This window comes from Pseudoalteromonas sp. S16_S37 (assembly GCF_014694405.1).
Taxonomy (GTDB): Bacteria; Pseudomonadota; Gammaproteobacteria; order Enterobacterales; family Alteromonadaceae; genus Pseudoalteromonas.
On the sequence record NZ_JAAUWV010000023.1, the window covers coordinates 1 to 57671 of the forward strand.

The following is a 57671-nucleotide window of genomic DNA, read 5'->3' on the forward strand; positions in this document are numbered from 1 at the left end:
ATGGACAATGCCCATTCAAAACTGGCGTCAGGCGATGAGTCGATTTATTATCGAATTCGAGGAACGCCTCGAAAGACATATCAACTAAATGGCAGTTACACAGAATCTGTTACAGGGTCGAAATTTTAGTTTTTTATTTAATATCAACAGGTTATTTTTTTGCTGTAGCTCTAGAGTTGCAGATCCCATACTGTTGAACAACTTGCTTTATCCGCCAGCGATCTTCACTTTGAATTTCAGAGCTTCCAAAATTTGCTTTAACTTATCTCTATCGTCACCTTGAATTTCAATTATTCCATCCTTTATAGCACCACCTTGACCCATCTTGCTTTTTAACGTTTTAGCAAGTTTCTTTAAGTCGTGCTGTTTTGCATCTATACCGACAACTAGCATCACACCTTTGCCCTTTCGACCCTTTGTTTGACGCTCAATTCTAATATAGCCATCTTTAAAGGTTTTTGACGCGACTTCAGGTTTTGGTTCCTTTGTATCAATTCTTCCAACTTCAGTTGAATACACCAAACGATTATCAGACATGTTTCTCACCATCATGTATGTTTAATATGAGGATCATAACACTTTTGCGATTAGTTCTTGTAGTTCTTATATAAAATGTGAAGTGCGCATTTGAAATAAAATATTTGCCGTATTGTTCGGCTAATTTCTGGCTAAACTTAACAAAGCGGTTATATTTAAAGCAGTATGTTGATAACAAATTCAAACCATATTAGGAGCTTAACATGAGTTTGAGCAAGAATGCTTCTGCTGACGGGAAAACGCTAACGATTCAGATTAGAGGGAAGTTTGATTTTAATCTTGTACAATCATTTCGGCAGGCTTATGCGGATATAGACCCGAAAACAAAAAAAGTGGTGGTTGATTTAAGAGAAACAGATTATATGGATAGTTCGGCGTTAGGTATGTTACTCAATATGAAGAAAACACTTGCTGAGAGCATAGATACAATTCAGATCGCTAATTGCCGCCCTCAATTGAAAAAGATACTACAAATATCTCGATTCGATAAAAAGTTTGATATTGACTAATGTAGTCGACACTCTGGGGTATTAACTTTGCGCGTATTAGTTGTTGATGATCAGCCTCTTAACTGTATTTTGCTTAAAACAATGTTGGAACAGCAGCAGTATGAGGTTGCTATTGCGAACAACGGGGCACAAGCATTAGATGTACTGCGTCAGGAAAACATAGATATTGTGTTGCTGGATGTGATAATGCCAGTCATGGATGGTTTTGAAGCAGCACCAAAAATCAAAGAGCTAGCGGGTGATGTGTATCTACCCGTAATATTTATTACCACCCTTGAAGATCACAACAGCTTTGAAAAGTGTTTGGCTGTTGGTGGTGATGATTTTATTCATAAGCCTTTTGATAAAGTTATTCTATCTGCCAAGATTAGAGCGCACGCTCGTACACGAAGGCTAAGTCAAGAAGCCAATCAGCAAAAGAAACAGTTAGAGTATCATTACAACCAAATTGAACGAGAGCACGAAATTGTTGAACATATATTCAGCAATGCCTTAGATCAATCATCTCAGTACCAACAGTATTGTGATTATCATTTGTCACCCGCCTCGATGTTTAATGGTGATATGTTTTTGATGGCCAAAAGCCCCATGGGGGGGTTTTATTGCTTGCTTGGAGACTTTACAGGACATGGGCTTGCGGCTGCTGTGGGGGCATTGCCTGCGTCTCGTATTTTTTATGCAATGGTAAGCAAAGGCATGGCTGTTAATGATATTGCATATGAGCTTAATCAAGTGCTCAGCTCTTTGTTACCCGGTAATATGTTTTGTGCCGCGGCGATAGTCGAACTCAGTGAGTCAGGTAAAAGTCTCTCAGTATGGCTTGGTGGGCTACCTGATCTGTATTTAATCGATGAAAACGGCAATGTAATTAAAACCCTAGAATCACAGCATATGGCGCTGGGAATTTTAGACAGTGATGAGTTTGAGCGTAACACTATCCATTTAGAAGTAGATACAGGTAAAAGACTTGTGATGGCTACTGATGGCATCATTGAAACTGAAAACAGCCAAGGAGAAATGCTCGGGGAAGAGCGGCTGAAGCAAGTGTTAAAAAGCACAACACACATTTCTACAGAGCAAATAGTCAGTTATACGCAAAGATTTTCAGAACATAGCGCTCAACAAGATGATTTAAGTATTGCAATTATTAACTGCTTGCCAAGTAAAGTAATTAGTAAAGCGCCAATTGAATACTCTAGTTTACCCTTCGAACTCAAAGTTAATATTGAGCAAACTAATATTATCAGTGCAGATCCGGTGCTTGAGCTGGTTGATGTGTTGAGTAAAATTAAAGGAATAAGTGAGCATAGGTCAAACATATTCTTGCTGCTATCTGAAGCCTATAATAACGCAGTAGATCATGGTGTATTAGGCTTAGACTCAAGCATCAAAAATAAAGAAGATGGATTTTTGGAGTTTTATCAACTTCGGGCCAAAGCGCTCGCAAATCTCCAGCAAGCTTTAATTGTAATACATGTACAATATGTTCCTGCTGAGCATACATTGAGTTTTTCGGTTCGTGATTCAGGTAAAGGCTTTCGACCAAAGATAAAACGCGATAGTGACTTAAAACAGGAGCATGGGCGAGGGCTTAGTTTGTTAAATGAAATCGCTCAGCAGATCCGATTTAACAATGAAGGTAATGAAGTCACAATCGTCTATTCATTGTTATAAATTATATTTCCAAAGACTGATTCACGTGCTAATCTATCTCAATATTTAGATGTTTGGATGGCTAGATGGTTTCTTTGTACCTTTCTCGCGCTGGATTGACTGTTGATCCACAAAAAATAGAACTTGCTCTTGTTAAGTTAGAAGAGTTTTTAGATGATGAGCATAACTCTGCAGAAGCTGTATGGTCATACCTTATCCCTGAGCTTGGCGAAGGCGGGGCATGTAGTTTGTTTGGTCACCTTCAAGATGAGCCTTTTGAGTTAAGCAATTTTCTTAAAGTAAATGAGGCATCTCGTATCACTTTGAGCCGATTACAATCAATAGTTGATTTTGTAAAACGTGTTATCCATGTCGACTGGTTTGGTATTTATCAAACGAGACAAACGCCCGAAGGTAAACAATTGCTAAAACTTGCATATTGCGGGGCGCCGAGCCGGCCATTATTCCCAATCAATGAACAATTCGCAGCAACAAGTAACAATGTGCAAGTAGTAATGAGTGGTGAAGCTCGAGTTATTAATGATGTACAAGAGTATGTTGCATGTGGTGGCGAATACTACACCTGCGATCCGAAAGTTCAGTCAGAAAGTTGTTTACCACTGTTTGATAGTGCCAGCAACTGTATCGGTATCATTGATGCTGAAGCGTTTAGCAAAGATTTTTTTACACCCAGCGTATTAGCTTTACTAATTGCTGTGTGTATTAAAATCCCTCAATATCTACCTGAGTGATTAAGCTCGTTTTGGCAAATATTTATGTTAATATGAGCCGAGTTTAAACCCAATAATTCGACAATTTATAGTGCATATTTAGCGTTGTAGTTGTTGATATAACATAAAATAAGAGACGACCCATGTTCAGTGAACTAAAACCACTACCTACAGATCCTATCCTTGGCTTAATGGCAGCTTTTAAGCAAGATACCAACCCAAATAAAATTGATTTAGGTGTTGGTGTTTATAAAGACGAGCAGGGGGACACACCTGTATTGCGTGCGGTAAAGCTAGCTGAGGCATTTCGTTTAGAGAATGAAAAAACTAAGTCTTATATTGGTCTAGCTGGCAATTTGGATTTTTGTCAGAAAATGGAATCATTACTGCTGGGTGAGCACAGTGCTTTACTTGCAAATCGAGTTCGTACAGCTCAAACACCAGGCGGTACAGGTTCTTTACGTGTCGCAGCTGAATTCATTAAGCGTTGTAATGCCAATGCTACTGTATGGGTAACTACGCCTACATGGGCGAACCACATTAGCTTGTTTGAAGCGGCAGGTCTAAAAGTTAAAGAATACCCTTATTATGATTATGAAAATAAGGGATTACTGTTTGACGAAATGATCAATACTTTAAAACAAGTACCCAAAGGTGACGTAGTATTACTGCACGCATGCTGTCATAACCCAAGTGGTATGGATTTAAATGAGCAGCAGTGGAAAGTTGTTGCTGAGCTTGCCAAAGAAGTTGGCTTTACACCGTTAATTGATATTGCATACCAAGGCTTTGGCAGCAGCTTAGATGAAGATGCAAAAGGTCTTCGTATGCTTGCCGACAGTGTTGAAGAAATGATTATTTGTTCGTCATGTTCTAAGAACTTTGGTCTATATCGTGAGCGTGTAGGTGCCTGTTCACTTATTGCAAAAGATGCAGCAGTTGCTGATGTTTCTAACTCTGTATTATTAAGTGTTGTGCGTAGCATCTACTCTATGCCACCTGCACATGGTGCGGATATTGTGAGCACTATCTTAAGTAGTGACGAGCTGACGCAAATGTGGCATGAAGAGCTTGACGAAATGCGCAGCCGTATTAACGGTTTGCGTACGTTGATCAAAGACAGCTTGGCAGCTAAAGGCGTAGCACAAGACTTTTCTTTCATCGATCGTCAAAATGGCATGTTCTCGTTCTTAGGTATCAACAAAGAGCAAATCGAACGTTTACAAAAAGAATATGCGATTTATATCGTGGGTTCATCTCGTGTGAATGTCGCAGGTATTAGCCAAGCAAATATAGGCTATTTTGCTGATGCAGTTGCTACAGTGTTGAAGTAAGCACACACCATATAAAAAAAGCCGCACGATGCGGCTTTTTTTATAGCTACTTAGAGCATTATGCTTCTTTTAACTTAGCCACGTTTTCTTGAGTGGCTGGTTTTTCCTTTTTTGAGCCAGTTTGGTTCGTTGGCGGTTTTGCACCTTTTAAAACTGCCAAAAAGTCATCTTTTTGTTTTGCAATCTCTAACGCTAATGATTCAACTTGCTGTTCACTTAGTGGCACATCCACTTTAGTGAGCATTTGTTCGAGAGACTCTGCCATATCTAACATTTTGTCGTATGCATCAGCCTCTTTTTTACTGGTAAAGGTCATGCGCTCGACTCCATTTCTTTCAACCACATACTTAACAATAACAGCCATGATCACTCCTGCTAAACACTGTTTTTTTATACAGTAAATGTTTGCGTTACATTATGCAAGATATTATTAATTACAAACATATGAATTTAGATAATTAGCACAGGTTTATGACGCAAAAATAACAATGCATTTTCCTAGCCTTTTAGCTTGACAAACCTTGGATGCTTTTCTTTATTTAAAGTCCAATGTTATTAACAGCATTGGTAAATTAAGGACAAAACTAGTTAAGGAACTACTATGATGCAAACAATTTCACTTGTTGTAACCCTCATTATTGGTCTAGGCATTAATGCTAACGTACTCGCAAAAGAAGTTAAAAAAAGCGAACCGCTAGTAGCCGTAGTACAAGACGTTCAAACAATAGATATTAACTCTGCGAGCCTTGAGCAGCTGATCACGTTACCTGGTGTTGGTGAAAAAAAGGCTCAAGCGATTATCGACTATCGTCAAACACATGGCAGATTTGACAATATGGATGCATTGCAACAAGTTAAGGGAATAGGCACGCACATTGCTGCCAAACTAGAAGGGAAAATACGTTTTTAAAATAAGGGGCCAATGGCCCCTTTAAGTTTGTTCGGATTTGAATTGCTCTATGGCTTGAGAAAATTTTTGTTTAGCAAATAAAATTTCTATCGGTGTGGTGAGCAACGGATAGCTAAGCCCAGCGGCTAGTAAAATTGGCAGTAAGGCCCAACCTTCAAAGTAAGCTAAGGCAATAAAAAATGGAGTTAAAACTGCCAGTTTGGCAACACGTAACATCACCTTTTTAGAAGCCGATAGTGCGTCTAAAGCGAGAGTCAGTATTTGCTGTCTATCTCGCAGTTTGTATCCATCTAGCTCTTTTATAGTGCTTAAACGCAAATTCATTTTTGTTTAACCAATAGTGTAGATGCTAAAACCATAACGAAGCTTAGGCTGTAAAACCCAAATATAACTTCCATCCAACCAGGCATACTTAGCCCCATGAATGACCAATCGATATTGCCGCAATCACCTGTTGCTGCAAAAAAAGCAGGAAACCACTCGTGTAATGGCATAAATGATGGAAAATTGGGAACAATATCGCATGTAAAAGCGAAAGGATCTGTGGTGGTCTGCATATTAATGTGCTCACGGGCTATCAAGTACCCCCATATGCTGCTAATTCCCCAAACAGTAAAGCCTACACCTTTATATAACCAATTAGATGGTGCCAAAAATCCGATGATACCCCCGGCCAGTAATCCAAGCATAGCTGTGCGTTGATATATACACATGATGCATGGCTCTAAACCCATTGCGTATTGAAAATATAGTGCTGTTATTTCAAACAGTGCAGCGCTTAAAGCGAGTAAAGCCCATGCCTTTTTTGATGATGACAGGGCGCTTAGCCAATTCATATCGCCTCCTAAGTATTATTTTGTAGCTATTATGAGCCATAAATTCTTTTAACTGCAACTAATCTCGCCGTAGATCACGGATTAGCCTTATCGTCTTCTTTGCTTGTTAGTTGAAAATCATCTGGTACAATCAGTGAATTGCAGAGAATGCGTTCACATATTTTAACAAAGTGGTGCTAAATGAGAATTTTCAAAGCCAAAAGCCCAGCGGGATTTGCTGAGGAGTATATTGTTGAATCTATATGGAATGGAGAATTTCCACCAGGTTCTATTTTACCCGCAGAGCGCGAACTATCTGAGCTAATTGGCGTAACAAGAACTACTTTGCGTGAAGTGCTACAGCGCTTGGCTCGTGATGGCTGGTTGACGATTCAACATGGTAAGCCAACCCGAGTCAACAACTTCTGGGAAACATCAGGGTTGAATATTCTAGAGACGCTGGCACGTTTAGACGAAGACAAGATGCCTGAATTGACAGATCAGCTATTGTCAGCTCGAACTAATATCAGTGCAATCTATACGCGTGCAGCGATTAAATTCAATCCAGATTCAGTTATTGAAATTCTATCAAAAAGTGACGAGTTAGAAGATACCGCAGAAGCTTTTGCTGAATATGACTACAGAGTACATCATCAACTCGCTATTGCAGGTAACAACCGCATCTATGTTTTAGTGCTGAATGGCTTTAAAGGTTTGTACTCTAAAATAGGCGGCCACTACTTTTCAGATCTTCGCACAAGAGAACTCGCTCGACAGTTTTATAAAGACTTAACCGCGTTAGCACAAGAAAACAACCATGATGGTGCTATTTCATTACTACGTAAATATGGTCATAAAACAGGTGAGATTTGGCAGCAGTTGCGAGGCCAAATGCCCGATAATATTATGGACTAATAAATATCTTCACTGCGCCTCGTTCAAACGAGGCGTTTTTATTTGTGCGCCATTCAAGCATCATCAAAAAAATAGATTGTAGTTATCGCTTTATTCGATTGTTAATTTTGATTAGGGCATCATAAACTGATGCCACATTTTTTGAGGTTGTTTTTTTGTAATTAGCCTCAATATACACAACATCGTTTTAGTGCATGGATATGTGCTAAAAAATTTGGACAAAAAACCTAACTATTTGGAGAAAACAATGGGTGTATTAGTTGGCCGTCAGGCACCAGACTTTACAGCAGCAGCAGTACTAGGTAATGGCGAAATCGTAGATAGCTACAATCTACATGAAAACATCAAAGGTAAAAAAGCGGTTATCTTCTTTTACCCATTAGACTTCACGTTTGTTTGTCCTTCAGAGTTGATCGCTTTCGACAAGCGTTTTGAAGAGTTCCAAAAGCGTGGTGTTGAAGTAATTGGTGTTTCTATCGACTCACAATTTTCACACAATGCATGGCGTAACACACCAGTAAACGAAGGCGGTATCGGCCCAGTTAAATACGCGTTAGTTGCTGACGTTAAACATGAAATCTGTAAAGCGTATGACGTTGAGCATCCAGAAGCTGGCGTTGCATTCCGTGGTTCTTTCTTAATTGATGAAGAAGGCAATGTACGTCACCAAGTAGTTAACGATCTTCCTTTAGGTCGTAACATCGACGAAATGTTACGTATGGTAGATGCATTAGCATTTCACACTGAGCACGGTGAAGTTTGTCCTGCTGGTTGGACTGAAGGTAAAGCTGGTATGGACGCAAGCCCTGAAGGTGTTGCTAAGTTCCTATCTGAAAACGAAGGTGCGTTGTAATTCGCATTGAGTTTTTAAAAACCCGCCGCTAGGCGGGTTTCTATTTGCCTACGCACCTTAGTTAGTTTTTTAGCAACCATCAATTACCCCATACTCAACCGTTGTCCTAACACTCGTAGAATTTCAATGCTTGCATACGCAATAAATGTGCTGATCACTGGTAACGCAAGCAAGCTCACTAACATTAACTCATTCGCCATGGTTTGCTACCTCTTTTGGCGCCTGATCGTTGGTCGCAGTTGTGTGTGCGCCGATAGAGTCTGTAGAAATTGTCACCGAATCGAGCGTGGTTGATGTTAGCTCTGCGATACTGCTACTTATACTGTTAGCGATAGCGCTGCTAATAATACTAGATAGCTCGCTGGTAATATCAGAAGTTAATTCATTTGCTTGAGTAGAAACACTTGCGCCACATAGTAGTGCGATAGCTGTTAGTTTTGTGAAAGTTTTCATAATATTGCTCCTGTTTAATAAGTTAGTCGCAATAGGTATTACAAAGGTTGTGCCATATTATGAAAATTTTTTATATTATTGATATTATTTGTTTTTATTTTTTGTAAGGTGTGGTCAGAATGATTGTGTTGTTAAACTGACCACTTGATGTGGTTAAAAATGCGATAATTTGGTTAATCTTGTTCTAGCAGTTGATAAATGAGTTTTTTTACTGTCTCTGGTTCAAAAGGTTTATCGCACAAAGCATTAACCCCGGATTGCATGATGTTAGATAAATGCGTGTCATTGGCTTCTGAGGTGACCATCAGAATTGGGATATGGGCATGCTCATCACTGTTTCGTATGGTTTCTGTGAGCTCTTGGCCGTTAACTTGTGGCATGTTGTAATCAGTCACAATCAAATCAAACATCTCATCTTGTAATATATCAATTGCTTGAGCACCATCTTCCGCTTCGGTGAATCGATGCGCACCTAGGTTACTCATAACTCTGCGAATATGATTACGTGCCAGTCGCGAATCATCAACAATAAGTACGCGTAAATCTTGAACATCATACAGGTCTAGCTCTAGCTCTTGAGGCGAGAGAATGTCTAACGTGGCGTTAATGGCTTTACCTAAATGCAGCTTGTTAAAAGGTTTGGGTAAAATCGCTATCACACCAGATTGTTTGAACACCTCTAATTGCTCTTTACGGGTTTCACTAGAAATGAGCATAAATGGAATTGAATATTCACTGAGTTCATGGTTAATGTAATGCTGCATATCAACAGCGCTGCCATCAGGTAGGTGCAAGCAAGAGATAATTAAATCGGGAATGTTATTGGCAAGTTGTTTTTTTGCATCCGCAATTGAATCAGCAAAATCAATATTGAGTATGCCTTCGTCTTGAAGCTCTTTGGTAATGATTTTTCTTTGAGTAGGAGATGGCTCAATAAGCATAATTGCTAAATCTGCACTCAGTAATTCGTTCATATGGCCCTGTATAATCTGTCAATGTTTATTATATTCAGGGCATATTAACGAAACAAAGTACGCTGAGCCAGCAAATTCATTGAAGCGGCTGGAGGCTAGCGCCTAAAATCATTTGCTTGTGGTAAATCAATCAGGATAAGTACTGCCCCTTTGCCACCATATTCGAGAGGTGCTTGGTGCATTGCGAGTATATCGGGGTGTTGCACTAAATACTGCGGTACTTTATGTTTTAGCACATGTTCTCCAATGCCATGTACAACACAAGCACAGTAATAATGTTGTTTTTTGCACGCATGGATCAAAGCCGCTAACTCTTCTTTGGCCATGTCTTTGTTAAGACCATGCAAGTCTAAGATCAGCTCAGGCGCAAAGTCACCTCTACGCAGCTGTTTTGCCAGATATCTATCGGCACCCGGCTTGACGTAATTAACGGTGCCATTGGTGTCGATATCGGGGATGTATTCATCAGAGAAATAAAATTCAGACTGGTGCTGTTTTTTTTGCGCCGCAAGCTCATTTAATTTAGGTTTACTTGGTGCTTTGTCAAAGCGTACAGTATCTTGTTTAATTTGCTTGGCACCAGCAATCGACTGACGAAATAAATTTAAATCAGCATCATCAATCATAGGCGAAGGAGGAGATTGTTTTTTCATTGCGACATTCTAATTAAAAAAAGCGTAAAAACCCAGCTTAAAAACCGCTACAATAGCCCAAGTAGCATAATATGACTGAGATAAAAATGAGCGAATTCCAAGTAACAGAAGCCCTAACAGAAGAAACAGTAAACGATTTACTAACAATAAGAGATTGGCTGCGTTGGACAACCAGCCAATTTGCAAGCGAAGGGTTGTTTTTTGGACATGGCACGGATAACGCGTGGGATGAAGCGGTAAGCTTAGTTTTACCGATCTTGAACTTGCCGTTAGACACCCCTACAGAGTTGATGAACTCACGCCTAACCCGTTCGGAAAAAATACGTCTGCTTAGCTATATCGAAACACGTATTGTAGAGCGCACCCCGGTCGCATATTTAACAAACCAAGCTTGGTTTGCTGGTATGCCATTTTATGTGGATGAGCGAGTACTGGTACCTCGTTCGCCATTTGCTGAACTTATCAATAAGAAGTTTGCACCTTGGGTTAGTAATGAGCAGTCTGTCAGCCGTATTTTAGATATGTGTACTGGTTCTGCATGTATCGCAATCGCTTTGGCGCAAGCTTTCCCTGAGTCTCAGGTAGATGCGGTTGATATTTCTTATGACGCCTTAGAAGTGGCGAATATAAATATTGACGATTACATGTTGCAAGATCAGGTATTTGCAATTCAATCTGACGTATTCAGTGGTATTGAAGGTCAAAAGTACGATTTAATCGTTGCCAACCCGCCTTATGTAGATGCTGAGGATATGGCGGATTTACCTCATGAGTTTCATCATGAGCCAGAGCTTGGCTTGGCCTCAGGTGAAGATGGCCTTGATGTAACAAGAAGAATTTTGCAACAAGCCGCAGAGCATCTAACTGACAATGGGGTGTTATTTGTCGAAGTTGGTAACTCTATGGTACATATGGAAGCATTGTATCCTGGTGCGCCATTTGAGTGGATTGAATTTGAGCACGGTGGCTTAGGTGTTTTCGCAATCTCAAAGCAGCAACTTGTAGATTATTTTAACGATTGAGCTTAGATAATTAGCAAAGCTCAGTAGTATTGGGTGTCATTTGGAATGAGGAAAGTTAATGGCAGGTAATAGTATAGGTCAGCTTTTTAAAGTGAGTACCTTTGGTGAGAGTCACGGCCCCGCGCTCGGTGGGGTGGTTGATGGTGTACCAGCGGGTCTTGAGCTTTGTGAAGCAGACTTACAAATTGATTTAGATAGAAGAAAACCGGGACAGAGCCGCTACACAACGCAGCGCAGAGAGGGTGATGAAATAAAAATTCTCTCAGGTGTATTCGAAGGTAAAACAACGGGTACTAGTATTGGCTTATTGATTGAAAACACCGATCAGCGTTCTAAAGATTATGGCAAGATTGCGGATGTGTTTCGCCCAGGCCACGGTGACTACACCTATTGGCATAAATACGGTCATCGCGATTATCGAGGTGGTGGCCGCTCATCTGCCCGTGAAACGGCCATTCGCGTTGCAGCCGGTGGTATCGCCAAAAAGTATTTGCGTCAAATTCATGGGATTGAAATCAACGCGTGTTTATCACAACTAGGTCCTATCAAGGCTGAACAATTTGATTGGTCAGCGGTTGAACAAAACCCCTTCTTTTTCCCTGACGAAAGCAAGCTAGATGCACTCGATGAATATATGCGAGATCTAAAAAAATCAGGGGACTCCATTGGCGCTAAAGTTATGGTGGTGGCAAAAAATGTCCCAGTAGGATTGGGAGAGCCGGTATTTGATCGCCTTGATGCAGAATTAGCTCACTCGCTAATGAGTATCAACGCTGTGAAAGGGGTTGAGATTGGCGATGGATTTGCAGTGGTTGAGCAAAGAGGCTCAGAGCACAGAGATGAGCTTACGCCAAATGGATTTACCAGCAATCATGCTGGTGGTGTTTTGGCGGGGATCTCGACAGGTCAAGATATCGTTGCTTCTATAGCATTAAAGCCAACTTCTAGCATTACCATTCCAGGGCAAAGTATAAACACATCAAATGAGCCAGTTGAGATGATCACTAAAGGCCGCCATGACCCTTGTGTAGGTATACGCGCTATTCCAATTGCAGAAGCAATGATGGCGATTACCTTGATGGATCATTTGTTGCGTCAAAGGGGGCAGAACCCTGATGTGAACTTACCGCATGGACCAATTAAAGGACAAGCGCGCTAAAATAAAAGTGTGCAGTTAAGAGCCTTTGAACCTAGCTGCACATACTACTTCCTAATAATATCAAACATTAATTATCCGTTTTCTTGTCACAACCGTACTCATTTCAAGCCGAAAAAAATTAACATGATTTTGTAGAGTTCAACTGAAAGCTTCAATTAAGCACGTCAGTTCATAAAACTTTTTATTGTCTAGAATACTTAAACACTGGGGTAGCTGTAAAAAGTGACAGTCATTTTGCATAGGATTGTGCATCACTAAGTGCTAGTCTGATCTGGCGTAAATTAGGTACGCTAATAAGAATATTTTAAGGAATGAAAATGAAAATACAGTTAAATAAAAAGCAGTTGAAAACTTTGAGTGCAAGCAAAGAAATTAATAACCTAGCAACCCAGAAAATTGCTGCAGGTCACGCTAATGTGAATCCAGCATCTTGGACGTCAGTAATGATTTTTTGCGATGCGCGAACAGGACTTTGCCCAGTAGACCCTAAATGATAAACGGGTGATCACAATAGGTTCACTTTCATCGTGGACCTATTATCGTAAAATTTGTTTTTAAAGTAACTGAATATAACCACCTTGATGTTTTCCAATATCTCCCTTCTTGCAATGCCAACTCACAAGGTGAAGCTAATAGCTAAGCCATGCTTCAAATGATTATTGACTAAACAAAGGTGTTTTTTAATCTAATAGCTGCTAAAGGCTGTAGTGGTAGAAAAAAATGGGGTTTAACAATGAAAAAAATAGCTATTTAGCGAGCATTGTTTTAGGTGCTTTCTTTCTATCGCATACCGCCTGGGCTGAAGTTAACTTTAAAATGCAGCAGCTATCAAATAACCTGCATGTGCTCTATGGGCAGGGTGGAAATATCGCAATTAGTACGGGTAAAGATGGCATATACCTTGTGGACGATCAATTTGCAAAACTCAGTGAAGAGATTAAAAAACAGATAAGTACCTTGCAACAAGGTGCGCCCGAATTTGTTATCAATACTCATCATCATGGCGACCACACCGGTGGTAACGAAAATTTTGCTCAAGCAGGGAGCCATGTCATTGCCCATCACAATGTGTATGAAAGATTAAAGGCCAAACACTCAGAGGGCTCGAAGTACTTACCCGTAGTCAGTTTTGGAAAAGACTTAGTTCTACACTTCAATGATGAACATGCTCATTTATGGCATTTTCCTCATGCTCACACCGATGGCGATGCTGTGGTTTTTTATAAAAACGCTAATGTCGTTCACATGGGAGATATTTTTTTCAACCTCAATAGCCTACCTTTTGTTGATGTGGATAGCGGCGGCTCATTAGATGGTGTTATTAGCGCGGTTCGAGATACGTTGGAACGTATCGGCGACGATACTAAAGTCAGCCCCGGTCATGGTTCTGTTACGGACAAACCAAGCTTAGCGCAATACCTTGTTTTGCTGCAAAAAGCGAAGCAGTTGATGCTAGTTGCTATAAAAGAGCATAACAACATTGAGGCAGTCGTAAATGCAAAACCATTAGCTACTTTAGAATTAAGTTATTCAGATTGGTTGCCACAAGAGCGAGTCACTAAGCTGTTTTATAGAAGTTTAACTGAGCAGACTGTGTTACAGGGTCGAGCAGACTGTGTTACAGGGTCTTAATCGCTCGTTCTCGTTTATTTACTCGGCGCAGCCCCTGACCATCGAAAATGCACAGGGGCGCACACTTAGTTTTATACTGGATCTGTAGCTGGCACTATACTTTCAATACACGCTTTTACTGCTTCTTTGGTAGCACGTTTGCGATCTCCGTGTTGAATAAACTCTTCTAGTGTTACATCACCGCTACTATTAGCATCCATTATTGAAAAAACATCCGTTTCATGTGCCGTTAAAGCCGCTGTAATTTCAGCTAGGCTAATACCACCACTGTTATCGGTATCAAGACTGGCAAACTTAGTCTCTGGCGCAGCAAATTTAGTTATATCAGGTACCATGATATTGCTATTACCCGTCGCGTCTTTGGTGTCTTGTACACACAGCACAATCTCAGAGGCAAACTCTGATAGGTCTAAGTGGTGACGCTTTTTGTTCAAATACTCATCCAGTTCTATCTCAGAGCTAGTATTAGTATCCGCACGTTGCAGTTTTTTTTGCGCTTTGGCATCGATATTCGCAAGCAATTCATTGATGGTAATTGTGTTACTTTGGTCAGCATCTATTTTTGCAAAAACAACTTCAGGTGCTTTATGGTGGCCTTTTCTAGCCTCAGCTTGTGCGCTGACTGTAAGGGTTGTTAGTGTTGCTGCGATGATTGCGATATTGATAATTGAACGTTTCATAACTTGTCTCTCTTATGTCATGGGTTAAGTTTGTTAACCGTGTTGACCATATAATGCACAGGTCGCTGCGGTGTTGATTTATAAGATGGGAGACAATTGTGCAAACAATGTGGCAATAAACTGCCTTTACATAAATTTACATACGGTGAGTGATATTGTTCTTGCTGTTGGGGCTTTACAGTCGGGCTTACACTTTTCGTTAACCACTATTGCTATAAAAAGCAAATGGCTTAGTTTTATATCCAATGAAATCAAATTCTTTTGGTACAAGTGTTCCAAGTCTACAAATTGGATTTTGCTGAGTGTTAGAATACGGTATTAAAAGGCATGCTAATTGCTATAAGGCTGACAACAGCTATTGATCAAGGAGATAAGCATGCTACTTTTTAACGGTATATATGAACCAGTAAAGAGAAATACCAATATAACCAAAAGCCCAGAGGGATCTCGCGTAGACACTGAACAGCAATTTGCAAAAGAAATGGCAAACGCGCAACTTTCCTCAGTGAGCAAACAGCTGCAAAATAAAGACGTTTCAACCTACACCCGTAATCAATCCTTTCTGGAAAAAGCGCAAGAGGCGGCACTTTTACAACGTATGGGTGTAAATAAAGAAAAGTTGGAAGAATTAAAAGAGCAACTAGAGATGCTAGAGAAACAATTTGCAGAGGGAAAAATCTCACAAAAAGACTATCAAGAACAAAGAGCAATGATAGAGGAAGAAATAGCCAAGGAATATGAGCAAGCGCAAAAAAGACGAGAAGAGCAAGAGAGGGCTCAAGGTAAAATGTAACTAATAAAAAGGGTTACATACGGGTTCCTTGCAATCACAGCGGTTAAACAATGTGGCAGATGTTTCGTCTCGACATATTTTTATTCATTGGTATGTGAAGGCTCGTATACTTTAAGTGAAGTAGATCGTGAGTACGTCTAGCGGCAACAATCGGGCAAAAAGATCGGTGTTTAGTTTTTACCAATAACCTTGTTTGGAAATCAGTCATGAAAGTATGTAATAGCGCGCAGGAACAATTTAATCGAGAAGGGGCTAACTCAGAGCTACTAGAGGTTATTTGGCAGCGTGCAAGAGATGCCATTATTGGTAATAAAGCGCAAAGCGGAGGTTTTATATCAGATGCGGATAAAGCCGTGTTTGACTTACTCGGACTAAATTGGCAGCAGGTAATTTTTGCCTTATTTCAGTATGTGCACTCATACGATGAATTTTTCAAACACATTCAGCCTTATTCAAATTTAAGCGACCTTGCGATAGCACGTGCAAAAGCGTACTTATCGGGGCATGCTCAGCCGCAGGAAGCCCAACATTTGTTTGAAGAAATTAAAAACATGGATAACGTATTGGATGACGCTCAGATAGAACAATGGCAAAAGGATGGCTACGTAATATTAGAACGAGCGCTAGATACACAACAATGCCAAGCTGTTATCGATGCCATTGCTGGTTTTTTGCAAATAGATATAACAGACCGCACGCAATGGTATAACTGCGCCAATCGAAAGGGCATCATGGTGGAGCTAACGAATCATGCTGCGTTGATAGCAGCAAGAAATAGCAAACGCATTCATAAAGCCTTTAGCCAGCTATGGGAAACTGATGATTTGATAGTATCTGCGGATAGATGTGGTTTTAATCCGCCCCATACAGAGCAATATCCTTTTTCTGGACCTGATTTGCATTGGGATGTTGATTTAACAAAACCACTCAACTTTGGTACTCAAGGAATTGTGTATTTAACAGATACCGAGGCGCAGCAGGGGGCTTTAACACTGGTTCCGGGGTTTCACCATCACTTAGAAAGCAGAGTTGATGAATTTAAACATCAACAACATGAGGTTGATTTACACAAATTAGGTTCAAAGCCAATACCTGCAAAAGCAGGGGATATGGTAATTTGGCATCAGTTTTTGCCCCACGGCAGTCGTGCTAACCTGACCGACAAGCCAAGGATTGTGCAATATATTAATATGTACCCTTTCCCAAAAGGTATTGGGCAATAAAAAAGGAGCTACATATGAGCTCCTTATACTCAAAACGTTTTTTTAGCTATGGTAGTTTTCACACGCTTCTAAGGTGTTTTCAATTAGACTTGCAACCGTCATAGGGCCAACGCCACCTGGAACAGGGGTAATGAAGCTGGCTTTTTGCTCAGCAACACTGTACTGCACATCACCAACCAATTTACCAGATTCTAAGCGGTTGATACCGACATCAATCACAATAGCGCCTTCTTTGATCCAATCACCTGGAATAAACTCGGGCTTGCCAACGGCAACAACCAACAAATCAGCGCGTCTTACATGAGCTTCTAAATCTTGGGTAAACTTATGGCATACGGTTGTGGTACACCCAGCAAGTAATAACTCCAAAGACATAGGACGACCAACAATATTTGATGCGCCTACTACCACCGCATGCATTCCTTTATATCGAACACCTGTTGAGTCGAGCAAAGTGATAATGCCTTTTGGCGTACAAGGTCTCAGTGCCGGCATTCTTTGCGCTAAACGGCCAATATTATATGGATGGAAGCCATCAACATCTTTATGAGGGTGAATGCGCTCAAGGATCTTTTCAGCGTCCAACCCTTGAGGTAAAGGTAACTGGACTAAAATGCCGTCGACTTCTGGATCAGTATTCAGTGAGTCAATAAGATCCAGCAGCTGTTTTTCACTGGTGTCACCTGGTAAATCAAATGATTTAGAAATAAAGCCGACCTCTTCACAAGCTTTGCGTTTAGAACCGACATAAACCTGACTAGCTGGGTCTTGTCCTACTAAAACTACTGCAAGTCCTGGAGTACGTAAGCCTTGTTCAACGCGTTCGGCAACACGTTTTGTTACTGTTGTGCGTACTTGTTTGGCGATTGCCTTACCATCAATGATGTTTGCCGTCATGGGTGACCTTTATTGGGATTAAAAACTTGAACGAACATGAGCGTATAGGGGTTATGCTCAAAATGCCACTACATAATCATAATAGAAGCGGTGCTATTTTCTCAGAAAACAGCGCATGCGCCAAGCTGATATCCACTTTTTACAGTATTGAAGTTTATAGAACACTGGATGGAGGCGATAAAATTGTATAAATTTCAGCTAAGTGATCTGCTTTTTATACATTTTGTGGCAAAAGTAGCCACTTGAAAGCTTTTTTTGAAAAAGTGTTTGACCTAGTTCGGTCAAATCACTATTATGCACCCCGTTGTCAACGAGCACTGCTCAAAACAACAAATAAGTATCGGCGATTAGCGCAGTTTGGTAGCGCACTTGGTTTGGGTCCAAGGGGTCGCAGGTTCAAATCCTGCATCGCCGACCACTTTTAAATAAGAATAGTAACATGAAGATGTTCGTATGCGCCCTTAGCTCAGCTGGATAGAGCAACGCCCTTCTAAGGCGTCGGTCGAAGGTTCGAATCCTTCAGGGTGCGCCATTCTTATTTAGTCCCTATGTAGTGGCGGCTGTAGCTCAGTTGGTAGAGCCCCGGATTGTGATTCCGGTTGTCGTGGGTTCAATCCCCATCAGTCGCCCCATCTACATACTCCGTCGGCGATTAGCGCAGTTTGGTAGCGCACTTGGTTTGGGTCCAAGGGGTCGCAGGTTCAAATCCTGCATCGCCGACCACTTCTCAAATACCGTATATAGTATCGGCGATTAGCGCAGTTTGGTAGCGCACTTGGTTTGGGTCCAAGGGGTCGCAGGTTCAAATCCTGCATCGCCGACCATCTTTCTATCTCATTATAAATTCTAGATTTAACCAACATTTAACCATTCAGCCCTTATTTCTTCATAAATTTATCCTGATTGCTCGACTAAACGTTTTTATAGGTTATAATGCCGCGTCTATTGTTTAACATAGGGCCCATGAAGGGCAGGCAACAAGAATGACACATGCAATTGGTGCTCAAAACGGGCTTCCGTGGATTCGCTGATTAAGGCATGATGTGCAACTTGTTTGTAAGGAAGGCGCGTTGTCGCCAAAATTGAAGATTGAGGTAAATCATGCAAGTTTCTGTTGAGACGACTCAAGGCCTTGAGCGCCGTCTGACTATCACCGTTCCTGCAGAGAACGTTGAGACTGAAGTTAAAAAACGCTTACAACAACTGTCTAAAACACAGCGTATTGATGGTTTCCGTGCGGGTAAAGTACCTGTATCTGTTATCGCTAAACGTTTTGGTATGGCTGTACGTCAAGAAGTTGCTGGCGAATTAATGCAACGCAACTACATCGAAGCGATTATTTCTGAGAAAATCAACCCAGCAGGCGCACCTACATTTGCACCTAAAGCTCTTGAAGCGGGTAAAGATTTAGAATTTGATGCAACTTTTGAAGTATATCCAGAAGTTGAATTAAAAGACCTAGAAAAAATTGCTGTAGAAAAGCCAGTTGTTGAAGTGACTGACGAAGATTTAGCAAACATGTTAGAAACGCTTCGTAAGCAACACGCAACTTGGGTTGAAAGTGATGCAGCAGCAGGCGAAAAAGACCGTGTAACTATCGATTTCGTTGGTACTTTAGATGGTGAAGAGTTCGAAGGTGGTAAGGCTGAAGACTTCCCTCTAGAGCTAGGTCAAGGTCGTATGATCCCTGGCTTCGAAGACAACATCGTAGGTAAAAAAGTTGGCGAAGAAGTTGTTGCTGACGTGACTTTCCCTGAAGAATACCATGCAGAAAACCTAAAAGGTAAACCTGCTCAATTCACTATCACAGTGAAGAAAGTAGAAGTTCAGGAGCTTCCAGAGCTAAACGACGAGTTTGCAGCTAAGTTTGGTGTTGCAGAAGGCGGCGTTGACGCACTTAAAGAAGAAGTTAAAAAGAACATGACACGTGAACTTTCTCAAGCTGTTAAAGCTAATGTGAAAGATCAAGCAATCAAAGGTCTTTTAGCAACTAACGAAACTGAAGTGCCTAAAGCACTAATTGGTCAAGAAATTAACGCTCTACGTCAGCAAGCAGCACAACGTTTTGGTGGCAACGCACAGAACATGCCTGAGCTACCAGCTGAGCTTTTCCATGAGCAAGCAGTGACTCGCGTTAAAACAGGTCTTTTACTTGGTGAAGTGATTAAAGTAAACGACATCAAAGTAGATGAAGCTAAAGTAGATGAATTAATCGAAACTGTAGCGTCAGCTTACGAAGATCCAAGCGAAGTTGTTGCTTATTACAAGAGTAACGAACAAATGATGCAACAAATGCGTAATGTTGCAATGGAAGAGCAAGCTGTAGAAGCTATTTTAGCTGCTGCACAGGTTTCTGAAGTTGAGAAAGCATTTGATGACATCATGAATCCGCAGCAAGGTGCTTAATAAGTCATTGACTTAACGCTAAGCTAACGATTTAATGGCTCGAGATGTTCTACAAAGATTTGTAGTCTGTCCGAGCCATTTTTTATTTGTAGGCAAGAATACCAACCAAAAGCAGCCTGCCTAGAACGCTGCAGATTAAGGAATAAAAAATATGAATGACGGTATGATCGATCCTTTCAATGCATTAGTACCAATGGTTGTTGAGCAAACAGCTAAAGGTGAGCGCTCTTACGATATTTATTCGCGCCTTTTAAAAGAGCGTATTGTTTTCTTAACAGGGCAAGTTGAAGATCATATGGCAAATTTGATCGTAGCGCAGTTACTGTTTCTAGAATCTGAAAGCCCAGAAAAAGATATCTTTCTTTACATCAACTCACCTGGCGGTTCTGTAACTGCAGGTATGTCGATTTATGACACTATGAACTTTATCAAACCTGACGTAAGTACTGTATGTGTAGGCCAAGCGGCTAGCATGGGCGCATTTTTACTCTCTGGTGGTGCTAAAGGCAAGCGATACTGCTTACCTAACTCGCGTGTAATGATCCACCAACCTTTAGGTGGTTTCCAAGGTCAAGCATCAGACTTTGAAATTCATGCGAAGGAGATTTTATCTATCAAAGAAAAATTAAACAGGCTAATGGCAGAACATACTGGGCAGCCGTTTGATATCGTATCACGAGACACTGATCGTGATAATTTTATGAGCGCACAAGAAGCGGTAGAGTACGGCTTAGTGGATGCAGTTCATACACGTAGAGAAATTAAGTAAGTTTTCTTAGAGCGAGCGGTTAAACCTCGCTCTGCAACTATGCTAAATTAAGGTTTATTTGGTATAGTTAAAACAATGTATATGGTTACCGTTATTGGTAACGACGAAAATAAGAGGTAGCTGAATGTCAGACACTCCAACAGACGGCGACAAAAGTAATAAACTCTTGTACTGCTCTTTTTGTGGTAAGAGCCAGCATGAAGTACGCAAATTAATTGCCGGTCCATCGGTATATATTTGCGATGAGTGCGTCGAACTGTGTAACGACATCATTAGGGAAGAAATAAAGGATATTGCACCTAAGCATGATGCAGGTGACAAACTTCCAGTTCCAAAAGAAATTAGAAATCATCTAGATGATTATGTTATCGGTCAGGAACATGCCAAGAAGGTGTTGTCTGTTGCGGTATACAATCATTACAAGAGATTGCGTAGCCAAGGCTCTAAAAATGATGTAGAGCTGAGCAAGAGTAATATCTTGTTAATTGGTCCAACTGGTAGTGGTAAGACATTATTAGCGGAAACACTTGCAAGGTTACTTGATGTACCATTCACTATGGCTGATGCAACGACTCTGACAGAAGCTGGCTATGTGGGTGAAGACGTTGAAAACATCATTCAAAAGCTATTGCAAAAGTGTGACTACGACGTTGAAAAAGCTCAGCGCGGTATCGTTTACATTGATGAAATCGATAAAATTTCACGTAAGTCTGATAACCCATCTATTACACGAGATGTTTCTGGCGAAGGTGTTCAGCAGGCATTACTTAAGTTAATAGAGGGAACGGTTGCATCTGTACCGCCTCAAGGTGGCCGAAAGCACCCTCAGCAAGAGTTTTTGCAGGTTGATACATCTAAAATCCTGTTCATCTGCGGCGGTGCGTTTGCTGGTCTAGATAAAGTGATTGAGCAGCGTAGTCATAAAAATACGGGGATTGGTTTTGGCGCAAACGTTAAATCTTCTGATGCGTCACGTTCTTTAAGTGAAACATTTAAAGATGTAGAACCTGAAGACTTGGTTAAATATGGTTTGATCCCAGAGTTTATTGGTCGTCTACCCGTTGTAGCAACGCTTACCGAACTAGATGAAGATGCACTTATTCAAATCTTAAATGAACCTAAAAATGCACTAACTAAACAGTTTGCTGCGTTGTTTAAGATGGAAGATGTAGAGCTTGAGTTTAGAGAAGATGCTTTGAAAGCGATTGCTAAAAAAGCAATGGATCGTAAAACTGGAGCCAGGGGTTTGCGTTCAATTGTAGAGGGTGTTTTGCTTGATACAATGTATGAACTGCCATCGATTGAAAACGTAAGTAAGGTAGTCGTTGATGAAACCGTTATTAAAGGTGAGTCAGATCCTATCTTAATTTATGAAAATAGCCCTCAAGACAAAGCTGTGTCAGAGTAAGCTATCGAGTCATGTAAAAAGGAGCCAATGGCTCCTTTTTTTATCAATCAGTTGAACTTTACATACGCTATCCCCATATAGATTGGTATTAATAAAAATTAACGAAGTGTGAAGAGAATATAATGACGCTTGAGAGAACGGATCGAGTTGAAATTCCAGTGTTGGCGCTACGCGATGTTGTCGTGTACCCACACATGGTGATCCCGCTTTTTGTAGGCCGAGAAAAATCGATAAAATGCCTAGAAGCGGCGATGGAAAATGACAAACAAATCTTTTTAGTCGCACAAAAAGATGCCACTGTTGATGACCCAAAGACCGATGAAATATATGAAGTCGGTACAATTGCAACAGTATTGCAATTGCTAAAACTCCCTGATGGTACGGTCAAAGTACTAGTAGAGGGGACGCAACGGGCTAAGATAGATGAATTTCTAGTAACCGATGATTACTTTTTAGCTCAAGCACAGTTTTTAGAATCTCAAGATATTGAAGAACAAGAGCAAGATATTTTTATTCGTAGTGCAGTAAGCCAATTTGAAGGCTATGTAAAACTGAATAAGAAAATCCCACCAGAAGTTTTGACCTCAGTATCAGGTATTGATGAGGCGTCTCGATTAGCAGACACAATGGCTGCTCACATGCCAATTAAAGTGCCAGAGAAACAAAAAGTGCTGGAACTGAACAGTGTCACTGAGCGTTTAGAATATTTAATGGCGCTGATGGAAGGCGAGATAGACTTGCTGCAAGTCGAGAAAAAAATTCGTTCGCGCGTTAAAAAGCAAATGGAAAAATCGCAACGCGAGTACTATTTGAATGAGCAAATGAAAGCGATTCAAAAAGAACTTGGTGAATTAGATGATGTTCCTGATGAATTCGAGGCGTTAAAAAAACGTATCAGCGAAGCACAAATGCCAAAAGAAGCAGAAGAAAAAGCAGTGTCTGAGCTAAATAAGTTAAAAATGATGTCTCCTATGTCTGCAGAAGCAACCGTGGTGCGCTCGTATATTGATACCATGATTGGCGTGCCGTGGAAAAAACGCTCTAAAGTTAAAAAAGATTTGGCAGGCGCACAGAAAATCTTAGATGCTGACCATTATGGTCTTGAGAAAGTTAAAGACCGTATTATCGAGTATTTAGCCGTTCAGCAACGTACCAATAAACTAAAAGGGCCTATTTTGTGCCTAGTTGGTCCGCCAGGTGTCGGTAAAACGAGTTTAGGACAATCTATTGCGCGCTCTACAGGGCGAAAATATGTTCGTATGGCGTTAGGCGGCGTACGCGATGAAGCCGAAATACGCGGCCATCGACGTACTTACATTGGTTCAATGCCTGGTAAATTAATTCAGAGCATGAGCAAAGTGGGGGTGAAAAACCCATTGTTCTTGCTAGATGAAATAGACAAAATGTCTTCAGATATGCGTGGTGATCCAGCCTCAGCTTTACTTGAAGTGCTAGATCCTGAACAAAATAGCACCTTTGCTGATCACTATTTAGAAGTTGACTACGATTTATCTGACGTGATGTTTGTTGCCACATCGAATAGCTTTAATATTCCAGGTCCGTTGTTAGACCGTATGGAAGTTATTCGTCTTTCTGGCTATACAGAAGATGAGAAGCTGAACATCTCGAAGCAACATTTGATACCTAAACAGATCAAGCGTAATGGTTTAAAGGACTCTGAAGTTGTTATCGAAGACAGTGCAATTATTGGCATTATTCGCTATTACACCAGAGAAGCGGGTGTACGTAATCTTGAACGAGAAATTTCTAAACTCTGCCGTAAAGCAGTGAAGAATATTCTGTTAGATAAAAATATTAAGCAAGTTGTGATTAATCAGGACAACCTAGAAGACTTCTTAGGAGTACAGCGTTTTGACTATGGTAAAGCGGAAGACGGTGATCGCATCGGTCAAGTAACGGGTCTTGCATGGACAGAAGTGGGTGGTGATTTACTCACAATAGAATGTGCAGCCGTGCCAGGTAAAGGAAAGCTTACCTATACGGGGTCATTAGGTGATGTGATGCAAGAATCAATTCAAGCAGCGATGACCGTTGTAAGGAATCGTGCAGACAAGCTTCGTATTAATAGCGACTTTTATGAAAAACGTGATATCCATGTGCACGTACCTGAGGGTGCAACGCCTAAAGATGGTCCGAGTGCAGGTATTGCCATGGTGACATGTTTGGTTTCTAGCCTAACGGGTAATCCAGTTCGTTCTGATGTTGCGATGACGGGTGAAATTACCTTGCGTGGTGAGGTTTTACCAATAGGTGGCTTAAAAGAAAAGCTACTAGCGGCACACCGTGGCGGTATCAAGACTGTCGTGATCCCAAAAATTAATGAAAGGGACCTAAAAGAGATACCTCAAAATGTACTTGATGGGCTAGATATTCACCCCGTTACTTGGATTGATGAGGTATTGGCGCTTGCTTTAGTTAATCCTTTGGAGAGTTTTGCTGTCGAAAACAGCAAAAATGCAGAAAAAGTCTAAAAAAGTGAGTGAAAGGGCTTTTCAAATCTAAAAGGTATGTTAACTTAAGCACTGGTTTTAAGCCTAGCCCTTATCTGGCCTAGGCTTGATAAAGATTTCCGAATTAGAGAGTCGCTGTGATGTCTCTAAATGAACAACAAAAGCGGAATGTTTTAAATATCGGTCCGTTTTTGATAATAACAATGTAAGAGGATGATATTGTGAATAAATCTCAATTAATCGATCAAATCGCAGCTGATGCTGATATTTCTAAAGCGGCTGCTGGTCGTGCTCTAGATTCATTCATCGAGTCAGTAACTGGTGCGCTAAAAGAAGGCGACTCAGTAGCGCTTGTTGGTTTTGGTACTTTCTCAGTACGTGAGCGTGCGGCTCGTTCAGGTCGTAACCCACAAACAGGTGAAACAATTCAGATTGCTGCTGCTAACATTCCTTCTTTCAAAGCGGGTAAAGCATTAAAAGACGCTGTAAACTAATTTTCCTTAGTTAGGCGCGGCTTTACGTAGCTTTACAACTTTTGCTTTACAAAAGCCGTGTACAGCTTCAACAAAAAAAGCGTATCTGATAAGATACGCTTTTTTTACATTAGCGATAAATTCAAAGCGCAGAGGTGCTTTGGCTTAGATAAGAGAAGAACAAATGCTTGAAAAGATCAGAGAAGGCTCTCAAGGCCCAGCAGCCAAGATAATACTTGGCGTCGTCATCTTGTCTTTTGCTTTAGCAGGGATTGGTGGTTACCTAGGTCAAACCACAGAGCAACCTGTAGCAGAGGTCAATGGCGTCAAAATTAGTCAAACAGAATTCGCGCGTGCATATCAAAACGAACGCTCACGTTTAGAACAACAATTTGGTGAGTATTTCGCTCAAATTTCGGCTGACCCTACTTATATGGCGCGTATTCGCCAAGGTGTTGTCGACAGATTGGTGCAACAAGAATTACAAAACCAATTAGCGGCAGAGCTAGGCTTACGTGTTAGTGATGAACAAGTCAAAGACGCGATTTTAGAAATGCCATATTTCCAAATCGGTGGCCAATTCAGTAACGACCGTTACTTGCAGTTAATTCGTCAAATGAATTTCCAACCAGATACATTTCGCGAGTACTTACGTGAAGAAATGACTCGCAATCAATTAGTATCAGCTATCGCTGGAACAGACTTTGTATTGCCAGCTGAGCTTAAGCAAGCCGTTGCATTACAACAGCAAACTCGAGATTTGGATTACGTTGTGCTAAGCAAAGACCTATTCAAATCTAAAGTTGAAGTGTCTGAGCAAGAGATCAAAGATTACTATCAGTTAAATCAAGGCATATTTCAATCTCCAGAGCGCGTTGCTCTTGAATACCTTGAGTTAAAAGCAGACGAAATCGAGCCAGCTAAAAAAATTACTGACGAAGATGTACTGGCTTACTACGAAGAGAGTAAAAACCAATATTTAGAGCCTGAAAAACGCCGTGTATCACACATTCTGATCGAAGGCTCAGAAGATGATGCGGATGCTAAAAAAGCAGCTCAAGACATCTTAGCTCAATTACAAAATGGAGCTGACTTTGCGCAGCTGGCAGAAGAAAAGTCGAATGACATTGTTAGTGCTGAGGTAGGTGGTGATTTAGACTGGATTGAACGTGATATGATGGATCCAGAATTTGAATCTGCTGCATTTGCTTTGCAAAATGTTGGTGATATTTCTGATGTTGTCACTTCGGAGTTTGGTTTTCATATTATCAAGCTAACAGATATCCAGCGTCAGCAAGTTAAAGCATTTGAAGATGTTAAAGATGACTTACGTGCTGAATTAGAAAAAGCTGAAAAAGTTGATGCATTCTATCAAAAGCAAACAGAAATAGCTGAACTTGCATTTGAGGTTGCAAATTCACTACAAGATGCTGCTATTGCTGCAGGTGTAGAGTTGAAAACAACAGAGCTAGTTACAAGAAGTGCTTTGCCTGCGCCTTTAAACACTTCTACTGTAACAACTGCTATTTTCAGCCCAGAAGTACTAGAAGATAGAGTGAACTCTGAGGTTTTGGAAGTGGCTAGTGAGCACATTGTTGTAGTTCGAGTTAAAGATTATCAAGCTGCATCGACAAAGCCTTTGGAAGAGGTAAGTGAACAAGTTAAAGTGACACTAACAAATGATAAAGCGTCAGCTTTGGCTAAACAGCAAGCACAAGAAGCATTTACTAATCTGCAAGGCGGTAAAATATTGGCGGACATCGCTTCTGAATACTCAACAGAAGTAAAGTCAGAAGCACAGCTTAAGCGTCAGTCTTATTCAGTTGCGCCTGCTATTGTTAAAGAAGCATTCCAACTACCTCATCCAAGTGCAGATAAAGCGCAACTTGCGATGGTGGAATTAAACAATGGTGATGCAGCATTGCTTAAGCTTAAGGCGGTTAATACACCACAAATTGGTGATGAAATTGACCCTCAGCAAAAGCAGAATATTACGATGACTCAAGTAAACAAAAACTATACTGCTTTTATCGAATCACTCAAAGCGCAAGCTGAAGTGACAAGACCACAGCTCAAGCTAGCAGAAGAAAACTAAGTTTTAAATGTAACAAAAAGAGGTGTCAAATAGACACCTCTTTTTTATTCTAGGGCTATATCTTTCTTTTAACCCGCTCTAACAATGACACTTTGCTCCCTAGCGGACTTCGGACGCTAATTTTAATAGATGTGCACTAAAGTTAAGTCCCCGCTGTTTTGCACCAGTTAGGTTTATACGAAAGCTCAGATTATTTGCATCAGCAATCAAACCTATCATAGCGCCTTGACGAAATCCCTCACTGGTATCAGCAACAATCAAAACAGGATGTTTCTCTAGCTCAGCCAGCCAATATTGTGTTTGCTGTCTATTTTGTTGACTTAAAAACAATACATCACAGAGTTTTACCTGATCTATATTTTTTAGCTCAATTACTTGCGTATTGTTGGGCATATTTTGATCCCGTAGTAAGTCGAGTATCGCTTGATATAGCCCATGGTTTCCTACAACGCAAAAGCTTAACTTTTCAGGCGGTGGAGGAGGCCATTTACTAAACTGGCTAAAACGATATAAAAATGCTGCTTTTAGCTCATTTTCGCTAAGCCCTTGTTGTGCTTTGGTTTGGGGATAAAAAAGTAAGAAGAATAAAGCAAAAAGTACTTTAATCATTATCCCAGCTCCAATTGACTGAGAGGTGTACTTGACGACGTCTCTGAACATAAGGGATAAAGCCGTCACCCGTAATGTCTAGAACTTCCTCATCTGTAATGTTTCTTACGCCTAAGGCAATAGATAACTTGTTAGTGCTTTGCCAGCTTAAGCTGGCGTCATGACTGGAAAACTTTGGCAATGTATAACCAAAAGATTCTCGTTTGCTGACGGCATGTGAGTGCAAGCTTAAGAGAAAACCCGACTTACCAAGTGGTACGCTAAAACGCAGCTGACCGATAAACTTAGGAGAGTTGCCAATATCAAACCCACCATTGAGTTCAGAGCGCTGAAATGCCATGTTGGCGACCAGTGACATACCATTGTGCCAACGTTTATCAACGCCAAACTCAAGTCCCCGACTTTTGATAGGCGGGGTGTTAAAATAGGTCGGGTAGTATATATCTCTATGGATCAAATTCTTAATATTTGATTGGTATATCGTGGCAAAAGATGAAAAAGACGAGCTCCATCTCTGTACAAGGCTGACTTCACTATATTTTAGTGTTTCATTATCGGGCGCTGGTATATCAAAAACACTGTTGGCATTGCGTTCTAAAAAGTTGGTCACTCTAAAAGCACGACTGTGACGAATGAGTAGATTGTGGCTATCTGCAAATTGGTATTTCAAAGTAAAACTTGGAGACCATCTAGCAGTGCTAAAATCTGAGTTGTCGTGCCTTAGTGCCCACTGAAACTTTAATTCTGGACTTAATCGCCAGAGGTCTTGTATGTATAGCCCATAGCGAGATTCGTTACTTTTATGGTACAAGTCGAACTCGCTTGGGATGCTGGCTATGGAGCTAAACTCTTGGCGGTGATCTTTTTGAAAGTCAAAGCCAACCATTAATTCATGAGCATCAAGGCCCAAAAAAACAAGCTGACCATCTATATTACTCCAACGGCCCGAGTTTAGAGTGCGTTCAAAAATAATATTACCGTCTGGGAAGGTAAGTGGTGCATCTCGCTCATAGTCATTGCCATGGGTCGACATGTGAAAATACGCTTCAATATCGTTAGAAATCTTGTCATCAAATGTGAGCGCAAGGAAGTAAGCATCGTTTTGTATTTTTTCTAGTTCAGGTATGTTGTTTTTAAACAAACTAAAGCCATCAGGGAAGTTGCGTGCTCGTTTTGAGCCGGCTGCCTGAAACTGTAGATTCCCTGTTTGATGACTAAACATTATACGAGTACTTTCTTCATTATTAAGGTGCTGCCATTTAATTAACTCAGGAGGCACCTGCAGTACTGGGTAAGCAATAGAATCAAGTTGCGTTTTACTTAATGACAGCCAACTATCGGAGCCAGAAGCAGAACGAAACCCTGTCGTCACTCTCGCGTGCTTTGCACCATCGTTAGTGGTAGATGCCGCGATATTTACATCCCCCAATTTACTGGTCGTTTTAGTGACGATGTTTATCACACCTAGCAAAGCGTTATTACCGTACAAGGCAGCTGAAGCTCCTGGGCTATATTCAACGCGCTCAATCAGCCCCACATCAACGAAATTCTCATAACCTAAAAGTCCCGCATCCAAGAGATTTTCATTCATTCTTGTGCCATCGAGTAAAAATAAAAATCGCGAATTAAAATCACCCGGGCGACCTATTCCTCTGGCGCTGAGATAGGTAAATGAAGTATCGTCTCGTGTAGTTGTGCCAACAAAAAGGGCTAAGATATCAGCAAGAGATTGTAGATTGAACTGCCTAATGTCTTTGTCTGTGATCACATGAGTGACAGCCATACTATCGCTACTGGAGCGTTCGATTCGTGAAGCAGCAGAAACCTGTGTATTCGTTGGTAATTGATTAAGCTGTTGGTCTAATAAGTCTTCTAAATCAGGCAGTGGCGCACAGAGAGCTGTTCTACTAGTTAATGCTGCTATACACAAAGCAGCTGCAAAGTATTTATTTATCATGCTGATGCCTGTTTACTATAAACCTGAAAATTGTTTTTCCCTGCTCGTTTAGCTGCATACATGGCATCATCTGCACAATTGAGCAAGTCCATTGGCGAGCTTGCATCTGAGGGTGTATATGCCACGCCGATACTGATACCAATCGGCATTATGGTATCTTTGATTACGATAGGGCGATTGATACTACTGACTATTCTCGCCGCTAACCTTTCTGCATTTTCGGTTGAATCAATATTAGGAAGTAGCAGCGCAAACTCGTCGCCACCAAGGCGGCACAACAAGTCGTCACTGCGAATAATTGCACTGATCCGTTGACCAACCTCTATCAATGTATCGTCTCCTGCGTCATGGCCAAAGTTGTCATTGACGTATTTGAAGTTATCTAAATCTATAAACATCAAGCAGTTTATTGAGTTTGAGAATTTGCTCTCAATGGTGATCTCTTTAAGTTTTTGATTCAGTGCGACGCGATTAGGTAGTTTGGTTAATGGATCGGTGCGAACCATTTGTTTAAGTTGCTGGCCTTGCAGCTGTTCTTGCTCTAGTTGCTGCCTAAGTTCCGCCTGAGAGATATCTACACGCTTGAGTAATTCGTTAAAACTTCGAGTAAGTATGCCAATTTCGTCATCACGGATAACATTGGCGCGTAGCTGAAAGTTATGCTCTTTTGAAACTCTTTGTGCCAATTTGGACAAAGATAAGAGAGGGGTGAGTGCGCCACGCTGAACACGGGACAGCATAAACGCAGAAATTGTAAACAGTACAGTAATTAACAGGGCTAACATCAAAACCAAACGCAAAAACCAGTACAGCATGCCTGTTAAATCGAGCACCATAATTAGGTCGCCTTCAGTTTTTCCTTTGATAGCAACTGGATAATATAGGCGCATTCTTACGCCTTCATACACTCTTTGCGGCTGTAGGCCAACTTGTTGATAAAGTTCCGCTGACGGGATAAAACTCGGCTCGGTGTACTCGCTGAATACTTCGCCGTTGGTTTTTCGCAAAGAAATAAATAGCACTTCTTTTTGGTTACCCACCAATGACAGCTCTTTAGTTGCAGTATCAGCATCGTTAAAAACGAGCATGGGCACCACGTTATGAGCCAACTGGGCGAGGTTGATTTCGGCTGTTTCGGCTTGTCTGTCTCGTACTACAAACCACAGCAATATAGTTGTAAGTGTAAACACCAATAGCATACTGCTTGCCATAACAGACAAATTTAACCGTGTTAACCTTTTAACAAGTGATATGGAAGGTAATGGCTCGTTCAAGTGCACCCCACAAACCAAATAATTGTATTGCTTCAACTAAATATAGATTAGAGATGCTTAAAAAACAGTAATTTTTGATTGAATTCATACTGCATTATTGAACTAATCACAATTTAAAAATAGCAGTGTCTGAAAAGGTGCATTCGATCTGCAAGTGAAGTGATGAATTTAAACTTGGCCCTCCCTTTATTTCAGATATAATACTTTTGTTTAAACAATTAAGGATATCTCAATGAAATTTATGCAGATTATGGAAAGAATAGTTATAGCTGCTGTTTTGTTCATAAGCACTATCAGCTCAAATCTCGCGCACGCATCAAATATACCTTTGTCTATCGTTAAGCCAGCTGGTGAATTTGGAGTAATACAATCCCTTGTTTATAATCATGAAAAAACGATGGTGGTTATAGACTCAATTGATAACAAAAACTTTTTGAGTGTCTTAGATTATGTGGATACGCGTTTTGTTGTGTCTAAAAGATTGCCTTTACCGAGTCAAGTAAGTGCTTTTGTGCATTATGAGGAGTCAAGTAATGGTCATATTATCGCAGCTTTAGGTATGATAAGTGGCGAAGTAGCCTTAATAGATGTAACTAGCCGAGCCTATACAAAAGACATTAAAATTTCAGATGTACCTATAGAAACTCTGACGCTCAAAAAACAATTAGATAGTTTCCCTAATAAACTGCTTAGTGCCTCTGCAGGAAGATTGACAGTAATTGACCTAGCTAATAATTACAATTTGCAAAACTATGAGGCAGGCGCTGGTGCCTTTGTACAAGGCAGTTTTAGTCAAGCAAATGCACAAGAGTTTTTGTTTGCCGATGGCTCTATTTATACTTTTACAGAAACAGGGTTAAGCAAAGTAGGGCAGTTAAATATTGAAACGTTTACGGGTATACCTATCTATGCATTTGATGATGATAGCGATGGGTTTGATGAAGTGTTATTGCAATCATCTACTCCCCGTGAAGGTGGTGAATACCAACAGCGTCATTTAGCTTTGTTTAACGTTAAAAAAGCCCAAAGAGTCTGGTTTAGTGAGGATCTTGAGTCAATAAAACACGATGATATTTACAATAAACAATTCCACAGTTTGGATATAAGCCACGCTAAACCTGTGGCGCTTTTCTCTTACCCGCGAATGCACCCTGTGTTCACTAGCCATCCGCCCTTTAAATTTTGTACAGTTGTTATTGAGCAGGAACTAAAAGCACCGACTTGTTACGAGCGCGGCTCTGTTGATTTTCACCCTGATATTGAGCTCGCTTATATTCGAGATTTTGATTCAGATGGCAAGCTAGATATTTTGCAGATTGGTAGATTTAAACATGGCACCCCTCATAGTCTGTTGCTTGATATTATCAATACGCCGCAACACGCTTGGGACACAAACAGCATGCCAATGCCTGATAATCGTTGTAACCTTTCCTTGGAAAACGCTTTGGTAACATATAACGGTCAACATACCATTCAATGCCGAACTGAGGTGAGAGGTAGAGCAGGCCATGGGCGTACGATAAAATATCTAGACTTCATAAGTTGGATATCTCTAACTTCCAACGAATTATTGGAGTCCAATGTAGTAGGTCTAGGGACCTGGGATTATCATTTACAATGCGACGAATATGAATTTGTGGACGAACTGAATGGTAACGATTTGAATGACAGGTTGAGTTTTCGTCGTTGTGGAGGTGTGTTATACAGCTTTTATGCAAATAATGTGCATTATATATCCGTTTGGGCTGATGAAAATCGATCAAATGGTATGGAGCAAATTGACCTGGTAGCGTCTATCGGTGCTCCTACAAGTGATTTAAGTGCGCAACCGAATAAATTACGCTATAGCAGCGCAAGTCATGGCCTATTTTTGCATTACCCTTCAGGTACTTGGTTTTATGGCGTAGGTGAGGGCATAACAAAAATAGACAATGAAATGACGTTTGTTGATATAGCGTATAGCGCTATAGCGGGTAAGATGGAAGTGTTGGGCCTTGGTGCTGACGGTGCGTTATACGTGCTGAAAAATGACGGTAGTTATAGTAAACAGCTGGCTTTATGTGAAGAAAACAAAGCGTTGTCTATTAATGAATTATCAGCAAATTCCTTAGTGTATAGCTGCGATGGTGTCTTTGGCGCCTATGATACACTTACCCAAACTATCGTGTGGAAAAATACTGATCCTAATCATTGGCAAAAAGTATTTTTTCAACAGCTCGAAGGTGAACGCTATCTTTATACCTCTAGCTCAGACCCTCGTGTATATCGATTTATAGATAAACTTGCACCGGTTGAAGATATTGCGCAAAAGACTTTATCAGTTCATGTCAGATCTGCACTTGATATTACTTTGAGTGATTGGTTTAGTGGCCAACATTATGTTTTTGATCATCAAGCAAAAGATGCACAGTTAGTTGCTACGGATGTAGGTGATGGGAGCTACCAATACCAACCAGCTAAGATTGGTAAAGAGTACCTTGATTACAAGGTGATTAATGGCCAATCTGAAGTAGCTCATGGCAGTGTTATCATTGAAGCTTACAACACGGTCCCTGTAGCTAACTTGGTTGAAAAGAGTATTCATTGGCGAGGGGTGTCACAAATCAATTTGTTGGGGCAAGATGATGATAACGAAGCGATAAGTTACGAAATTACCACGCAACCTCAAGCGGGTCGTATCACAGAGTTTGATGTCACAACTGGGTTGTTAAAGTTTGACCCAATGGCCAGTCAAGTCGATCTTGTTTCTTTTACCTATCGTGTTGCCGATCCCAGTACTGAATCAGAGCTTGCACAAGTATTACTGAAACTAACTAATTCTGAGCCAGTGGCGCAGTCGAATGATGTATCTGTGAACACTAACCAAACTGTCACATTTGTCCTAAAAGCGAGTGATAGCGATGGCGATCCATTAACCTTCCATCTGAGCGATACAGGTGGCATAGAAGGGCTGACGCTAGTTGAATCGACGGGAGAGGTGACATATAAAGCTGCGGCGAATATGACCAAACCTGTGTCATTTGAGTTTTATGTCAATGATGGCCGCACTAACTCAAAACCACAGTTAGTTAAAATCTCTAATGCAGATAATAAAGGCTCAAACAGTAGTTCAGGGAGTTTTGACCCAAGGCTGTTGTTGTTGGCATTATTAGTATTAACATACTTACGACGCTTAGGTCAAAGAGCTGTGCAGCAGCAGTAGCTAGATAAACTAAAACGATGTATACGGTCTGTTAGAGCGTATACATCGATTTTTATCTGCTATTTTGAAAGAGGCTTTTTAAGCTTGTAATATCTTACTTCCACTTTTATTCTCAGCATCTCGCTTTAAATTGGTTAATTCATCAATCAGCTCTAATAGCTCGGGCTCAATGTCGCTAATAGTGCGATTTTGTTTCAATGCCGTTTCTAATGTCTCAGCCAAGCTTTTTAGCTTTGGAACGCCGGTATAGCAGCATGCACCATGGAATTTATGAATAACGCTCAGCAGGGCTTGGACGTCTTGTTGTTCATATGCTTGCTCAAGTGTTTCGAGCAATCCGCTTAACCCATCTAGCAACATATTTAGCATCTCAAGTGCTAAGTCTGGCTTTCCTCCTGCGTGTTGAAGCGCTAATTGCCAGTCTAATAAAGGGCTTTCAAACGGCGCAACACTATGTTCATGGGGCGTTTTGTTCTTTTGCTTACTCTTGGGGGCGCTGGTACTGTGGTCGCAAATAGTTTGTCTGAGCATGTCTTCATCAATGGGCTTGGTGAGATAGCCTTTAAAACCGTCTTTTAATAGCTGCTCTTTTTCACCCGCGAGGGCATGCGCAGTAACTGCGATGATTGCTGTATCTTCGTTTAATGACGACTCTAAAATGGTTTTACATGCCGTAATACCATCCATTATTGGCATCTGAATATCCATAAAAATCAAGTCGTACTTATGTGTTTTACACAGGCCTACGGCTTGCGCACCGTTGTGCGCGGTATCAATAGCCTCGACCTGCTCTTCAAGTAAGGTAGACAGCAGCTTTAAATTAGCATCATTGTCATCGGCAATGAGCACTTTCATTGGTAACATCTGCATGTCGTTTTCTTCAAGAGCGATGCTAGGGTGATCTAAACGATACGGCGCTGCTAGCACTTCACAGAGTTTTCTGTGATTAAGTGGTTTACTTAAACATGCGTCGGCTCCGCTACCAATCAATGACTCGCGCATGTTATGAGAAATAGTATTCAACATGAGGTATAAGTAGTCAGCGGCACCGCGTGCTTTGGCAATATAGCTTTTTACCAGTTGCATATGTTCAACACTTGCCATGTTGCCAATCAGACAAATATCAAAGCTGAATTCTTTTTCAAGGGCATCAAAAAATGACTGCTCGTCTTCACAAGACGTTACTTGCATATCCCACTCTTGCAACAGCGACACGACAGCGGCATGGGTATGAGATTGTGGTTCAAAATACAAAATACGTTTATTCGCTAATGAGCTATTTGGCAAGTCATCGTTATAAATACGATTAGGCAATTCAAATACGGCATTAAAAGTAAAACAGGTGCCGTTACCCGGCGCTGAGTTTAGTGTAATGCGACCCTTCATTGCTTCAACAATGTGTTTAGTAATGATCAGGCCAAGGCCGGTTCCGCCAAATTTACGGGTAATACTTGAGTCTGCTTGGGCGAAAGGAATAAATAATGCATCTTGCTTATCCATCGCTATTCCAACGCCAGTATCGCTTACAGACACCAACAAAGAGGCATGTGAATCGTCTAACAAGCGATAAGATACATCGACTTTGACTGACCCTTTTTCGGTGAATTTAATTGCGTTACTGACTAGGTTTATCAGCACTTGCTTAAAGCGTGTGGGATCGCCAACCAAATTATCTGGGACTTGGCGATTAATCGCGATTGATAGCTCCAAGTTTTTGTCATGAGCACTGGGTGCAAGCAAGGTCATTACCTCGTTGATAGCATCTCGCAGTTGGAATTGAATATTTTCTAAGTCCATTGCGCCAGCTTCTAACTTTGAGAAATCCAAGATGTCACTGATGATGTTCAAAAGGCTGTTTGCAGAGAGCTCTATGGTATCGAGATAGTCTTTTTGGTGTTTATTGAGTGGTGTTTTATATAACTGACGGGTGAAGCCAATTACGCCGTTGAGTGGCGTTCTTAACTCATGACTCATTTTAGCCAAAAAGTCAGATTTTACTTTGTTGGCATCCTGCGCTTCTCGTTTGGCAATATTCAGCTGAATGTTTTGCGTCTCATACTGTTCTAAGGTCTCTTTATAATCGCTGGTCGCTTGGTCAATGTGTTTTTGCATTTCGTCACGTTGACTGATCATTTTCTCATTGATGGTATTGAGGCCTTGGCGCAATAGCTCAAATTCTCCGACCATTTGCTGCTCAATATCGATATCACGTTTGCCCTCTACCAGCTTGTCGGTAGCCAGTAGCAGTTGAGAAAGTGGCTCGGTAAACATTTTGCTGATCCGAAAAGATAAAAAAACTGCCAGCAGTAACGCAAATAATATAATGCTGCTACTCCAAATTAACGCTTTTTGCTGAGAGATCAGCGCCTGATTTTGACTTACTTCAATGGCTAATACAGCGAGTGTTTTGGGGTGGGTGGTGTGCCAGCGATCTAATAGTTTTGAAAAATGTTTAATTGGTGTGAAAAACACAAAAGAGTCGTTTAGTTTTACCAGCTCCGTTTTATGTAACTGTGATACATCACCAAAAAAATACAGTTGCTCGAATTGCTCGTGATAGTTACTGGTCAGTAGCAGCTGGTTATCTTCGTCAAACAAGGCAATACTTTTGACTAGCGGCGCGTGTTTATTGTGTGCGGTGCTGATAATTCGGTGCAGTGCCGCTCTGTCTTGCTGTAAAACAGCCTGTTCTGCTGCAATGGCTAGTGGCTCCGAGATACTACTACCTTGTTGATAGATAATTTCTTCAAGCTCAACATAACGATTTACGGTAAAATACCCGCCAAGTATTAAGCCGATCAGCACTGTTGGAATGATGGTAAGTGCTAGAATACTGTCTCGAAGGCTAAGTTTTGTCATGTAGGGGGAGTGCGCAGAGTCATTTCATTTATCAATAGATTATCTAGTTAGGCGCTGATTAGCAATGTTTAAGGGGTAGGTAGAGTATGGCGCAGTTTTTTAAAGCTAAAGCAACATCGTCAAAGGGTAAAAACTTAGAACTGGCTATTGAGTCGATAGACCATCAAGGTCGTGGCGTTGCCAAACATCAAGGAAAAGTGTGTTTTGTTGATGGGGCATTAGCAGGTGAGCGCGTTAAGGCACAGATTCAGCAAGAAAAAGCCAAACTGACTATTGCTAAAACGGTTAAGGTAATCACGCCAAGTGAGCAGCGTACGGCAGCATTTTGTCAAGATTATCAACGCTGTGGTGGCTGCCAATTACAGCATTTAAATCATAAAAATCAGCTAGAGCACAAGCACAAAGCCTTGGATGCATTATTTAGCAAATTCAGTAAAGTAACAACTCTGCCATGGCAATTGCCGATTGAGAGTGAGCCTACTCATTATCGCAGAGCGGCGCGTATAGCGTGTATTTTTGATACCTCATCTCAACAACTAAAGTTGGGTTTTAGAGGTGCAAAAAGTAAGCAAATCATAGAAATAAAGCAGTGTGATGTATTAACACTGCCATTTGCAGACACATTTGCTCGCCTTCGAGAGGCGTTAAATACACACAAAGCTTACTCAAGTATTAGCCATATTCAGTTGTGTGATGCAGACAATGGTCAATACGTGTTGTTGAGGCATACCAAAAACATAGCGCAAAATTTTAAAGATGAACTGGCTGAAGCGCTCGAAGATTATCAATTGTTGTGGGATGACGGTTCAGAAAATGTAGTTTATCCTAGGCTGCCTAGCTATCAGGCTGCTCAGCTACACTTTGAATTTAAACTTGATAACTTTGTGCAAGTAAATCGCGCCGTTAATGAAAGCATGTTGTTACAAGCCTCCAATTGGCTTGAATTATCCGCACAAGATAAGGTGCTCGACTTATTTTGTGGAATAGGTAATTTCTCATTATTGATGGCAAAACAAGCAAATGAAGTGATTGGTGTCGAAGGTTCACAGTCATCGGTTGCAATGGCCAAGCAAAATGCGCACACTAATCAACTCACCAATGCGCGATTTTATTGTTTTGATTTAACTCAGTCGTTGGCACAGGCAAACTGGTTTGAGGCGTCTTTGAATGTATTGCTACTTGACCCGTCTCGAACAGGGGCATATGACATACTCAAACAGTTGCCACTGATGCAGTTTGAAAAAGTATTATATGTGTCTTGCGACCCAGTGACGCTGGCACGTGATAGCGCATTGTTGATTGAAGCCGGTTTTGAATTAGACAAAATAGGGCTAATGAATATGTTCCCGCATACGGGGCATATTGAAACTATGGCGTTGTTCCAAAGGAGGTAACAGGAATGGTTGCAACTCGCCAATCGCATCAACAACAACTTCCCGCTGATTTTTCAGCGCGACTTTCATTGCTTGCATTGTCAGATGAAAAAATGACTCGCCTTAAGCAAGCTCACGGTTTATGTCCTGCAGAGCCCGAAGCGGCAATGCTTAATAATGCGATTGAAATGGTCGAGATCCTCGCCGATCTAAACTTAGACGCCGAATCGTTAGCAACAGCTTACCTAACACCATATTTTTTGGCTGGCTTGATTGATGTTGACAAGGTCAAAATTGAGTTAGGCAACAATATTGCTATGTTGTTGGATGGTGTGGAGCAAATGGCAACCATCAGTACCTTAGCGCATCAAGGTAAAGGTCATGTGCAGATAGACAACATTCGTCGTATGCTACTTGCTATGGTTGAAGATGTTCGTGCTGTGGTGATTAAGTTGGCTGAGCAGATCTGCCATTTGCGAGCAGTAAAAGATGCCGATGAAGACGAGCGTGTTATTGCAGCCAAAGCCACTGCCAATATTTTTGCGCCACTTGCAAATAGGCTGGGAATTGGCCAGTTAAAGTGGGAGCTTGAAGATCTCTCTTTTCGTTACTTACACCCTGACACTTACAAAAAAATAGCCAAGCAATTGGCCGATAAACGCCTTGACCGTGAAGCATACATGGAGAACATGGTCAATTTGGTGAGCGAAAAACTCAGCGCAGCGGGCATTAATGCACAAGTATATGGTCGACCAAAGCACATTTATAGTATCTACAAAAAAATGTCGCAGAAAAATTATGAGTTTGATCAGCTATTTGATATTCGTGCAATGCGCATTGTTGTTGATGAAATTCAAGATTGTTATGCGGCACTAGGTATCGTGCATACCAGTTGGAAGCATTTACCAAAAGAGTTTGACGACTACGTTGCCACACCCAAGCAAAACGGTTATCAATCAATTCATACCGTGGTGTTTGGGCCTGAAGGTAAAACTGTCGAAATCCAAATTCGTACCGAAGAGATGCATCAGGATGCGGAACTCGGTGTTGCGGCGCATTGGATGTATAAAGAAGGAGCGCTACCAGGGCGAGGTTCTGGCTATGAGCAAAAAATAAGTTGGCTAAGAAAGCTACTGCAATGGCAAGAAGAAGTGGTTGATGGTAGCGATTTAGCGGATGAATTAAAAAATCAAGTGGTTGAAGATAGAGTCTATGTGTTTACCCCTAAGGGCGATATATTTGATTTACCATTAGGCGCAACGCCACTTGATTTTGCATATTATATTCATTCAAACGTGGGCCACCGCTGCATTGGCGCAAAAGTATTTGGCAAAATTGTGCCATTTACTTACAAACTTGCAACGGGCGATCAAGTTGAAATTTTAACGCAAAAGAACGCCTCACCTAGTCGCGACTGGTTAAACCCATCTTTAGGTTACATCCATTCTTCGCGCGCACGCAGTAAAATTCATCATTGGTTTAAGCAGCAAGATAGAGATAAAAACTTACAAGCAGGTAAAGAAATATTAGACACGCAACTTGCTAAGCTAGATTTAACCTATAAACAGCTTGAACCTGCCATTGAGCGTTTTAACTTCAAAAGCATCGACGACTTAATGGCGGCTATTGGCGCTGGAGATATTCGCCTTAACCAATTTCTAAACTTTGTCCAAGACAAGCCAGAAGAGCTGCCGAAACTGAAAATTGGTGCACCGCGTAAGCAAAAGGGTGACAAAAATGGCATTGTGGTTGATGGTGTTGGTAGTTTGATGAGTCATGTTGCTAAATGCTGCCAGCCTGTCCCTGGTGATGAAATTGTTGGTTATATCACACAAGGGCGAGGGATTGCTGTGCATCGAACAGACTGTGATGCATTTGCCCACATTTGCGAGCTTCACCCAGAGCGTGAAATTGCGGTGAGCTGGTCTGAGGAAATTCAAGCTGCGTATGCTATCACCGTGCGTATCGAGGCACACGATAGACAAGGTTTGATACGAGACATAAGTTCGGTACTGGCCAATGAAAAAGTGAATGTATTGAGCATGAATGTGCAAACTAATGATGAGCGCGCGGTTGCAATCTTTGAAATGAAAATAGAAGTGTCAGACCTATCAGCGATGAATCGGTTGTTAACCAAATTGCACCAGATTGAAGGTGTGTTCGAAGCCAAACGACAACACTAAGGTGAGCAATTACTTACATGAGTGAGCAACTTAACAAACTCCTGTCAATCATGGCAACGCTTAGAGACCCTGAAACGGGCTGTGATTGGGATAAGCAACAAACGTTTAAGTCTATAGTGCCTCATACGCTTGAAGAGGCATATGAGGTCGCTGATGCGATTGAAAAAGACGATATGACTGGTCTTAAAAGCGAATTGGGTGACTTATTGTTTCAGGTCGTTTTTTACGCTCAATTAGCAAAAGAGCAAGGGGCTTTTGATTTTAATGATGTGGTGGCAGAGTTAAACCAAAAATTAGTGCGTCGTCACCCCCATGTGTTTGAGCAACAAAAAAAGCTGACTGATGAGCAACTTGAAGCCCAGTGGCAAGCGATAAAAGCGCAGGAAAGAGCACAAAATAATACGTCACAAGCCGACCAAAAAGGGGTTTTGTGGAATGATATTCCTAATATGCTACCTGCGTTATCAAGAGCACAGAAAATTCAAAAACGTGCAGCTGCTTTAGGATTTGATTGGCCAGATTATCATGGCGCGCTCGATAAAGTAGTTGAAGAAGTTAAAGAGGTTAGCGAAGCCTTAGCAGAGGATCCAAATTCAGCACACAGTGCTGAAGAGCTGGGGGACTTGCTGTTCGCGACGGTGAATGTTGCTAGACACGCAAAACATGACCCTGAACAAGTATTGCGTTTAGCGTGTAATAAATTTGTGCGTCGCTTTGCAAAGGTAGATGACACTTTAAATCAGCAAGGTTTGAGTTTGGAAAGTGCGACACTTGAGCAGATGGATAATGCTTGGGAACAAGTTAAAAAACAACAAGGTTAGAAGATATCGCACTTGTTTGAGTGATTTTTATCTGGATTGATTTGCGCGGCTTTGCTATACTATCGCCCCGTCTTGATTCTTATTTAAATTCCATTTTTCCTGATATTCTAGGGTTCGCATGAGTACAAAATTTATCTTCGTAACGGGCGGAGTTGTTTCCTCCTTGGGTAAAGGTATTGCAGCTGCATCTTTAGCCGCTATTTTAGAAGCACGTGGCTTGAATGTAACTATTCTTAAGCTGGATCCTTATATCAATGTTGATCCGGGCACAATGAGCCCAATTCAACACGGTGAGGTGTTTGTAACTGAAGATGGCGCTGAAACAGACCTAGACTTAGGTCACTATGAGCGCTTTATTCGCACCAAAATGACTAGCCGTAATAACTTCACTCAAGGGCGCGTTTTTGAAGATGTGTTACGTCGTGAGCGTAAGGGTGAGTACCTAGGTGCTACCATTCAAGTTATCCCTCATATCACTAATGACATTAAACGCCGTGTTCTTGAAGGCGCTGAAGGCTATGATATTGCCATCGTTGAAGTAGGTGGCACTGTCGGTGATATCGAATCGCAGCCGTTTTTAGAAGCGCTGCGTCAGTTAGGCACCGTACTTGGTCGTGAGCATGCGTTATTCATGCACTTAACATTAGTGCCATTTCTTGGTACTGCTGGAGAGGTTAAAACTAAGCCAACACAGCACTCGGTTAAAGAGTTACGTTCAATAGGTATTCAGCCTGACATTCTTGTTTGTCGTTCTAGCTGCCGCTTACCTGCAAACGAGCGCGCAAAAATCGCTTTATTTACAAACGTAGAAGAAAGAGCCGTTATCTCACTACCAGATGTTGACAGTATTTACAAAATCCCTGCGCTGCTTAAGTCACAAGACTTAGATAATTTAGTGTGTCGTCGTTTCTACTTAGACGCACCCGAGGCTGACTTATCAGAGTGGGAACAAGTGTTGTATCAAGAGTCAAACCCAACGGGTGAAGTGACCATTGGTATGGTTGGCAAATACATCGAACTACCTGATGCGTACAAGTCTGTAAACGAAGCACTAAAACATGCGGGCCTCAAGAATCGTCTTACGGTAAACATTGAGTATGTTGATTCTCAAGATATCGAGAGCAAAGGCGTAGAGCGACTAGCACACTTAGACGCTATTTTGGTGCCAGGTGGGTTTGGTAACCGTGGCGTTGAAGGTAAAATTTTAGCCGCTAAGTATGCACGTGAGAATAAAGTGCCATACCTAGGTATCTGTTTAGGTATGCAAGTTGCGTTGATTGAATATGCGCGTAATGTAGCTGGCCTTGAAGGTGCAAACTCAACTGAGTTTGATGCAAAAACGGCACATCCAGTCGTAGGCCTTATCACTGAGTGGCTTGATGCAGAAGGAAATGTCGAAGTACGTGACGAAAAATCTGACTTAGGTGGTACGATGCGTTTAGGTGCACAGAAATGTCATCTGAAGAAAGGCTCTAAAGTACGTGACGTATACGGCAGTGATGAAATAGTTGAGCGTCACCGTCACCGCTATGAAGTGAATAACCACTATGTAGAGCGTTTGGAAAAAGCAGGCTTACAGTTTACAGGTTTATCGGAAGACAAAAAGCTGGTGGAGATCATTGAAAACAAAGATCACCCTTGGTTTATTGCCGCTCAGTTCCACCCTGAGTTTACCTCTACACCTCGTGATGGACACCCATTATTCGAAGGCTTTGTAGCGGCAGCTTACACTCACCAAAAAGCTGAATCATAAATGATTGAGAAAAGCCGTGCTTATGCGCGGCTTTTTTATAACAATAAGTAGTGCTTTGCATTTAGCGTTTAAATGAAAACCAGTGCTTATTTATAAGTATATAAACATTACACTCACCACTTTGGGAATAAGAGGAATCAAGATGTCAAAAATCGTAAAAGTGATTGGCCGTGAAGTTATGGACTCACGTGGTAACCCGACGGTTGAAGCAGATGTTCACTTAGCTTCAGGCGCATGGGGCCGTGCATGTGCACCATCGGGTGCATCAACGGGTACTCGTGAAGCATTAGAACTACGTGATGGTGACAAGTCTCGTTATTTAGGTAAAGGTGTACTTACCGCAGTTAACTATATCAATGTTGATATTGCACAAGCACTTGAAGGTAAAGATGCACTTGAGCAGCGCAACATTGACCAAATCATGATCGATTTAGATGGCACTGAGAACAAAGAAAAACTAGGTGCAAACGCAATTCTAGCTGTATCTCTTGCAACTGCTAAAGCAGCTGCACAAGAAAAAGGCGTGGCTCTATATGAGCATATTGCTGATATCAATGGTACTTCTGGCCAATACTCAATGCCTGTTCCTATGATGAATATCATCAACGGTGGTGAGCATGCTGATAACAACGTTGACATTCAAGAGTTCATGATCCAGCCAGTAGGCGCAAAGAGCTTCCGTGAAGCATTGCGCATGGGTGCTGAAATCTTCCACAGCTTGAAAAAAGTGTTAAATGCACGTGGCTTGAACACAGCTGTTGGTGATGAAGGTGGTTTTGCGCCAGATCTTAAGTCTAACGAAGAAGCACTCGAAGTTATCGCACTAGCAGTTTCGGATGCAGGTTATGAGCTAAACAAAGACATCACGCTAGCACTAGACTGTGCGGCATCTGAGTTCTACGTTGATGGTAAATATGACCTCAAAGGTGAAGGCAAAGCATTTGATTCTGCAGGTTTTGCTGACTTCCTAGCGGACCTTGCTAACCGTTACCCTATCGTTTCAATTGAAGATGGTTTAGATGAAAGTGATTGGGCTGGCTGGAAAGTGCTAACTGATAAGATTGGCGATAAAGTACAGCTTGTGGGTGACGATTTATTCGTAACAAACACGAAAATCTTAAAGCGCGGTATCGATGAAAACATTGGTAACTCGATCTTAATCAAATTCAACCAAATCGGTTCTCTGTCTGAAACTTTAGATGCGATTAAGATGGCGCAAGATGCAGGCTTCACAGCTGTTATTTCTCACCGTTCGGGTGAAACTGAAGATGCGACAATTGCAGATTTAGCTGTTGGTACAGCGGCAGGTCAAATTAAGACAGGTTCTCTATGTCGTTCAGACCGTGTTGCTAAATACAACCAACTTCTTCGTATCGAAGAAGCGCTAGGTGAAAAAGCAGTTTATAAAGGTCGTTCAGAGATCAAAGGTCAGTAATAATAAACGGACAGTTTGAATCGATAGAAATACCGCTGTGTTAGTACATAGCGGTATTCTTTTGTCTAATGGTTTATGTTATTACTAAGCGCTGAATTCTTGCAGTAAAATACTATGTGTAAAACTGGTTTTTAAATAAAAGCCCCTTGGTAGCGTCTTAATCAGTTTGCCGTTTGGGCCGATGGCATCGGTCGTCACTCGGCTATTGGCGGCTTTGGGGCGGATTTGCATCACCTGGCCAAGGTGCCCTGAAATTTCATCAACGCGGCCAAGAGCGATGAGTTCAATTTGTTCTTCCCAATCTCTTTTCAATAAAGCTTCTTGTTGAGCATTAGGTTGCCACAAAAAACCGCAACCGATAGTACGTTCGACTGGCTGAATATCTCGCTCAGCAAGGACAGGTAGCCATAAGACGTGATTAAGTTTTTTCTTAACGGTGCTGTTTTCCCATTTTGCACCAGTTAAATTGGTCAGAGGAACAACCGATACGTACGTTGTTTCGAGCGGTTTACCCTGATAATCAATTGGCAGTGACTTGAGTTCAATACCCAAATGTTCAAAGTCGGGCACCGGTTTTGACCCTGCGCTTGCTCCAAGCACACACTCAAGTAACTGACCGGGCCAACCCTTTTCACGCAACAAATGCTCTGGGCTTTTAAATTGGTAGCGCTGAGCGAGTTCACCTAAAGTTAACCCTGCAATACTTTCAACTCGTTGCATCAGCTCTGAGATAGACTTAGGAGGGAGTGGTTTATTCATAGCACAACTGTTTTACAAGATGACAATGCTTCTATTGTAACGAAAGTGAACTCAAGAAAGAAATGACTTGAATTCAAATGGTTGAATTTTGCACGACTTTGTATTTGTTTAAATAATCCCCGCATGTATATCCAGTGTTATTTTGTATCATAATGAAAAGTATAAGATTTTTTTGTTGTCATTAGTGTGAGGCACCTGTTAAAACTTACAGGCTTTGGATAAATACAACAATATAAACATAATTATCCACAGTTTCTGTGGAGAAAGTACTGTATAAATAAGTTAATTGTGGATTTGTTTGTAATTTAATCGTAGTTATAAAATTTTATGCACAAGCTGTGTGTAACTTGCGTAAAAGCAGGAATAATATTTGCTGTGGCTTAGAAGTTGTGGAACAATCATTAAAAATCGACTTATAAAAGAGGCACTAAGGTGATTGATGCCGAAGGTTTTCGTGCCAATGTCGGAATTGTGATCTGTAATAATCAAGGTCAGGTATTTTGGGCTCGGCGTTTTGGACAACATTCTTGGCAGTTCCCGCAAGGTGGCGTTGATGAAGGTGAGACTCCTGAACAAACCATGTATCGAGAGCTACATGAAGAAGTTGGGCTAAAGCCCGAAGATGTAGAGATAGTCGCAAGCTCTAAACACTGGCTGCGCTATAAGTTACCAAAGCGCTTGATCAGAAGAGATTCCAGTCCGGTGTGTATTGGCCAAAAACAGAAATGGTTTTTACTAAAACTCAGATGTAAAGATGAGGATGTGGATTTACTTCATACTCACCATCCTGAGTTTGATGATTGGCGATGGGTGAGTTACTGGTATCCGGTGCGTCAAGTGGTATCTTTTAAAAGGGACGTGTATAGGCGAGTAATGAAAGAGTTTGCGCCATTTGCTATGCCTTTTAATCGAAAAGAGCCTCAAGCAAAAGAAACAGCTAATTGGCGGCATCGCCGGTAAAGGAGTGGATAGTGTTAGCAACGTTGCGGTCAATTGTTGAGTCGGTTTCACAACAAGCAAATCTTGAAGATGCACTGACTCAATTTGTGACTTTGGTCAAACAGGCCATGAATACAGAATGTTGCTCCATTTATTTTGCCGATTATAGCCAAGATAACTTTGTACTTATGGCCAGTGATGGCTTAAATCCAGATGCCATAGGTCACTTTAGAATCGGTTTTACCGAGGGGTTGGTTGGGCTAGTTGCCCAACGAGAAGAACCCATTAACATTGCACATGCGCAGTCTCACCCGCGTTTTAAGTTATCTCCCGAAGTCAACGAAGAAGGCTACAATGCGTTCTTGTCTGTGCCCGTAGTACATCAGCGCAAAGTATTGGGCGTTATCGTTGTACAACAAAAAATGGCACGCGTGTTTAGCCATGATGAAGAATCATTTTTAATTACTTTGTCGGCCCAATTGGCATCACAGCTCGCCCACGCTGAAATTCAAAGTGTATTAACACAAGAGGCAAGTACCCATCGCACGTCGGTATTAAAAGGCGTCTCTGGAGCGCCAGGCATAGCCATAGGGAGTGCCTTTGTGGTGCTTCCTAAATTAGGCTTTGAAAGCATTGAATCGCAAAAGTCTGAGCATGTAGAGCAGCAAAGGCAATTGTTTTTGCAGGCTGTTGCAGCAACGCGCCAAGAGTTTCATATTTTAGCGAATACCCTCAGTGATAATATCCCCAAAGAAGCACTGGCGGTGTTTGAGGTATACCAACAGCTACTTGATGCACAAAGTTTAGGCCAGCAAGTTGATGCTCAGTTAAAGCTGGGTTGGAACGCTAAAAGTGCTTTAAAGCATGTTATTGAGAGTCTTGTTATTCAATTTGACGCAATGAAGGACCCTTATATCAAGGAGCGTGCAGTTGATGTGAAAGACATTGGCTTGCGGGTATTACACCACTTAGTCAGTACAGAGCATGCGACAAAATCATACCCAGATAACACCATTTTAGTAACACACACACTTACACCTACGATGTTAGCTGAAGTTCCCAAAGATAAGCTCAAAGGGTTGGTAAGTGTGCAGGGAGCTGCAAACTCTCATGCATCAATTTTAACCCGTGCAATGGGGATCCCTGCAATCTGGGGTATAGAAGATATTCCGCTATTACAGCTTGAAGGCAAAGAGGTTATTTTGGACGGCTATGCGGGTCGAGTCTATATTTCTCCGTCAGCTGCGCTTAGACACGAATATGAGCAAATGCGCAGGCAAGAAAGCTTGTTGCATGATAAGTTCGAAGCTGAGCATGCATTACCGCCTGTTACTTTAGATGGCGAACGTATCAGTTTACTGTTAAATGCAGGCCTAGATTTAAGTACGGAATCTCTCACCGCAAAATATTGTGATGGCGTAGGCCTTTATCGTACCGAAGCATGGTTTATGCAAAAAGGGCGGTTTCCATCGCAAAGTGAGCAAGAGCAATGGTATCGAGAAGTATTAACTCGCTATCACCCAGAACCTGTGGTCATGCGAACTTTAGACATCGGTGGTGATAAAGTTTTAGATTACTTTGATATAAAAGAAGAAAACCCATTTTTAGGTTGGCGTGGTATTCGCGTATCTTTAGATCATCCAGAACTTTTCTTAGACCAACTTAAAGCGATGATCAAAGCCAATACCGGATTGGGTAATTTGCGTATTATGTTGCCTATGGTTAGTCATACCGAAGAGGTAGATGAAGCGTTGGCTTTACTTGAACAAGCTTACTTTGAACTACAGGAGGAGTGGGCTGACCAGTTTCTGTTAATTGATAAACCAGAGGTTGGGGTTATGTTAGAAGTACCCTCGAGTGTTTTTTTGTTGCCTGAGTGGTCAAAAAAAGTCGACTTTTGCTCTGTTGGTAGCAACGACTTAACCCAATATCTTTTAGCCGTTGATAGAAATAATGCTCAGGTAGCAGATTTATTTGACCCATATCATCCCAGTGTACTTCGAGTACTTAACAGCATTGCAAAAAGCTGCCAAGATTTTGAACTGCCGTTTAGTTTATGTGGCGAGTTAGGTGGGGAGCCTGAGGGGGCCATTTTGCTGATTGCTATGGGCTATCGCAGGCTCAGTATGAATATATCCTCATTAAGTAAAGTAAAATGGGTACTTAGGCGATTAAATGTCAGTGATATGGAAATATTGCTGCGAGAATGTTTGGCGCAATCATCGGCAAAACAAATCCATCGTTTACTACGAAACTTTATGATCGAACATAATTTCAGCGAACTGTTCTATCAATCCAACTAACCTGAACTACAAAGATGCACCGTAGCACATTATGCGTTACCATTACGCGCTTAAAATAATAAGAGATATTGATTTATGAGCGACGCCATCTTGCTGATAGTCAGTTGTGCATTACTTGGAAGCGTTGTTGGGTTTTTAGCAGGATTGCTAGGCATAGGTGGTGGTCTGGTTATAGTACCGATTTTATCCACTATTTTGAGATATTTTGATATTGTGCCAGAGTCACAAATCGTATTAGTAGCCATTGCCACTTCTTTAGCATCGATATTATTTACTTCAACCTCATCTGCTTTAGCGCACCACAGAAACGGTAATGTGCCGTGGAACATCGCGCCATTTATAATGGGTGGGGTTGCTATTGGTGCATTAGTCAGTGGTTTTCTAGCGGCATTGTTACCCGAGCCAATTATCAGAGGTATTTTTGCGGTCAGCGTCGTACTGATAGCGACAAGAATGCTATATAGTAGCTCTAAAAAGACGGTGTCTCAACGCGCGTTGCCAAGTGGACCAATTCTTTCTTTGATAACAACGCTAATGGGTGGCTTATCAGCAATGATAGGTATTGGAGGTGGTGCGTTAATAGTACCATTGCTGAGCTACTTTTCGTTAGATATCAGAAAAGCAATTGGCTGTGCGTCTGCCAGTGGCATTGTCATCGCCTTGTTTGGTTCATTAGGTTATATTACCTCCGGCATTGCCCATTATACCTTTGCACAAGGGTTTGCAGGATTTATTTATTTGCCGGCATTGTTTGGTATTGTGTTAACTTCTTGGTTTATGGCACCAATCGGGGCGAGGTCGACTCAATTTTTACCAGTTTCAACAATAAAGAAAATTTTCGCGGCGTTGCTCTTTGTCATCGCCACTCATATGATAATTAGTTAAGGGAAAGCGATGGCTTTGCAATTTCCACAGATTGACCCAGTAATTTTTTCTATCGGGCCATTAAGCGTGCGTTGGTACGGCGTGATGTATCTAATTGGTTTTTTGTTTGCAATGTGGATGGCAAATAGGCAAGCAGAAAAACCTAATTCTAATTGGACTAAGGAGCAAGTAAGTGACTTGCTTTTTTATAGCATGTTGGGTGTGATACTTGGCGGCAGAATCGGTTATGTTTTGTTTTATCAATTCTCTTATTTTGTAGAAAACCCCATGTACTTATTTAGAATTGACCAAGGTGGTATGTCTTTCCACGGAGGTGCATTGGGTGTGATCACTGCGATAGTGGTATTTGCCCTGCGTAGTAAAAAATCGATTGTATCGGTGGGAGACTTCGTGGTGCCACTGGTACCCGTAGGTTTGATGGCAGGTCGAATCGGCAACTTTATAAATGGTGAGCTATGGGGTCGAACGACCGATGTGCCTTGGGCATTTGTTTTTCCTACGGGCGGACCATTACCTAGACATCCATCACAACTTTACGAGGCTTTTTTTGAGGGTCTAGTTCTTTTTGTGATGTTAGTTCTGTTTGCTAAAAAACCAAGGCCTGCAGGCAGTATTTCAGGGTTATTTTTGCTCGGGTACGGTGTTTTTCGTTTTGCGATTGAATATTTCAGAGAGCCAGATGCACACATCGGTTTGTATGGCGGCATAATTTCTCAAGGGCAAATTTTGTCTTTACCTATGGTAATAGCGGGCGCTGCTCTGATGATCTGGGCATACAACACACAGCCTGTTTTAGAACAAATTAAAAGTAAGTAAGATTGCCGTTATGAAACAATATTTAGATTTAATGCGCTATGTAAAAGAGCATGGCACCAAAAAAGAAGACCGAACAGGCACAGGAACACTGAGCGTATTTGGTTACCAAATGCGTTTTAACCTACAAGAAGGATTCCCCTTGGTGACCACTAAAAAGTGCCACCTACGTTCCATTATTCATGAACTGTTGTGGTTTCTTAAAGGTGAGACCAATATTGCTTATCTTAAAGAAAATGGTGTAAAAATTTGGGACGAGTGGGCAACTGACGACGGTGAGTTAGGGCCTGTATATGGTAAACAATGGCGCTCTTGGACTGGAGAAAACGGCGTTGTAGTCGACCAGATTAAAGAGTTGATTGAACAGATCAAAACCAACCCAGACTCGCGTCGTTTAATTGTCAGTGCTTGGAACCCTGCTTTGCTCCCTGACACGCAGTACTCCCCAAAAGAAAATGCAGCAATGGGAAAACAAGCGCTACCACCTTGCCATACTTTGTTTCAGTTTTATGTTTTAGATGGCAAGTTATCGTGTCAGCTTTATCAACGAAGTGGCGATATTTTCTTAGGTGTGCCATTTAATATTGCCAGTTATGCGTTGTTAACGATGATGGTTGCGCAAGTATGTGATTTAGAACCTGGTGACTTTATCCATACATTTGGCGATGCACACTTGTATTTGAACCATCTAGAGCAGGTAGATGAACAATTATCGCGTACGCCGTTTGCTAAACCAACAATGACGATAAACCCTGATGTAAAGGATATTTTTTCTTTTACTTATGAAGACTTTAAGCTTGAGGGATATCAAGCACATCCACATATTAAAGCACCCGTGGCCATTTAGGAGATAAAATGAAAGCCGTGATTCCAGTTGCCGGTTTAGGCACTCGTATGTTGCCTGCAACAAAAGCTATTCCAAAAGAAATGTTACCCATCGTTGATAAACCGCTTATCCAGTACGTGGTGAACGAGGCAGTTGCGGCCGGTGTAAAGGAAATAGTATTGGTTACTCATTCAAGTAAAAACTCGATTGAAAACCACTTTGATACCAGTTTTGAACTGGAAGCAACCCTAGAAAAACGTGTTAAGCGTCAGCTCCTCGAAGAGGTACAATCTATTTGTCCAAAAGATGTAACCATCATTCATGTGCGTCAAGGTGAAGCAAAGGGGCTCGGGCATGCCATTAACTGTGCAGGCCCAATTATTGGTGATGCGCCTTTTGTTGTTATGTTACCCGATGTACTTATTGATGAAGTGGCTAGCGACTTATCAAAAGATAACTTAGCGCAAATGATCCAGCGATTTAAAGAGCATGGACAGAGCCAGATCATGGTAGAGCCAGTTGCACATGAAGACGTTGATAAGTTTGGTATTGCAGATATTGGTGACGTAAAGCTTAAACCAGGTGAAAGTGCAGATCTGAATACCTTGGTTGAGAAACCAGCAGTTGATGAAGCACCTTCAGATTTAGCTGTTGTTGGGCGCTATGTGCTTAGTAAAGAAATTTGGCCGTTACTTGCGAAAACGCCGTTAGGTGCGGGTGGAGAAATTCAGCTCACTGATGCAATAGCAATGTTGATGGAACAAGAAAAAGTACAAGCTTATGCAATAAAAGGCAAAAGCCATGACTGCGGTAGCAAGCTTGGATATCTGCAAGCCAATGTTGAGTACGCACTAAGAAGAGCTGAATTTTCAGAGCCTTTAAAGGCCCACATAAAATCTCTTCTTTAAGGAATTTACAGCAATAAAATTATAAAAAAGTGCCTTCTATGGCACTTTTTTTGCTACAAGTCGTAAAGGAGTCGAGTCGATTGACGGAAATGAGTGCGATGTTAGCGAAAAATATGATTGTTCTTTTCTTTGTTGTTTTAATGCCTGCGTGTGCTTTATTAGGTGAAACCCCTCACAACACACAACAGCCAATATATCGCTCAGACTTAGAGCCTTATATATCTCAATGGGAAGAGAACAAGCAAAGTATGGAGAGGTTAAAAGAAATGGAGCAGGACCTCACCTTGCTTTTACAGTTGGTGGCGTCACAAGCAGATCTGGAAGCTCCCCCAGAGCAACTGCGTAGTGATGTACAAAGAGTCACTCACAAAGCTCAGCCGCAACAAACTGTACTGGATATGCAAAACCAAGTCTTTGTTAAACTTCGTACATTTTTGCAAAAGGCACCTGCCGAGCGTTATCTCAAAAGCTTTACCAATCAGTACCCACAGTTGAGCGCGGTGATGTCTTATAAAGTCGTGCCCCAAAGTAAAAATCATAGTGATTTTTATGTTGTTTTAGCAGGGCCTTTTAAGACGGATGATGATGCCACTAAGGTTTGCTTTGTTATGCACCAACTTAATGAAGCGTGTCAGCTGTTCAATCAATAATTTAGTATGATCCTGATATTTACTAAAAGTGAGTGTAGAAAAGTCAGGCAACTATAGCAGTTTTGGTCAATTCGAAGTGTGGTTTACCCCTCAAAACAGTGATACACCTCAACGGATTGCAGTACAACCACACACTAGCATCTATGCTGAACTACAAAATGCGACGGTTGAGTTGAGGGCGATTGACGGGTTCAAGTTCAACCAAAAAGGGTCAATTAAGGTGAACTATATTGGTCAGCAGGAGTATGCAGATCATACCTTTGCTCAATATTCGGTTCCATTTAGCCTTTGAGTTAGGTAGCAAACGTGCGAGTAAACTTAAAGGGATTGTTACTTGCAGCTTGTGCATTTGTATCTAGTGTTAAAGCTGCCAACGACTATGCTGCCATTTTAGAGGTATTGAAAAGACTCGATGATAAACTGGTTGAGTCTCAGCTAGCCCCATCGCTACAAAGTACATCTCACAGTATTCCTGAAGGTGAGATGTTATTTTTATCTCTTTATTTAGACAGTAACTACTTAGGCGAAGTCATTGCAATAAAAAGCAAATCTGGTGCTTGGCTGGAGCTGAATGGCTTTTTTGACAGTCTTGATTTCGCTATCCAACGCAGTGCACGTGGATATGAAGGTTGGTTCATTGATGCGGATAACAAATTTACCTTTGATGAGAATTCCCTAACCGCAAAGATAGCAGAGCAAACTGTAACAATAAAAGCGCAAGAGTTATATAAAGATCAAGATGATATCTATATAGATATGGCTGTTTTAGCCGCTTGGTTTGATCTTGACTTATCAGCTGATTATGGTGCGCAAGATGTTACGGTGAGTTCTAAACATGTTCTTCCAATAGAAGCAAAGCTTGACCGCGCAAGGCGCTCTAAAAAGCAGTTAGTTGCCAATAAATACGCTACCAAACCATGGAAGGCTAGTCCTTATCGATTGCTATCCTCGCCGTTGATGGATGTGCAGTTAGGCTATCAAAAGAGTGACCTTCGAGAAGGTGTGAATTACTCCGTATTAGGTGCTCACGACTTTGCGTACATGCGCAGCGAATATTTCTTTTCAGGGCAACAAGGGAATTTGCTTAATCAATCTCGACTCACCTTTAGTAGAGATGATGAACAAGCACAGCTATTTGGCGCGCTACAAGCCTCTGAGTTTAAAATCGGTGATGTGATTGCAACACGAGTAGGGGGACTTCATCAGAATCAGCTCGCAAGGGGAATAAAACTATCTAACGCACCACTGGATACATTGCTTGACCAAAATCGTATTTCAATCACAGGAGAAGTACAAAATGGTTGGGACGTAGAGTTATATCAAAATGGTGTACTGGTTGAGCAAAAATTTGATAGTAGTGATGGCCGCTATTTGTTTGAAAATATTAATTTGCTTGTTGGCTTAAATGAATTTGAAATTATTTTGTATGGACCACAAGGTCAGGTTGAAAAACGCACGCAGCAATATTTCATAGACGGTAGTGCGCTCGAGTCGGGGCAGGGAGTATATGAGGTTTCTATTACTCAACAAGGGCATAGAGTGTTTGATGATAAGCAGTATCAAATAGGTTCATTGGGCTGGTTACTGTCAACGCGTTATGAACAAGGGCTATCAGACACTCTGTCGCTCTACGGTGCAACTTCAGTGCGAGAAGGGATAGCTGAGGGCCCTAAAAACACTATATCGGTTGGCAGTAATATGACCTTAGCGAATAGATTCTTGGTTAACGTCAGCTACGAGCGAGATGATTTTTCGCAATCTAGGTTAGAGCTTGTGACACGCGCCAAGCTATTGCACCAAGCCATGCGCTTACATTATAAACGCTTAACAAAAAGCACTTCCGCGAACTTTGTTGATAAAAATACCACTACTCAAGCTAACTTAGGCTTGGAGCTTTCCGGCAACATTACGTCCCGTGACTATGGAAGGCTAAATTATCGAAATACGCTTTCTTATACTCAACAGCAAAACCAAACAAGCACAAAAACCTTTACCAATTCGCTTAACTATATGTTCGATAGATACGCGTTGGGTAATCAACTTAGCTGGAATCAGTTGTCAGATGGTAGACACACAAGCTTAGGTAGTGCTCAGATGCAGGCAAGGTTTGGGAAGGTGTATAGCCGCTTATCTGTGAATTATACGCTTAAGCCAGAAAGAGACATAACAAGTTACTCAGCCGAATTTTACACAAATTTATTGGCTGACCTTCAAGCGCAGTTCACCTACACAAGCTCACTAGATAACGACTTAGATACCACTAAGTTAACCTTGGGTTGGCAAACAGATGACTTCAGTGTGAATACTTCAATGTCTTACAATAGTGATGATCATTGGCAGCTTGGGTTCTTTGGGCGTTTTAGTATTGGATACAATGTTATGGACAATAGTTATTTTACGTCTCGACGTAGTTTAACGCAAAGTGGCAGTACTCTTGTTCGCGTATTCTTGGATCATAACAACAATGGCCGACTCGATGAGGGAGAGGCGTTGGTCGAAAATTTAAGAGTTAAAGCGGTTCAAGCGCACCGCCATGGCTTGACTAATACTCAAGGGATCGCTGAATTGACAGGCATGCTGGCAAATAGAAAAACAGATATTGAGCTTGATGAGCAAAGTATCAATGACCCATTTTTCGTTCCCAGAGATGCTGGTGTATCAATTACCCCCCGAGCTGGCTTTGTGGAGTATGTTGACTTTCCTTTAGTGAATGCCAGTGAGGTAGAAGGTAGTCTCTATGCTCAAAGAGGCAAAGTTTTGCCGTATACCAAAGTGAATCTGCTAGATGCAGACGGTAAACTGGTAGCACAGACAGAATCTGCATTTGATGGATATTATTTATTCACTGGCTTAAAGCCAGGGCAATATGTGGCGCAAGTTGAGGAAAAGCAGCTGGAACAAAAAAACCTTAAAGTTACACAAGAGGTAATGGTGGAGTTGCCAAACGAGGGAAGCGTATTATCTGGTGTTGATCTGTCTTTAAAAGAGAAAGATAAATTTAATGGCTCATTTGCCAGCCTTGGCGAGTTTTCATCCTTATCAATATTAAAAACATACTTTGTTTTGATCAATAAGCGTTTAAAGAGTATGCCAGGATATAGCCCTTTTTATTTTAAAGAATCGAATAGTGATAAATACATACTGGCTGCGAGTTACTCTGCGCAGCCCTCTAAAGTCGTCAACACGGTGTGTGAATTAGTAAAGCAACGAGAGCTTAAGTGTGAAGTAAAACAAGCGCTTATAAGATACTGATTAAAATGGAATAGAAAATGTATAAATATCGTTTTTTAAAAAGCAATGGGTGTTAACTTTGGCTACGCTTGTTATGCTAAATGGCTGCGCTACCACTAAGTCACACAATGAAGATGTAGCAACTATTACTAAGTCAGAACTTGAGCAATTACAACAAGCTGCACAGCAGTGGCAAGAAGCAAAAGGGGGGGTAGAGAGGCTGCTGAAAATAGAAAAAGATCTCAGCTTACTGATCGCCCAATTAGATGGATTAGTTAAACGCCAAGTAGCGCAAGAGTCTGAGCAAAATAGGTATGCTTACAGTGACACCAAAGTAATGGAAAGTTCAACAAAGCAGCAATCATCAGAAAAGAAGGAAGGTATTAATTTGCCTGTACTGCCTTCTCAGTCGAGCAGTTTGCAGCTAGCGCCGATTGAGAAAAATACTGTTACTTCAACAGATTTAAGCGCAAAAACACCAACCTTAAAATATGCGCTACAGCTAAGCTCGGTTACGCAAAAAAGCCGACTTGATAACTTGATCCCAGATCTCAAAGCCAAGTTACCAAAAACCTTAGGTCAAAATTTAAACATTGAAACCGCTCAGGTCAATAACGTAACATTTTATCGTTTAAAAGCGGGTGGGTATGCAGATAAACAACAAGCTTTAGATACATGTACAAACCTTAAGGCTAAATCTATTAACTGCATAGTTAGTTTTTTTGATGAGCAATCAGCAAAAACTCGGCTCTAGATAGTATTTAGGTATACTTTTTGCATTTAACTAACCAGAATTCTTTGTTTAGGTTAGATGATAATGCGTTTAGTCCTATTATTGTTATGTGTTGGCCTAGTTGGCTGTCAAAACGTTGAAGACGTGAGAAAGCGACACCCCCTTTATGTAACACCCGAAAAAACAATGGCACCTTATACCGTGCATCAATATGTGAGCGACTTGAGCATTCAGTTAAGCAACATTACTGGTGTGCGTAAACGCAATGCGCGTATAGCTGTAATGAGTTTTTTTAAAGCGGATGGCCTAGGTGAAACTCTTGCAGATCAACAAGCTTCCGGGCTTAGCCAGCAGATCCAAGAAAGCCTGCTGACACAATTTACGCAGCTAGGCTATCACACTGTAGAGCACCGCCTAGAGAACGAACTAACATTACTAGATACCGCTGACAGCATGCTGAGTCGTCGTATTGACAACCTACGTGAGCGCCAGAATATTGACTTTGTGATTGCCGGCAGTCTGACCCAACAGCAGCATGCTTACATAGTCAATGCTCGACTGATAGATATGCGAACTGGACGTGTTGTGTCGGCAGCGACAACAGAAATTCCAGTGAATGTAATGTGGTCGGATGAAAAAGTACTGCAACGCGATGGGTTGCTTTACCGCACAGAATATTAATGAGGAACATACAATGAAGAATTATTTGTATATTTTGCTTTTACCATTGAGTGTTGGCTGTGCAAATATGTTGGACAGTTTGAGTGCTAAGAGCCAACAAGTTGGAGGTAGC

At 41.3% G+C, this 57671-nt stretch carries 51 protein-coding genes and 5 tRNA genes (1 of these 56 running past the window's edge); 42 read left to right on the forward strand and 14 right to left on the reverse strand.

What is annotated here, in order from left to right; translation table 11 throughout:
* Positions 1 to 207: 207 nt before the first annotated feature.
* On the reverse strand, positions 208 to 537 hold the full coding sequence (locus tag HC733_RS11565) for a stress response translation initiation inhibitor YciH (protein WP_190365207.1): 330 nt from the start codon (positions 535 to 537) through the stop codon (positions 208 to 210).
* 203 nt (positions 538 to 740) lie between these two features.
* On the opposite strand from HC733_RS11565, the gene HC733_RS11570 reads away from it, so the two are divergent.
* From HC733_RS11570 to HC733_RS11585, 4 genes are all read left to right on the forward strand, one after another.
* Complete coding sequence (locus HC733_RS11570; protein ID WP_190365208.1) at positions 741 to 1046, forward strand: STAS domain-containing protein; 306 nt, start codon at positions 741 to 743, stop codon at positions 1044 to 1046.
* 27 nt (positions 1047 to 1073) lie between these two features.
* A complete protein-coding gene (locus HC733_RS11575; protein ID WP_190365209.1) occupies positions 1074 to 2720 on the forward strand; it encodes a fused response regulator/phosphatase in 1647 nt (548 codons plus the stop codon).
* Between the two features lie 65 nt (positions 2721 to 2785).
* Complete coding sequence (locus tag HC733_RS11580; protein ID WP_190365210.1) at positions 2786 to 3451, forward strand: GAF domain-containing protein; 666 nt, start codon at positions 2786 to 2788, stop codon at positions 3449 to 3451.
* 122 nt (positions 3452 to 3573) lie between these two features.
* Positions 3574 to 4764 carry an amino acid aminotransferase gene (locus HC733_RS11585; RefSeq protein ID WP_190365211.1) on the forward strand — a complete coding sequence of 397 codons (1191 nt, stop codon included), beginning with the start codon at positions 3574 to 3576 and terminating at the stop codon, positions 4762 to 4764.
* Between the two features lie 58 nt (positions 4765 to 4822).
* Here HC733_RS11585 and HC733_RS11590 read toward each other — a convergent pair whose 3' ends face one another.
* Positions 4823 to 5128 (reverse strand): YebG family protein, encoded by a 306-nt coding sequence (locus HC733_RS11590; RefSeq protein WP_190365212.1) that lies wholly within the window; start codon positions 5126 to 5128, stop codon positions 4823 to 4825.
* Positions 5129 to 5365: 237 nt separating this feature from the next.
* On the opposite strand from HC733_RS11590, the gene HC733_RS11595 reads away from it, so the two are divergent.
* Positions 5366 to 5674 (forward strand): ComEA family DNA-binding protein, encoded by a 309-nt coding sequence (locus HC733_RS11595; protein WP_190365213.1) that lies wholly within the window; start codon positions 5366 to 5368, stop codon positions 5672 to 5674.
* Positions 5675 to 5695: 21 nt separating this feature from the next.
* Here HC733_RS11595 and HC733_RS11600 read toward each other — a convergent pair whose 3' ends face one another.
* On the reverse strand, positions 5696 to 5998 hold the full coding sequence (locus HC733_RS11600; protein ID WP_190365214.1) for a hypothetical protein: 303 nt from the start codon (positions 5996 to 5998) through the stop codon (positions 5696 to 5698).
* Positions 5995 to 6510 carry a disulfide bond formation protein DsbB gene (dsbB, locus tag HC733_RS11605; protein WP_190365215.1) on the reverse strand — a complete coding sequence of 172 codons (516 nt, stop codon included), beginning with the start codon at positions 6508 to 6510 and terminating at the stop codon, positions 5995 to 5997. Before dsbB ends, HC733_RS11600 begins: the two co-directional genes overlap by 4 nt.
* Before the next feature lie 180 nt (positions 6511 to 6690).
* Between dsbB and fadR the strand changes: the two genes are divergently transcribed.
* Both fadR and HC733_RS11615 read left to right on the forward strand, forming a co-directional pair.
* Positions 6691 to 7404 (forward strand): fatty acid metabolism transcriptional regulator FadR, encoded by a 714-nt coding sequence (gene fadR / locus HC733_RS11610; protein WP_190365216.1) that lies wholly within the window; start codon positions 6691 to 6693, stop codon positions 7402 to 7404.
* Positions 7405 to 7651: 247 nt separating this feature from the next.
* Positions 7652 to 8257, forward strand: coding sequence for a peroxiredoxin C (locus HC733_RS11615; protein WP_190365217.1), 606 nt, complete (start codon positions 7652 to 7654; stop codon positions 8255 to 8257).
* 189 nt (positions 8258 to 8446) lie between these two features.
* Here HC733_RS11615 and HC733_RS11620 read toward each other — a convergent pair whose 3' ends face one another.
* From HC733_RS11620 to smrB, 3 genes are all read right to left on the reverse strand, one after another.
* Complete coding sequence (locus HC733_RS11620; protein ID WP_190365218.1) at positions 8447 to 8710, reverse strand: hypothetical protein; 264 nt, start codon at positions 8708 to 8710, stop codon at positions 8447 to 8449.
* Positions 8711 to 8883: 173 nt separating this feature from the next.
* A complete protein-coding gene (locus HC733_RS11625) occupies positions 8884 to 9684 on the reverse strand; it encodes a response regulator (RefSeq protein WP_190365219.1) in 801 nt (266 codons plus the stop codon).
* A 95-nt stretch (positions 9685 to 9779) separates the two neighbouring features.
* A complete protein-coding gene (smrB, locus tag HC733_RS11630) occupies positions 9780 to 10337 on the reverse strand; it encodes an endonuclease SmrB (RefSeq protein WP_190365220.1) in 558 nt (185 codons plus the stop codon).
* Positions 10338 to 10423: 86 nt separating this feature from the next.
* Here smrB and prmB point away from each other — a divergent pair, with 86 nt between their 5' ends.
* From prmB to HC733_RS11650, 4 genes are all read left to right on the forward strand, one after another.
* Complete coding sequence (gene prmB, locus HC733_RS11635) at positions 10424 to 11359, forward strand: 50S ribosomal protein L3 N(5)-glutamine methyltransferase (RefSeq protein ID WP_190365265.1); 936 nt, start codon at positions 10424 to 10426, stop codon at positions 11357 to 11359.
* A gap of 58 nt (positions 11360 to 11417) precedes the next feature.
* Complete coding sequence (gene aroC, locus HC733_RS11640; RefSeq protein ID WP_190365221.1) at positions 11418 to 12518, forward strand: chorismate synthase; 1101 nt, start codon at positions 11418 to 11420, stop codon at positions 12516 to 12518.
* 317 nt (positions 12519 to 12835) lie between these two features.
* Positions 12836 to 13012 carry a hypothetical protein gene (locus HC733_RS11645; protein WP_172971552.1) on the forward strand — a complete coding sequence of 59 codons (177 nt, stop codon included), beginning with the start codon at positions 12836 to 12838 and terminating at the stop codon, positions 13010 to 13012.
* A 226-nt stretch (positions 13013 to 13238) separates the two neighbouring features.
* Positions 13239 to 14150: an MBL fold metallo-hydrolase gene (locus HC733_RS11650; protein ID WP_190365222.1), complete on the forward strand. Its 912-nt coding sequence runs from the start codon at positions 13239 to 13241 to the stop codon at positions 14148 to 14150.
* A gap of 71 nt (positions 14151 to 14221) precedes the next feature.
* Here the strand turns inward: HC733_RS11650 and HC733_RS11655 are convergent, their stop codons facing one another.
* On the reverse strand, positions 14222 to 14830 hold the full coding sequence (locus HC733_RS11655) for an EF-hand domain-containing protein (RefSeq protein WP_190365223.1): 609 nt from the start codon (positions 14828 to 14830) through the stop codon (positions 14222 to 14224).
* Between the two features lie 376 nt (positions 14831 to 15206).
* Between HC733_RS11655 and HC733_RS11660 the strand changes: the two genes are divergently transcribed.
* Positions 15207 to 15623 (forward strand): hypothetical protein, encoded by a 417-nt coding sequence (locus tag HC733_RS11660; protein WP_190365224.1) that lies wholly within the window; start codon positions 15207 to 15209, stop codon positions 15621 to 15623.
* A gap of 206 nt (positions 15624 to 15829) precedes the next feature.
* Positions 15830 to 16846 carry a phytanoyl-CoA dioxygenase family protein gene (locus HC733_RS11665; RefSeq protein WP_190365225.1) on the forward strand — a complete coding sequence of 339 codons (1017 nt, stop codon included), beginning with the start codon at positions 15830 to 15832 and terminating at the stop codon, positions 16844 to 16846.
* A 42-nt stretch (positions 16847 to 16888) separates the two neighbouring features.
* On the opposite strand, the gene folD is transcribed toward HC733_RS11665, so the two are convergent.
* Positions 16889 to 17743, reverse strand: a complete 855-nt coding sequence (gene folD / locus HC733_RS11670; RefSeq protein WP_190365226.1) for a bifunctional methylenetetrahydrofolate dehydrogenase/methenyltetrahydrofolate cyclohydrolase FolD — start codon at positions 17741 to 17743, stop codon at positions 16889 to 16891.
* Positions 17744 to 18084: 341 nt separating this feature from the next.
* Here folD and HC733_RS11675 point away from each other — a divergent pair.
* From HC733_RS11675 to ppiD, 11 genes are all read left to right on the forward strand, one after another.
* Positions 18085 to 18161: transfer RNA gene (locus tag HC733_RS11675), tRNA-Pro, on the forward strand.
* Between the two features lie 37 nt (positions 18162 to 18198).
* Positions 18199 to 18275 (forward strand) — tRNA-Arg (locus tag HC733_RS11680).
* A gap of 24 nt (positions 18276 to 18299) precedes the next feature.
* Positions 18300 to 18375 (forward strand) — tRNA-His (locus tag HC733_RS11685).
* A gap of 14 nt (positions 18376 to 18389) precedes the next feature.
* A tRNA-Pro gene (locus tag HC733_RS11690) sits at positions 18390 to 18466 on the forward strand.
* 24 nt (positions 18467 to 18490) lie between these two features.
* Positions 18491 to 18567, forward strand: a tRNA-Pro gene (locus tag HC733_RS11695).
* Between the two features lie 277 nt (positions 18568 to 18844).
* Positions 18845 to 20149: a trigger factor gene (gene tig / locus HC733_RS11700; RefSeq protein WP_190365227.1), complete on the forward strand. Its 1305-nt coding sequence runs from the start codon at positions 18845 to 18847 to the stop codon at positions 20147 to 20149.
* Positions 20150 to 20300: 151 nt separating this feature from the next.
* Positions 20301 to 20918, forward strand: a complete 618-nt coding sequence (gene clpP, locus HC733_RS11705; RefSeq protein WP_190365228.1) for an ATP-dependent Clp endopeptidase proteolytic subunit ClpP — start codon at positions 20301 to 20303, stop codon at positions 20916 to 20918.
* A gap of 124 nt (positions 20919 to 21042) precedes the next feature.
* The gene (clpX, locus tag HC733_RS11710) at positions 21043 to 22326 is read left to right on the forward strand and encodes an ATP-dependent protease ATP-binding subunit ClpX (RefSeq protein WP_190365229.1); all 1284 of its coding nucleotides are present in this window, start codon (positions 21043 to 21045) and stop codon (positions 22324 to 22326) included.
* A 122-nt stretch (positions 22327 to 22448) separates the two neighbouring features.
* The gene (gene lon / locus HC733_RS11715) at positions 22449 to 24818 is read left to right on the forward strand and encodes an endopeptidase La (RefSeq protein WP_190365230.1); all 2370 of its coding nucleotides are present in this window, start codon (positions 22449 to 22451) and stop codon (positions 24816 to 24818) included.
* Positions 24819 to 25018: 200 nt separating this feature from the next.
* Positions 25019 to 25291: a nucleoid-associated protein HU-beta gene (gene hupB / locus HC733_RS11720; protein WP_125253533.1), complete on the forward strand. Its 273-nt coding sequence runs from the start codon at positions 25019 to 25021 to the stop codon at positions 25289 to 25291.
* 163 nt (positions 25292 to 25454) lie between these two features.
* Complete coding sequence (ppiD, locus tag HC733_RS11725; protein WP_190365231.1) at positions 25455 to 27365, forward strand: peptidylprolyl isomerase; 1911 nt, start codon at positions 25455 to 25457, stop codon at positions 27363 to 27365.
* A gap of 99 nt (positions 27366 to 27464) precedes the next feature.
* Here ppiD and HC733_RS11730 read toward each other — a convergent pair whose 3' ends face one another.
* The 3 genes from HC733_RS11730 to HC733_RS11740 are packed head-to-tail and all read right to left on the reverse strand — an operon-like array spanning position 27465 to position 31130.
* Entirely contained in the window at positions 27465 to 27974 is a 510-nt protein-coding gene (locus HC733_RS11730; RefSeq protein ID WP_190365232.1) for a YfiR family protein, read from the reverse strand.
* Positions 27967 to 29931 (reverse strand): TonB-dependent receptor plug domain-containing protein, encoded by a 1965-nt coding sequence (locus tag HC733_RS11735; RefSeq protein WP_190365233.1) that lies wholly within the window; start codon positions 29929 to 29931, stop codon positions 27967 to 27969. The genes HC733_RS11730 and HC733_RS11735 overlap by 8 nt, the downstream gene beginning before the upstream one ends.
* A complete protein-coding gene (locus tag HC733_RS11740) occupies positions 29928 to 31130 on the reverse strand; it encodes a sensor domain-containing diguanylate cyclase (protein ID WP_190365234.1) in 1203 nt (400 codons plus the stop codon). The genes HC733_RS11735 and HC733_RS11740 overlap by 4 nt, the downstream gene beginning before the upstream one ends.
* A 307-nt stretch (positions 31131 to 31437) precedes the next feature.
* Here HC733_RS11740 and HC733_RS11745 point away from each other — a divergent pair, with 307 nt between their 5' ends.
* Positions 31438 to 34407 carry an Ig-like domain-containing protein gene (locus HC733_RS11745; RefSeq protein ID WP_190365235.1) on the forward strand — a complete coding sequence of 990 codons (2970 nt, stop codon included), beginning with the start codon at positions 31438 to 31440 and terminating at the stop codon, positions 34405 to 34407.
* Positions 34408 to 34485: 78 nt separating this feature from the next.
* On the opposite strand, the gene barA is transcribed toward HC733_RS11745, so the two are convergent.
* On the reverse strand, positions 34486 to 37266 hold the full coding sequence (barA, locus tag HC733_RS11750) for a two-component sensor histidine kinase BarA (protein WP_190365236.1): 2781 nt from the start codon (positions 37264 to 37266) through the stop codon (positions 34486 to 34488).
* Between the two features lie 86 nt (positions 37267 to 37352).
* Here barA and rlmD point away from each other — a divergent pair, with 86 nt between their 5' ends.
* The 5 genes from rlmD (at position 37353) to eno (ending at position 44831) form a co-directional block, all read left to right on the forward strand.
* Positions 37353 to 38660 carry a 23S rRNA (uracil(1939)-C(5))-methyltransferase RlmD gene (rlmD, locus tag HC733_RS11755; protein ID WP_190365237.1) on the forward strand — a complete coding sequence of 436 codons (1308 nt, stop codon included), beginning with the start codon at positions 37353 to 37355 and terminating at the stop codon, positions 38658 to 38660.
* 5 nt (positions 38661 to 38665) lie between these two features.
* Positions 38666 to 40822, forward strand: coding sequence for a GTP diphosphokinase (relA, locus tag HC733_RS11760; protein ID WP_190365238.1), 2157 nt, complete (start codon positions 38666 to 38668; stop codon positions 40820 to 40822).
* Positions 40823 to 40839: 17 nt separating this feature from the next.
* Entirely contained in the window at positions 40840 to 41643 is an 804-nt protein-coding gene (mazG, locus tag HC733_RS11765) for a nucleoside triphosphate pyrophosphohydrolase (RefSeq protein WP_190365239.1), read from the forward strand.
* A gap of 118 nt (positions 41644 to 41761) precedes the next feature.
* Positions 41762 to 43396, forward strand: a complete 1635-nt coding sequence (locus HC733_RS11770; RefSeq protein ID WP_190365240.1) for a CTP synthase — start codon at positions 41762 to 41764, stop codon at positions 43394 to 43396.
* A 142-nt stretch (positions 43397 to 43538) separates the two neighbouring features.
* On the forward strand, positions 43539 to 44831 hold the full coding sequence (eno, locus tag HC733_RS11775) for a phosphopyruvate hydratase (RefSeq protein WP_190365241.1): 1293 nt from the start codon (positions 43539 to 43541) through the stop codon (positions 44829 to 44831).
* Positions 44832 to 44915: 84 nt separating this feature from the next.
* Here eno and mutH read toward each other — a convergent pair whose 3' ends face one another.
* Positions 44916 to 45590, reverse strand: a complete 675-nt coding sequence (gene mutH / locus HC733_RS11780; RefSeq protein WP_190365242.1) for a DNA mismatch repair endonuclease MutH — start codon at positions 45588 to 45590, stop codon at positions 44916 to 44918.
* Between the two features lie 432 nt (positions 45591 to 46022).
* Between mutH and rppH the strand changes: the two genes are divergently transcribed.
* The 12 genes from rppH to HC733_RS11840 all read left to right on the forward strand — a co-directional run.
* Entirely contained in the window at positions 46023 to 46550 is a 528-nt protein-coding gene (rppH, locus tag HC733_RS11785) for an RNA pyrophosphohydrolase (RefSeq protein ID WP_152085433.1), read from the forward strand.
* An 11-nt stretch (positions 46551 to 46561) separates the two neighbouring features.
* A complete protein-coding gene (gene ptsP / locus HC733_RS11790) occupies positions 46562 to 48832 on the forward strand; it encodes a phosphoenolpyruvate--protein phosphotransferase (RefSeq protein ID WP_190365243.1) in 2271 nt (756 codons plus the stop codon).
* 75 nt (positions 48833 to 48907) lie between these two features.
* Positions 48908 to 49717: a sulfite exporter TauE/SafE family protein gene (locus HC733_RS11795; RefSeq protein ID WP_190365244.1), complete on the forward strand. Its 810-nt coding sequence runs from the start codon at positions 48908 to 48910 to the stop codon at positions 49715 to 49717.
* 9 nt (positions 49718 to 49726) lie between these two features.
* Entirely contained in the window at positions 49727 to 50533 is an 807-nt protein-coding gene (lgt, locus tag HC733_RS11800) for a prolipoprotein diacylglyceryl transferase (protein ID WP_190365245.1), read from the forward strand.
* A gap of 10 nt (positions 50534 to 50543) precedes the next feature.
* The gene (locus HC733_RS11805; RefSeq protein ID WP_190365246.1) at positions 50544 to 51377 is read left to right on the forward strand and encodes a thymidylate synthase; all 834 of its coding nucleotides are present in this window, start codon (positions 50544 to 50546) and stop codon (positions 51375 to 51377) included.
* A gap of 8 nt (positions 51378 to 51385) precedes the next feature.
* Entirely contained in the window at positions 51386 to 52264 is an 879-nt protein-coding gene (gene galU, locus HC733_RS11810; protein ID WP_190365247.1) for a UTP--glucose-1-phosphate uridylyltransferase GalU, read from the forward strand.
* Between the two features lie 38 nt (positions 52265 to 52302).
* Positions 52303 to 52914, forward strand: coding sequence for an SPOR domain-containing protein (locus tag HC733_RS11815; RefSeq protein WP_190365248.1), 612 nt, complete (start codon positions 52303 to 52305; stop codon positions 52912 to 52914).
* 28 nt (positions 52915 to 52942) lie between these two features.
* Positions 52943 to 53206, forward strand: a complete 264-nt coding sequence (locus HC733_RS11820; RefSeq protein WP_190365249.1) for a hypothetical protein — start codon at positions 52943 to 52945, stop codon at positions 53204 to 53206.
* Positions 53207 to 53220: 14 nt separating this feature from the next.
* Entirely contained in the window at positions 53221 to 56166 is a 2946-nt protein-coding gene (locus HC733_RS11825; protein WP_190365250.1) for a hypothetical protein, read from the forward strand.
* A 58-nt stretch (positions 56167 to 56224) separates the two neighbouring features.
* Positions 56225 to 56899: an SPOR domain-containing protein gene (locus tag HC733_RS11830; RefSeq protein WP_190365251.1), complete on the forward strand. Its 675-nt coding sequence runs from the start codon at positions 56225 to 56227 to the stop codon at positions 56897 to 56899.
* A gap of 63 nt (positions 56900 to 56962) precedes the next feature.
* On the forward strand, positions 56963 to 57559 hold the full coding sequence (locus HC733_RS11835; RefSeq protein ID WP_190365252.1) for a FlgO family outer membrane protein: 597 nt from the start codon (positions 56963 to 56965) through the stop codon (positions 57557 to 57559).
* Between the two features lie 13 nt (positions 57560 to 57572).
* Positions 57573 to 57671, forward strand: the beginning of a protein-coding gene (locus tag HC733_RS11840) for a FlgO family outer membrane protein (protein ID WP_190365253.1). It continues 576 nt past the right edge of the window; the window shows 99 of its 675 coding nt (coding positions 1-99); it begins with the start codon at positions 57573 to 57575; the stop codon falls past the right edge of the window.

What these genes read in the sequence shown, in the direction of transcription:
- clpP (WP_190365228.1), top strand. Translation starts at nt 20,301, where the DNA reads ATGAATGACGGTATGATCGATCCTTTCAATGCATTAGTACCAATGGTT.
- HC733_RS11665 (WP_190365225.1), top strand. Translation starts at nt 15,830, where the DNA reads ATGAAAGTATGTAATAGCGCGCAGGAACAATTTAATCGAGAAGGGGCT.
- HC733_RS11740 (WP_190365234.1), bottom strand. Translation starts at nt 31,130, where the DNA reads ATGCTATTGGTGTTTACACTTACAACTATATTGCTGTGGTTTGTAGTA.
- barA (WP_190365236.1), bottom strand. Translation starts at nt 37,266, where the DNA reads ATGACAAAACTTAGCCTTCGAGACAGTATTCTAGCACTTACCATCATT.
- HC733_RS11570 (WP_190365208.1), top strand. Translation starts at nt 741, where the DNA reads ATGAGTTTGAGCAAGAATGCTTCTGCTGACGGGAAAACGCTAACGATT.
- HC733_RS11625 (WP_190365219.1), bottom strand. Translation starts at nt 9,684, where the DNA reads ATGAACGAATTACTGAGTGCAGATTTAGCAATTATGCTTATTGAGCCA.
- dsbB (WP_190365215.1), bottom strand. Translation starts at nt 6,510, where the DNA reads ATGAATTGGCTAAGCGCCCTGTCATCATCAAAAAAGGCATGGGCTTTA.
- HC733_RS11655 (WP_190365223.1), bottom strand. Translation starts at nt 14,830, where the DNA reads ATGAAACGTTCAATTATCAATATCGCAATCATCGCAGCAACACTAACA.
- HC733_RS11805 (WP_190365246.1), top strand. Translation starts at nt 50,544, where the DNA reads ATGAAACAATATTTAGATTTAATGCGCTATGTAAAAGAGCATGGCACC.
- prmB (WP_190365265.1), top strand. Translation starts at nt 10,424, where the DNA reads ATGAGCGAATTCCAAGTAACAGAAGCCCTAACAGAAGAAACAGTAAAC.
- HC733_RS11620 (WP_190365218.1), bottom strand. Translation starts at nt 8,710, where the DNA reads ATGAAAACTTTCACAAAACTAACAGCTATCGCACTACTATGTGGCGCA.
- HC733_RS11595 (WP_190365213.1), top strand. Translation starts at nt 5,366, where the DNA reads ATGATGCAAACAATTTCACTTGTTGTAACCCTCATTATTGGTCTAGGC.
- HC733_RS11835 (WP_190365252.1), top strand. Translation starts at nt 56,963, where the DNA reads ATGCGTTTAGTCCTATTATTGTTATGTGTTGGCCTAGTTGGCTGTCAA.
- HC733_RS11580 (WP_190365210.1), top strand. Translation starts at nt 2,786, where the DNA reads ATGGTTTCTTTGTACCTTTCTCGCGCTGGATTGACTGTTGATCCACAA.
- galU (WP_190365247.1), top strand. Translation starts at nt 51,386, where the DNA reads ATGAAAGCCGTGATTCCAGTTGCCGGTTTAGGCACTCGTATGTTGCCT.
- HC733_RS11730 (WP_190365232.1), bottom strand. Translation starts at nt 27,974, where the DNA reads ATGATTAAAGTACTTTTTGCTTTATTCTTCTTACTTTTTTATCCCCAA.
- mutH (WP_190365242.1), bottom strand. Translation starts at nt 45,590, where the DNA reads ATGAATAAACCACTCCCTCCTAAGTCTATCTCAGAGCTGATGCAACGA.
- HC733_RS11650 (WP_190365222.1), top strand. Translation starts at nt 13,239, where the DNA reads ATGGGGTTTAACAATGAAAAAAATAGCTATTTAGCGAGCATTGTTTTA.
- folD (WP_190365226.1), bottom strand. Translation starts at nt 17,743, where the DNA reads ATGACGGCAAACATCATTGATGGTAAGGCAATCGCCAAACAAGTACGC.
- rlmD (WP_190365237.1), top strand. Translation starts at nt 37,353, where the DNA reads ATGGCGCAGTTTTTTAAAGCTAAAGCAACATCGTCAAAGGGTAAAAAC.
- HC733_RS11660 (WP_190365224.1), top strand. Translation starts at nt 15,207, where the DNA reads ATGCTACTTTTTAACGGTATATATGAACCAGTAAAGAGAAATACCAAT.
- aroC (WP_190365221.1), top strand. Translation starts at nt 11,418, where the DNA reads ATGGCAGGTAATAGTATAGGTCAGCTTTTTAAAGTGAGTACCTTTGGT.
- HC733_RS11615 (WP_190365217.1), top strand. Translation starts at nt 7,652, where the DNA reads ATGGGTGTATTAGTTGGCCGTCAGGCACCAGACTTTACAGCAGCAGCA.
- HC733_RS11645 (WP_172971552.1), top strand. Translation starts at nt 12,836, where the DNA reads ATGAAAATACAGTTAAATAAAAAGCAGTTGAAAACTTTGAGTGCAAGC.
- HC733_RS11735 (WP_190365233.1), bottom strand. Translation starts at nt 29,931, where the DNA reads ATGATAAATAAATACTTTGCAGCTGCTTTGTGTATAGCAGCATTAACT.
- eno (WP_190365241.1), top strand. Translation starts at nt 43,539, where the DNA reads ATGTCAAAAATCGTAAAAGTGATTGGCCGTGAAGTTATGGACTCACGT.
- HC733_RS11600 (WP_190365214.1), bottom strand. Translation starts at nt 5,998, where the DNA reads ATGAATTTGCGTTTAAGCACTATAAAAGAGCTAGATGGATACAAACTG.
- smrB (WP_190365220.1), bottom strand. Translation starts at nt 10,337, where the DNA reads ATGAAAAAACAATCTCCTCCTTCGCCTATGATTGATGATGCTGATTTA.
- HC733_RS11585 (WP_190365211.1), top strand. Translation starts at nt 3,574, where the DNA reads ATGTTCAGTGAACTAAAACCACTACCTACAGATCCTATCCTTGGCTTA.
- fadR (WP_190365216.1), top strand. Translation starts at nt 6,691, where the DNA reads ATGAGAATTTTCAAAGCCAAAAGCCCAGCGGGATTTGCTGAGGAGTAT.
- mazG (WP_190365239.1), top strand. Translation starts at nt 40,840, where the DNA reads ATGAGTGAGCAACTTAACAAACTCCTGTCAATCATGGCAACGCTTAGA.
- lgt (WP_190365245.1), top strand. Translation starts at nt 49,727, where the DNA reads ATGGCTTTGCAATTTCCACAGATTGACCCAGTAATTTTTTCTATCGGG.
- HC733_RS11795 (WP_190365244.1), top strand. Translation starts at nt 48,908, where the DNA reads ATGAGCGACGCCATCTTGCTGATAGTCAGTTGTGCATTACTTGGAAGC.
- relA (WP_190365238.1), top strand. Translation starts at nt 38,666, where the DNA reads ATGGTTGCAACTCGCCAATCGCATCAACAACAACTTCCCGCTGATTTT.
- lon (WP_190365230.1), top strand. Translation starts at nt 22,449, where the DNA reads ATGACGCTTGAGAGAACGGATCGAGTTGAAATTCCAGTGTTGGCGCTA.
- HC733_RS11565 (WP_190365207.1), bottom strand. Translation starts at nt 537, where the DNA reads ATGTCTGATAATCGTTTGGTGTATTCAACTGAAGTTGGAAGAATTGAT.
- HC733_RS11770 (WP_190365240.1), top strand. Translation starts at nt 41,762, where the DNA reads ATGAGTACAAAATTTATCTTCGTAACGGGCGGAGTTGTTTCCTCCTTG.
- HC733_RS11815 (WP_190365248.1), top strand. Translation starts at nt 52,303, where the DNA reads ATGGCACTTTTTTTGCTACAAGTCGTAAAGGAGTCGAGTCGATTGACG.
- ppiD (WP_190365231.1), top strand. Translation starts at nt 25,455, where the DNA reads ATGCTTGAAAAGATCAGAGAAGGCTCTCAAGGCCCAGCAGCCAAGATA.
- HC733_RS11590 (WP_190365212.1), bottom strand. Translation starts at nt 5,128, where the DNA reads ATGGCTGTTATTGTTAAGTATGTGGTTGAAAGAAATGGAGTCGAGCGC.
- tig (WP_190365227.1), top strand. Translation starts at nt 18,845, where the DNA reads ATGCAAGTTTCTGTTGAGACGACTCAAGGCCTTGAGCGCCGTCTGACT.
- HC733_RS11745 (WP_190365235.1), top strand. Translation starts at nt 31,438, where the DNA reads ATGAAATTTATGCAGATTATGGAAAGAATAGTTATAGCTGCTGTTTTG.
- clpX (WP_190365229.1), top strand. Translation starts at nt 21,043, where the DNA reads ATGTCAGACACTCCAACAGACGGCGACAAAAGTAATAAACTCTTGTAC.